The sequence below is a fragment of the Streptomyces sp. NPDC037290 genome (assembly GCF_055603245.1).
Window position 1 is genome coordinate 1,080,141 of the sequence record NZ_JBVJVZ010000001.1, and the last position, 56,577, is coordinate 1,136,717.

51 protein-coding genes are annotated in these 56,577 nt (G+C 70.4%); 33 read left to right on the top strand and 18 right to left on the bottom strand.

Going from position 1 to position 56,577, the window contains the following annotated elements:
* Positions 1-225: 225 nt before the first annotated feature.
* Complete coding sequence (locus ACZ7HQ_RS04945; RefSeq protein WP_470984724.1) at positions 226-1,137, bottom strand: carbohydrate kinase family protein; 912 nt, start codon at positions 1,135-1,137, stop codon at positions 226-228.
* A complete protein-coding gene (locus ACZ7HQ_RS04950) occupies positions 1,134-2,261 on the bottom strand; it encodes a LacI family DNA-binding transcriptional regulator (RefSeq protein WP_470984727.1) in 1,128 nt (375 codons plus the stop codon). Before ACZ7HQ_RS04950 ends, ACZ7HQ_RS04945 begins: the two co-directional genes overlap by 4 nt.
* Positions 2,262-2,578: 317 nt before the next feature.
* On the opposite strand from ACZ7HQ_RS04950, the gene ACZ7HQ_RS04955 reads away from it, so the two are divergent.
* A complete protein-coding gene (locus tag ACZ7HQ_RS04955) occupies positions 2,579-3,007 on the top strand; it encodes a Rieske (2Fe-2S) protein (protein ID WP_470984730.1) in 429 nt (142 codons plus the stop codon).
* 74 nt (positions 3,008-3,081) lie between these two features.
* Here the strand turns inward: ACZ7HQ_RS04955 and ACZ7HQ_RS04960 are convergent, their stop codons facing one another.
* Entirely contained in the window at positions 3,082-4,029 is a 948-nt protein-coding gene (locus ACZ7HQ_RS04960) for a hypothetical protein (RefSeq protein ID WP_470984733.1), read from the bottom strand.
* Positions 4,030-4,571: 542 nt separating this feature from the next.
* Here ACZ7HQ_RS04960 and uvrC point away from each other — a divergent pair.
* The 13 genes from uvrC (at position 4,572) to ACZ7HQ_RS05025 (ending at position 21,238) form a co-directional block, all read left to right on the top strand.
* Positions 4,572-6,659: an excinuclease ABC subunit UvrC gene (uvrC, locus tag ACZ7HQ_RS04965; RefSeq protein WP_470984735.1), complete on the top strand. Its 2,088-nt coding sequence runs from the start codon at positions 4,572-4,574 to the stop codon at positions 6,657-6,659.
* Positions 6,656-7,693 (top strand): RNase adapter RapZ, encoded by a 1,038-nt coding sequence (rapZ, locus tag ACZ7HQ_RS04970; protein WP_470984738.1) that lies wholly within the window; start codon positions 6,656-6,658, stop codon positions 7,691-7,693. The genes uvrC and rapZ overlap by 4 nt, the downstream gene beginning before the upstream one ends.
* Entirely contained in the window at positions 7,690-8,784 is a 1,095-nt protein-coding gene (locus ACZ7HQ_RS04975) for a gluconeogenesis factor YvcK family protein (protein ID WP_470984739.1), read from the top strand. Before rapZ ends, ACZ7HQ_RS04975 begins: the two co-directional genes overlap by 4 nt.
* Positions 8,775-9,764, top strand: a complete 990-nt coding sequence (gene whiA, locus ACZ7HQ_RS04980) for a DNA-binding protein WhiA (protein WP_031166139.1) — start codon at positions 8,775-8,777, stop codon at positions 9,762-9,764. Before ACZ7HQ_RS04975 ends, whiA begins: the two co-directional genes overlap by 10 nt.
* A 150-nt stretch (positions 9,765-9,914) precedes the next feature.
* Positions 9,915-12,896 carry a M14 family metallopeptidase gene (locus ACZ7HQ_RS04985; RefSeq protein ID WP_470984742.1) on the top strand — a complete coding sequence of 994 codons (2,982 nt, stop codon included), beginning with the start codon at positions 9,915-9,917 and terminating at the stop codon, positions 12,894-12,896.
* A 343-nt stretch (positions 12,897-13,239) separates the two neighbouring features.
* Complete coding sequence (gene gap, locus ACZ7HQ_RS04990; RefSeq protein ID WP_069781521.1) at positions 13,240-14,247, top strand: type I glyceraldehyde-3-phosphate dehydrogenase; 1,008 nt, start codon at positions 13,240-13,242, stop codon at positions 14,245-14,247.
* Positions 14,248-14,381: 134 nt separating this feature from the next.
* Positions 14,382-15,593 carry a phosphoglycerate kinase gene (locus ACZ7HQ_RS04995; protein WP_470984745.1) on the top strand — a complete coding sequence of 404 codons (1,212 nt, stop codon included), beginning with the start codon at positions 14,382-14,384 and terminating at the stop codon, positions 15,591-15,593.
* Positions 15,594-15,596: 3 nt separating this feature from the next.
* Positions 15,597-16,373 carry a triose-phosphate isomerase gene (gene tpiA, locus ACZ7HQ_RS05000; RefSeq protein ID WP_470984747.1) on the top strand — a complete coding sequence of 259 codons (777 nt, stop codon included), beginning with the start codon at positions 15,597-15,599 and terminating at the stop codon, positions 16,371-16,373.
* 114 nt (positions 16,374-16,487) lie between these two features.
* Positions 16,488-16,718: a preprotein translocase subunit SecG gene (gene secG / locus ACZ7HQ_RS05005; protein ID WP_319150986.1), complete on the top strand. Its 231-nt coding sequence runs from the start codon at positions 16,488-16,490 to the stop codon at positions 16,716-16,718.
* Positions 16,719-16,933: 215 nt separating this feature from the next.
* Complete coding sequence (locus ACZ7HQ_RS05010; RefSeq protein WP_003976875.1) at positions 16,934-17,269, top strand: RNA polymerase-binding protein RbpA; 336 nt, start codon at positions 16,934-16,936, stop codon at positions 17,267-17,269.
* Positions 17,270-17,392: 123 nt separating this feature from the next.
* The gene (locus ACZ7HQ_RS05015; RefSeq protein ID WP_470985211.1) at positions 17,393-18,661 is read left to right on the top strand and encodes an MFS transporter; all 1,269 of its coding nucleotides are present in this window, start codon (positions 17,393-17,395) and stop codon (positions 18,659-18,661) included.
* A gap of 55 nt (positions 18,662-18,716) precedes the next feature.
* Positions 18,717-20,372 carry a glucose-6-phosphate isomerase gene (pgi, locus tag ACZ7HQ_RS05020; protein WP_470984750.1) on the top strand — a complete coding sequence of 552 codons (1,656 nt, stop codon included), beginning with the start codon at positions 18,717-18,719 and terminating at the stop codon, positions 20,370-20,372.
* An 89-nt stretch (positions 20,373-20,461) separates the two neighbouring features.
* Positions 20,462-21,238 carry a DsbA family protein gene (locus ACZ7HQ_RS05025; protein WP_470984753.1) on the top strand — a complete coding sequence of 259 codons (777 nt, stop codon included), beginning with the start codon at positions 20,462-20,464 and terminating at the stop codon, positions 21,236-21,238.
* Positions 21,239-21,252: 14 nt separating this feature from the next.
* On the opposite strand, the gene ACZ7HQ_RS05030 is transcribed toward ACZ7HQ_RS05025, so the two are convergent.
* From ACZ7HQ_RS05030 to ACZ7HQ_RS05040, 3 genes are all read right to left on the bottom strand, one after another.
* Positions 21,253-23,535 carry an ABC transporter permease gene (locus tag ACZ7HQ_RS05030; RefSeq protein WP_470984755.1) on the bottom strand — a complete coding sequence of 761 codons (2,283 nt, stop codon included), beginning with the start codon at positions 23,533-23,535 and terminating at the stop codon, positions 21,253-21,255.
* A gap of 91 nt (positions 23,536-23,626) precedes the next feature.
* Positions 23,627-24,379: an ABC transporter ATP-binding protein gene (locus ACZ7HQ_RS05035; RefSeq protein ID WP_470984757.1), complete on the bottom strand. Its 753-nt coding sequence runs from the start codon at positions 24,377-24,379 to the stop codon at positions 23,627-23,629.
* On the bottom strand, positions 24,376-24,882 hold the full coding sequence (locus ACZ7HQ_RS05040; protein WP_470984760.1) for a PadR family transcriptional regulator: 507 nt from the start codon (positions 24,880-24,882) through the stop codon (positions 24,376-24,378). The genes ACZ7HQ_RS05035 and ACZ7HQ_RS05040 overlap by 4 nt, the downstream gene beginning before the upstream one ends.
* Positions 24,883-25,014: 132 nt before the next feature.
* Between ACZ7HQ_RS05040 and ACZ7HQ_RS05045 the strand changes: the two genes are divergently transcribed.
* The 5 genes from ACZ7HQ_RS05045 to ACZ7HQ_RS05065 all read left to right on the top strand — a co-directional run bounded on the left by ACZ7HQ_RS05045 (position 25,015) and on the right by ACZ7HQ_RS05065 (position 31,630).
* A complete protein-coding gene (locus tag ACZ7HQ_RS05045) occupies positions 25,015-26,286 on the top strand; it encodes an ABC transporter substrate-binding protein (RefSeq protein WP_470984763.1) in 1,272 nt (423 codons plus the stop codon).
* 135 nt (positions 26,287-26,421) lie between these two features.
* Positions 26,422-28,032: a glycoside hydrolase family 13 protein gene (locus ACZ7HQ_RS05050; RefSeq protein WP_470984764.1), complete on the top strand. Its 1,611-nt coding sequence runs from the start codon at positions 26,422-26,424 to the stop codon at positions 28,030-28,032.
* A 58-nt stretch (positions 28,033-28,090) separates the two neighbouring features.
* Positions 28,091-29,416 carry an ABC transporter substrate-binding protein gene (locus tag ACZ7HQ_RS05055; protein WP_470984766.1) on the top strand — a complete coding sequence of 442 codons (1,326 nt, stop codon included), beginning with the start codon at positions 28,091-28,093 and terminating at the stop codon, positions 29,414-29,416.
* Positions 29,417-29,427: 11 nt separating this feature from the next.
* Complete coding sequence (locus ACZ7HQ_RS05060) at positions 29,428-30,780, top strand: carbohydrate ABC transporter permease (RefSeq protein ID WP_470984769.1); 1,353 nt, start codon at positions 29,428-29,430, stop codon at positions 30,778-30,780.
* A gap of 10 nt (positions 30,781-30,790) precedes the next feature.
* A complete protein-coding gene (locus tag ACZ7HQ_RS05065; RefSeq protein ID WP_470984772.1) occupies positions 30,791-31,630 on the top strand; it encodes a carbohydrate ABC transporter permease in 840 nt (279 codons plus the stop codon).
* Positions 31,631-31,645: 15 nt separating this feature from the next.
* On the opposite strand, the gene ACZ7HQ_RS05070 is transcribed toward ACZ7HQ_RS05065, so the two are convergent.
* The 7 genes from ACZ7HQ_RS05070 to tkt all read right to left on the bottom strand — a co-directional run bounded on the left by ACZ7HQ_RS05070 (position 31,646) and on the right by tkt (position 39,315).
* The gene (locus tag ACZ7HQ_RS05070; protein WP_470984775.1) at positions 31,646-32,095 is read right to left on the bottom strand and encodes a hypothetical protein; all 450 of its coding nucleotides are present in this window, start codon (positions 32,093-32,095) and stop codon (positions 31,646-31,648) included.
* A complete protein-coding gene (locus ACZ7HQ_RS05075) occupies positions 32,095-32,589 on the bottom strand; it encodes a lamin tail domain-containing protein (RefSeq protein WP_470984778.1) in 495 nt (164 codons plus the stop codon). The genes ACZ7HQ_RS05070 and ACZ7HQ_RS05075 overlap by 1 nt, the downstream gene beginning before the upstream one ends.
* Before the next feature lie 115 nt (positions 32,590-32,704).
* Entirely contained in the window at positions 32,705-33,487 is a 783-nt protein-coding gene (gene pgl, locus ACZ7HQ_RS05080) for a 6-phosphogluconolactonase (RefSeq protein ID WP_470984781.1), read from the bottom strand.
* Positions 33,484-34,539 (bottom strand): glucose-6-phosphate dehydrogenase assembly protein OpcA, encoded by a 1,056-nt coding sequence (gene opcA / locus ACZ7HQ_RS05085; RefSeq protein ID WP_470984783.1) that lies wholly within the window; start codon positions 34,537-34,539, stop codon positions 33,484-33,486. Before opcA ends, pgl begins: the two co-directional genes overlap by 4 nt.
* Positions 34,536-36,074 carry a glucose-6-phosphate dehydrogenase gene (zwf, locus tag ACZ7HQ_RS05090; protein ID WP_470984785.1) on the bottom strand — a complete coding sequence of 513 codons (1,539 nt, stop codon included), beginning with the start codon at positions 36,072-36,074 and terminating at the stop codon, positions 34,536-34,538. The genes opcA and zwf overlap by 4 nt, the downstream gene beginning before the upstream one ends.
* A 1-nt stretch (position 36,075) precedes the next feature.
* Complete coding sequence (gene tal, locus ACZ7HQ_RS05095; protein ID WP_470984787.1) at positions 36,076-37,194, bottom strand: transaldolase; 1,119 nt, start codon at positions 37,192-37,194, stop codon at positions 36,076-36,078.
* A 33-nt stretch (positions 37,195-37,227) separates the two neighbouring features.
* On the bottom strand, positions 37,228-39,315 hold the full coding sequence (tkt, locus tag ACZ7HQ_RS05100) for a transketolase (RefSeq protein WP_470984790.1): 2,088 nt from the start codon (positions 39,313-39,315) through the stop codon (positions 37,228-37,230).
* Between the two features lie 402 nt (positions 39,316-39,717).
* Between tkt and ACZ7HQ_RS05105 the strand changes: the two genes are divergently transcribed.
* The 3 genes from ACZ7HQ_RS05105 to ACZ7HQ_RS05115 all read left to right on the top strand — a co-directional run bounded on the left by ACZ7HQ_RS05105 (position 39,718) and on the right by ACZ7HQ_RS05115 (position 42,347).
* Positions 39,718-40,707, top strand: a complete 990-nt coding sequence (locus ACZ7HQ_RS05105; protein ID WP_470985213.1) for a heme o synthase — start codon at positions 39,718-39,720, stop codon at positions 40,705-40,707.
* 58 nt (positions 40,708-40,765) lie between these two features.
* Positions 40,766-41,086, top strand: a complete 321-nt coding sequence (locus tag ACZ7HQ_RS05110; protein ID WP_470984793.1) for a hypothetical protein — start codon at positions 40,766-40,768, stop codon at positions 41,084-41,086.
* A 151-nt stretch (positions 41,087-41,237) separates the two neighbouring features.
* A complete protein-coding gene (locus ACZ7HQ_RS05115) occupies positions 41,238-42,347 on the top strand; it encodes an amidohydrolase family protein (protein ID WP_470984795.1) in 1,110 nt (369 codons plus the stop codon).
* Between the two features lie 6 nt (positions 42,348-42,353).
* On the opposite strand, the gene ACZ7HQ_RS05120 is transcribed toward ACZ7HQ_RS05115, so the two are convergent.
* From ACZ7HQ_RS05120 to ACZ7HQ_RS05135, 4 genes are read right to left on the bottom strand one after another with little or no spacing between them, the layout of a single operon-like run.
* A complete protein-coding gene (locus ACZ7HQ_RS05120) occupies positions 42,354-43,364 on the bottom strand; it encodes a COX15/CtaA family protein (protein ID WP_470984797.1) in 1,011 nt (336 codons plus the stop codon).
* A gap of 48 nt (positions 43,365-43,412) precedes the next feature.
* Complete coding sequence (locus tag ACZ7HQ_RS05125) at positions 43,413-44,129, bottom strand: ABC transporter permease (RefSeq protein WP_470985216.1); 717 nt, start codon at positions 44,127-44,129, stop codon at positions 43,413-43,415.
* Between the two features lie 47 nt (positions 44,130-44,176).
* Positions 44,177-45,154: an ABC transporter ATP-binding protein gene (locus tag ACZ7HQ_RS05130; RefSeq protein ID WP_470984799.1), complete on the bottom strand. Its 978-nt coding sequence runs from the start codon at positions 45,152-45,154 to the stop codon at positions 44,177-44,179.
* A 31-nt stretch (positions 45,155-45,185) separates the two neighbouring features.
* On the bottom strand, positions 45,186-46,001 hold the full coding sequence (locus ACZ7HQ_RS05135) for an AAC(3) family N-acetyltransferase (protein ID WP_470984802.1): 816 nt from the start codon (positions 45,999-46,001) through the stop codon (positions 45,186-45,188).
* Positions 46,002-46,173: 172 nt separating this feature from the next.
* Here ACZ7HQ_RS05135 and ACZ7HQ_RS05140 point away from each other — a divergent pair, with 172 nt between their 5' ends.
* The 11 genes from ACZ7HQ_RS05140 (at position 46,174) to dapD (ending at position 54,739) form a co-directional block, all read left to right on the top strand.
* On the top strand, positions 46,174-46,908 hold the full coding sequence (locus tag ACZ7HQ_RS05140; protein ID WP_470984805.1) for a helix-turn-helix transcriptional regulator: 735 nt from the start codon (positions 46,174-46,176) through the stop codon (positions 46,906-46,908).
* Positions 46,905-48,326, top strand: a complete 1,422-nt coding sequence (gene sufB / locus ACZ7HQ_RS05145; RefSeq protein WP_031166078.1) for a Fe-S cluster assembly protein SufB — start codon at positions 46,905-46,907, stop codon at positions 48,324-48,326. Before ACZ7HQ_RS05140 ends, sufB begins: the two co-directional genes overlap by 4 nt.
* A gap of 56 nt (positions 48,327-48,382) precedes the next feature.
* On the top strand, positions 48,383-49,567 hold the full coding sequence (gene sufD, locus ACZ7HQ_RS05150) for a Fe-S cluster assembly protein SufD (RefSeq protein ID WP_470984807.1): 1,185 nt from the start codon (positions 48,383-48,385) through the stop codon (positions 49,565-49,567).
* Positions 49,564-49,881 (top strand): non-heme iron oxygenase ferredoxin subunit, encoded by a 318-nt coding sequence (locus ACZ7HQ_RS05155; protein ID WP_470984809.1) that lies wholly within the window; start codon positions 49,564-49,566, stop codon positions 49,879-49,881. Before sufD ends, ACZ7HQ_RS05155 begins: the two co-directional genes overlap by 4 nt.
* 7 nt (positions 49,882-49,888) lie before the next feature.
* Positions 49,889-50,653 carry a Fe-S cluster assembly ATPase SufC gene (sufC, locus tag ACZ7HQ_RS05160; protein ID WP_073892537.1) on the top strand — a complete coding sequence of 255 codons (765 nt, stop codon included), beginning with the start codon at positions 49,889-49,891 and terminating at the stop codon, positions 50,651-50,653.
* Positions 50,650-51,906, top strand: a complete 1,257-nt coding sequence (locus ACZ7HQ_RS05165; RefSeq protein ID WP_470984812.1) for a cysteine desulfurase — start codon at positions 50,650-50,652, stop codon at positions 51,904-51,906. Before sufC ends, ACZ7HQ_RS05165 begins: the two co-directional genes overlap by 4 nt.
* 16 nt (positions 51,907-51,922) lie before the next feature.
* Entirely contained in the window at positions 51,923-52,390 is a 468-nt protein-coding gene (gene sufU / locus ACZ7HQ_RS05170; RefSeq protein ID WP_470984815.1) for a Fe-S cluster assembly sulfur transfer protein SufU, read from the top strand.
* Positions 52,387-52,719, top strand: a complete 333-nt coding sequence (locus ACZ7HQ_RS05175) for a metal-sulfur cluster assembly factor (protein ID WP_030792219.1) — start codon at positions 52,387-52,389, stop codon at positions 52,717-52,719. The genes sufU and ACZ7HQ_RS05175 overlap by 4 nt, the downstream gene beginning before the upstream one ends.
* A 109-nt stretch (positions 52,720-52,828) precedes the next feature.
* On the top strand, positions 52,829-53,152 hold the full coding sequence (locus ACZ7HQ_RS05180) for a DMT family transporter (protein ID WP_470984818.1): 324 nt from the start codon (positions 52,829-52,831) through the stop codon (positions 53,150-53,152).
* A complete protein-coding gene (locus ACZ7HQ_RS05185; RefSeq protein WP_470984820.1) occupies positions 53,152-53,688 on the top strand; it encodes a TetR/AcrR family transcriptional regulator in 537 nt (178 codons plus the stop codon). The genes ACZ7HQ_RS05180 and ACZ7HQ_RS05185 overlap by 1 nt, the downstream gene beginning before the upstream one ends.
* Before the next feature lie 64 nt (positions 53,689-53,752).
* A complete protein-coding gene (gene dapD, locus ACZ7HQ_RS05190; protein ID WP_470984823.1) occupies positions 53,753-54,739 on the top strand; it encodes a 2,3,4,5-tetrahydropyridine-2,6-dicarboxylate N-succinyltransferase in 987 nt (328 codons plus the stop codon).
* Between the two features lie 533 nt (positions 54,740-55,272).
* Here dapD and ACZ7HQ_RS05195 read toward each other — a convergent pair.
* Entirely contained in the window at positions 55,273-56,241 is a 969-nt protein-coding gene (locus ACZ7HQ_RS05195) for an SGNH/GDSL hydrolase family protein (RefSeq protein WP_470984826.1), read from the bottom strand.
* Between the last annotated feature and the right edge of the window lie 336 nt (positions 56,242-56,577).

Here is a 56,577-nt window from a genome sequence, read left to right on the forward strand (position 1 = left end):
CCCCCCCACCCCCCCCCCCCCCCCCCCCCCCCCCCCCCCCCCCCCCCCCCCCCCCACCAACCCCCCCCCCCCCCCCCCCCCCCCCCCCCCCCCCCCGCTCGTTCCACCATCAGCAGCCCTGGTGCCGCGGTCCGCAGGCCACCGCACCTCGGGCCTGGCCGTTCCTTGACAACAGCAGAGAGGAAGACCGCGGAGAGGGAAACAGCGGCGAGAAAAAGGGGCCGCTCACAGATCACCCAGTTCGGCCGCGTACGGCGGCTCGGCCCCCGCCCGCGAGCAGGTGATCGCCGCCGCGCGCGCCGCGAAACGCAGCAGCCGCGTCCAGCCCTCCGTCCCGAGGGCGGCGAGCGCTTCCGCGGACAGTGCGTCCCGGGCGGACAGCCCGTGCAACAGCGCCGCGTTCACCGTGTCACCGGCGCCGATGGTGTCCACCACAGCGACCTTCTCACCCGGTACGGAGTACTCCGCGCCGTCTCGGGTGAACACGGTCAGTCCGTCCCCGCCCCGGGTCATCACGACGGCCGCCGGTCCCGCCGCCAGCCATTCGCGGGGGGTGCCGCCCAGCCACTCCGCGTCCTCCGCCGAGAGCTTCAGCAGCGTCACCGAGGGCAGCCAGCTCTTGAAACGCGCCCTGTAGGCGTCCGCGTCCGGGATCAGTCCCGCCCGGATGTTGGGGTCCAGCGCGGTGAACAGACCCTGTCCGGCCGCCGTGTGCATCAGCTCCTCGTAGGCGCTCGCTCCCGGTTCCAGGACGAGCGAGCAGGTGCCGAACGACACCGCGCGCGTACCGGCGGGCAGCGCGGTGGGCGCCGCGAAGAGACGGTCGGCGGTGCCGTCGACATAAAAGGAATAGGCGGCCGAGCCACCGGCGTCGATCGTGGCCACCGCCAGGGTCGTCGGCTCTGCACCGCGCTGGACGCCCGACACGTCCACGCCCGCCTGCCGCAGCCCGCCGAGCAGGGCCTCGCCGAAGGCGTCGTACGACGTCCGGGAGCAGAAGGTGGTGGGGGAGCCGAGCCGGCCGAGAGCCACGGCGGTGTTGTACGGGCCGCCGCCCAGTGCGGGCTTCAGGTCCGCGAGGGCACCGGACCCCTGCGGCACCAGGTCGATCAGTGCCTCACCGGCGACGACGATCACGAGACGGTTCCCTTCTCCGACGGTGCGGATGACGAGGTGTGCTCGGGCGTCCCGGACGGAATCGGCTCCTCCGGGCACCCGCAGGAGGTGCGGTGGACGAACGCGCAGGGCAGCCGCACCGTCCGGGCGGGCCGGTGTGGCTCGTCGAGACGGTCCAGGAGCACCTGGACGGCCCGTGCGCCCAGTTCTCTGCTGGGCTGGGCGATGGCGGTGAGCCGGGGCGAGAACAGATCGGCCCAGGTGAAGTCGTCGAAGCAGCACAGGGCGATGTCGTCAGGGACGGACAGGCCGTGGCGGCGCAGCGCACGCAGGGCGCCGATGGTCATCGCGTTGTTGGCGGTGACGAGTGCCGTGGGCGGATCGGGCAGGGCGAGCAGGGCGGCCGTGGCCTGCTCCGCACCCGCCGACTCGGAGTTGCCGGACACAAGGAGCCGTTCGTCGTGGGCCAGACCGGCGGCGACGAGACCGTCCCGGTATCCGGAAACACGCTCAACGGTGGTGCTGAGCCCGGGCAGGCCCGCGACCAGGCCGATCCGTCGGTGCCCCAGCGTGGCCAGATGGGTGACGAGTCGGGCGGTCGGTCCGGCGCTCTCGGCGCGGACCTGGTCGTACCAGGGAGCACCCTCGGCGGGTGCGGCTGCGTCACCGCCGGCTGCGACGTGGTCCGGCACGCCCACATCGATCGCCCGGTCCAGGAACACGGTCGGTACGGCGTGGCGGCGGAGGTAGCCGACCAGATCGTGCGGGTGCGCGGATGGGGCGACGATCATGCCGTCCACCCGTCGTTCATGGAGGAGCTGCACGACCTTGCGTTCGTGTCCGGGGTCGTCGTGCGGATCCGCGAGGAGCAGGCTGTACCCGGCTTCCAGGGCGGCGGCCTCGACGCCTTGGAGGATCTCCGTGAAGTAGGGGTTGCTGATCGCCGACACCGCGAGCCCGATGGAGCGGGTGCGGGAGGTCACCAGGGAGCGGGCCAGGGTGTTGGGGGTGTAGCCGAGGGCGTCGATGGCGTCCAGCACGGCCTGGCGGGTGTGGGGAAGCACCGGGCGGGTGCCGTTCAGCACGTGGGAAACGGTCGCCACGGAGACCCCGGCGCTCCGCGCGACGTCCGCCATGGTGGGCATCGCGTTTCCTCCCTGAGTCGAGCGTGGACCCTTCCGGCCGGGACGGTATCCCACGGCCCGGCCCCTCGTAAACGCTTGCGCAAACGTTTACGTCCCCCGCCCCACCTTCTCGGTATTTCCTGGCCCCTCGTCGCCGCTCCTTGATGCCTCTGCTCGCTACCTCTGCCCGCAGCCCGCCCGCCCACCCCGCACACCCCCGGCCGCCTCGCCCCGCCCGCAGGCACGCACACCCGCCCCACAGCCATCCCCCGCCCCGAGACCGGCCCTTCTGCCCGGGTATCGTCGCCCTGCACATCCCTTGAGCAGTGGAGTCCCAGATGCCCGCCCTACCTGCCGCGAGCCGCCGTACCGTCCTTCGAGGAGCCGCCGTGGCCCCGGTCGCCGGGCTCGGTCTGGCGGCGTGCTCGGCGCCGGGCCAGGGCGGTGCGGCCGCGGCCACGCCGACCGCGCCGGTCGACCTGGGTGCCGAGAGCGAGGTCTCGAAGGGGGGCGCCACGCTCTTCCAGGATCACAACGTGGTCGTCAGCCGTGACGGCAGCGGCGGGCTGAAGGCGTACAGCACCATCTGCACGCACGCGGGATGCCCCATCAACAAGCTGCAGGGGACGACTCTGATCTGCCCCTGTCACGGCAGTCAGTTCGACGCCGTGACGGGCAAGGTGGTCCAGTCACCGGCCACCGAGCCCCTGGCCGAGCTGCCGGTCAGGACGACGAACGGCAGGATCATCGCCGGCCCGGGCGCCTGACCGCCCGTTCGGCCATTCCTGCCGACGACGCGGCCGCACTCGGAAGCCCCAACGGCCCTACGCGCGAGCCACCTTCACTCCCACTCCCACGCAATGCCGACGATCCCCGGCCGTATCCGTGGCTCGACCACGTGGACGCAGTGGTGAGGGCCGGTGACCGGCAGTTCGTGTCTGCCGCCGCGTGGGGCCGCCGTCGAGTGCTGGGTGAAGCGGTGGCAGCGTCTGGGCAGCGCGGCCGCGTCGAAGCGGACCTGGAGGGCGTACTGGCCGCCGGGGAAGCCGAACCGGTGGAGGTACTCGCGGGAGGCCCCGGCCGTTCCGTCCTCGATGCCGTACCGGAACAGGAAGGTGTCCCCGGAGCGCAGCCGGGTGCCGAAGAGCAGCTCCGCGACCAGTACGCCGGTGTCCTGGTCCCAGCGGACGCGTCCGGTGCGGCAGTTCTCCAGCGCCCGCACCCTGATGTCGTGCGGTCGGCAGCCGGGGTCGCCGTGGTGCACGGCGAGGAAGCGGTCGACGCCGTCGCGGTGGGCCCGCACGATGTGGTGCGCCTCGCGGACCGCCAGCTCGCGGCGGGCGCCGATGCGGACGCATTCGTGGTGGCCCAGGGTGTGCAGGCCGCCGTCGAGGGAGCAGCCGAGCTCGGCCCGGAGCCGGTCCTGCACGTCCGAGGCCTCGATCAGGGAGCGGTAGGAGCGTACGGCCGGGCGGCCGGTCAGCGTGCGCTCATCGGCCTCGGCGAGCAGCCGGATCAGCGACTCGTCCGGCAGCTGGAGGATCTCCTCCAGGGCCCGTACGGCCCGCAGCGACTCCGGGCGCTGCGGGCGGCGGGCGCCCTGTTGCCAGTAACTCAGGCTGGTGACGCCGACCTTGACCCCGTGGCGGGACAGATGGTGCTGGACGCGCTGGAGCGGCAGCCCGCGTGCGGCGATCGCGGCGCGCAGCGCCACATGGAAGGGGCCGCCCCGAAGGGCCGTGTCCAGTTCCGCGGTGGGGTGGTGCGCGTGCTCCGTGGCATGCCGCATGCCGGGGCGCCTTTCTGTGAGGTGTCACAACGGCTGGTCAGACCGCTGAGCGGGTGTGCGGGGCCACCCCCGTGGGCGCCGCTGGACGCCCGTGACTGCGCACGCCGCGCCCGTACGCGTGCGTGCGCTGCCCCGAGTTCCCCCGCATTGAAGCGTGTTGACCAGACCCCGACAACACCTCGAACCCGCCACGGCCGCGCCCGCCCCCCCCCGAGACCGGAGCAGAGCCGCCGACCCCGGGCGTCGCGCCTGCCCGGGGCGTCCGGGGGGAAGATCAGCGCCTGACGCAGACCTGGTCGTTCGCCGGTGAGCACACGGCCGTGAGGGCCGGCGAAGAGCTCGCGATGCTGCGGCGGAGGATCGCCGAGGACCGCCTCGAAGCCCTTCCTTCCGGATCGTCCGGCACCTGACCGGTACGGCGCGTCCTCCGGTGGACACCCGCCGGGATGCGGACGGCCGAGCGGTCCGGGCGTGGGCGTTGTCCACAGGGCGTTGTCCACAGGCACGACGCGGTGTCGGTGCTCGCCAGTAGGGTGTGAGACATGGCCGATCCCTCCAGCTACCGCCCCAGGCCGGGTGAGATCCCGGACTCTCCGGGGGTGTACAGGTTCCGTGACGAGCACCGCCGGGTGATCTACGTCGGAAAGGCGAAAAGCCTGCGCCAGCGCCTGGCGAACTACTTCCAGGACCTGGCGAACCTGCACCCGCGCACCCGGACCATGGTGACCACGGCCGCGTCCGTGGAGTGGACCGTGGTGTCCACGGAGGTCGAGGCCCTGCAGCTGGAGTACTCCTGGATCAAGGAGTACGACCCCCGGTTCAACGTCAAGTACCGCGACGACAAGAGCTACCCGTACCTCGCGGTGACGATGAACGAGGAGTTCCCGCGCGTGCAGGTGATGCGCGGTCACAAGAAGAAGGGTGTCCGGTACTTCGGGCCGTACGGGCACGCGTGGGCCATCCGGGACACGGTCGACCTGCTGCTGCGCGTCTTCCCGGTGCGCACCTGCTCGGCCGGCGTGTTCAAGAACGCTGCCCGCACCGGCCGCCCCTGCCTGCTCGGCTACATCGGCAAGTGCTCCGCCCCCTGCGTCGGCCGGATCAGCTCCGACGACCACCAGGAGCTGGCCGAGGAGTTCTGTGACTTCATGGCCGGCCGCACCGGCACCTACCTCCGCCGTCTGGAGAAGCAGATGACGGAGGCGGCCGAGGAGATGGAGTACGAGCGGGCCGCCCGGCTGCGCGACGACATCGAGGCCCTGAAGAAGGCCATGGAGAAGAACGCGGTCGTGCTCGCCGACGCGACGGACGCCGACCTCATCGCCGTCGCCGAGGACGAGCTGGAGGCGGCCGTGCAGATCTTCCATGTGCGCGGCGGCCGGGTGCGCGGCCAGCGTGGCTGGGTGACCGACAAGGTGGAGGAGGTCACCACCGGCGCTCTGGTCGAGCACGCCCTGCAGCAGCTCTACGGCGAGGAGACCGGGGACGCGGTCCCCAAGGAGGTCCTGGTCCCGGCGCTGCCCGAGCCGGACGTGCCGGTCCAGGAGTGGCTGACCACCCGCCGCGGGGCCAGCGTCTCCCTGCGCATCCCGCAGCGCGGCGACAAGAAGGCGCTGATGGAGACCGTGCAGCGCAACGCCCAGCAGGCTCTCGCGCTGCACAAGACCAAGCGTGCCTCCGACCTGACCACGCGCTCGCGCGCTCTGGAGGAGATCGCCGACGCCCTCGACCTGGACAGCGCCCCGCTGCGCATCGAGTGCTACGACATCTCGCATCTCCAGGGGGACGACGTGGTCGCCTCCATGGTCGTCTTCGAGGACGGACTGCAGCGCAAGAGCGAGTACCGCCGCTTCCAGATCAGGGGCTTCGCGGGCCAGGACGACGTCCGCTCCATGCACGAGGTGATCAGCCGCCGCTTCCGGCGCTATCTCGCCGAGAAGGAGAAGACGGGGGAGTGGGCCGACGGAGAGGTGACCGCCACGAACGGCGAGAGCGCCCTCCCCGACGGAGAGCCGCTCGCCACGTCGCTGAAGGACGACGACGGCCGCCCCAAGAAGTTCGCGTACCCGCCGCAGCTCGTCGTCGTCGACGGCGGTCAGCCGCAGGTCGCCGCGGCCCGGCGCGCCCTGGACGAGCTGGGCATCGACGACATCGCCGTCTGTGGCCTCGCCAAGCGGCTGGAGGAGGTCTGGGTGCCCGGAGAGGACGACCCGGTGGTCCTGCCGCGCACCAGCGAGGGCCTGTATCTGCTCCAGCGCGTGCGGGACGAGGCCCACCGGTTCGCGATCACCTATCAGCGCACCAAGCGCGCCAAGCGCTTCCGGGCCGGCCCCCTGGACGACGTCCCCGGCCTCGGCGAGACACGCAAACAGGCGCTCATCAAGCATTTCGGCTCGGTGAAGAAGCTGCGGTCCGCCACAATCGGACAGATCCAGGAGGTGCCCGGGATAGGCCGGAAGACGGCCGAGACGATCGCCGTGGCCCTCGCCCAGGCGGCCCCGGCCGCACCCGCCGTGAACACGGCGACCGGAGAGATCATTGAAGATGAGGAACCCGATACGACGGCGGGTTCCTCGGGGGAGCCCGTGACCGCGGGTCTCCCGGACGAACGACGGGGGCAGGAGACATGACCGAGCACGACGCACAGCCCACAGCGGAGCGAGATCAGGCCCACAGGGAAGCCGGGCAGGATCAACCACAGGCTGCGGCCGACGAGCAGCCCCCGGCGGGCGAGCTGCCCGCGACCCAGGAAAACGGAGCAGAGGTGAGCACGGACGGTACGTCCGCTTCGGGTACCGAAGCGGCCATCCCCGAGCTGGTGATCATTTCCGGCATGTCCGGAGCGGGACGGTCGACGGCGGCGAAGTGTCTGGAGGACCTCGGCTGGTTCGTCGTGGACAACCTCCCGCCCGCCCTCATCCCCACCATGGTGGAGCTGGGTGCCCGCTCGCAGGGCAACGTGGCGCGGATCGCGGTCGTCGTGGACGTGCGGGGCCGGCGCTTCTTCGACAATCTGCGCGAATCCCTCGCCGACCTGGACACCCGGGGTGTCACCCGCCGGATCGTCTTCCTCGAGTCGTCCGACGACGCCCTGGTACGCCGCTTCGAGTCGGTGCGCCGTCCGCACCCCCTCCAGGGCGACGGCCGCATCGTCGACGGCATCGCCGCCGAGCGAGAGCTGCTGCGCGAGCTGCGCGGCGACGCCGACCTGGTGATCGACACCTCCAGCCTGAACGTGCACGAGCTGCGCGCCAAGATGGACGCCCAGTTCGCCGGCGAGGAGGAGCCCGAGCTGCGGGCCACCGTGATGTCCTTCGGCTTCAAGTACGGCCTCCCGGTCGACGCCGACCTGGTCGCGGACATGCGGTTCCTGCCCAACCCGCACTGGGTCCCGGAGCTGCGCCCGTACACCGGCCTCAACGAGGAGGTCGCGGCCTATGTGTTCAACCAGCCCGGTGCGAAGGAGTTCCTCGACCGGTACGCCGAACTGCTGCGGCTCATCGCGGCCGGCTACCGGCGCGAGGGCAAGCGGTATGTGACCATCGCCATCGGCTGTACCGGCGGCAAGCACCGCTCGGTCGCGATGTCGGAGAAGCTCGCCGCGCGCCTCGCGGCCGAGGGCGTGGAGACGGTGGTCGTACACCGGGACATGGGACGGGAATGACGGAACGTACACGGCGGCTCAGCCGGCTGCGCAGGATGGTGCCGGAGGGACGGGCGAGCCGTGCGGCCGCCGAGTCCCGGCCGGCCCGCTCCGCCGAGGCCCGCGGCGGCCGGCCCCGCCGCCGGGGCGCACAGCCCAAGGTGGTCGCGCTCGGCGGCGGCATGGGCCTGTCCGCCTCGCTCGCCGCGCTGCGCCGGATCACCGGCGACCTCACCGCCGTCGTCACCGTGGCCGACGACGGCGGGTCCAGCGGCCGGCTGCGCGACGAGCTGGGCGTGCTGCCGCCGGGCGACCTGCGCAAGGCGCTGGCCGCGCTGTGCGGTGACGACGACTGGGGCCAGACCTGGGCCCGGGTCATCCAGCACCGCTTCACCTCCCACGGCGACCTGCACGACCACGCGGTCGGCAATCTGCTGATCGTCGCCCTGTGGGAGCAGCTCGGCGACCATGTGCAGGCCCTGGACCTGGTCGGCAAGCTGCTCGGCGCGCACGGCCGTGTGCTGCCCATGTCCGCGGTGCCGCTGGAGCTGCAGGCCCTGGTCAAGGGGCACGATCCTGACCGCCCGGACGACGTGGACACCGTGCGCGGGCAGGCGACGGTCGCGCTGACCCCCGGCGAGGTCCAGTCGGTGCACCTGGTGCCGCACGACCCGCCCGCCGTGCCCGAGGCCGTGGCAGCGGTCCTGGACGCGGACTGGGTGGTGCTCGGCCCCGGCTCCTGGTTCTCCTCGGTGATCCCGCACCTGCTCGTCCCCGATCTGCTGGACGCCCTCACGGAGACCAAGGCACGCAAGGTGCTGTCCCTGAACCTCGCCCCGCAGCCGGGAGAAACCGAGGGGTTCTCCCCGCAGCGTCATTTGGAGGTTTTGGGGCGACACGCCCCTAAACTCGCCCTGGACGTGGTGCTGGCCGACGAGGCCGCCGTGCCCGACCGCGACTCGCTCACCGAGGCCGCCAAACGGCTGGGAGCCGCGATCGAGCTGGCGCCGGTGGCCCGGACCGATGGATCACCCCGGCACGATCCGGAGCTGTTGGCCGCCGCGTACGACCGTATTTTTCGGATGCATGGAAGGATCGGCCCATGGCGATGACGGCAGCGGTGAAGGACGAGATCTCCCGGCTCCCCGTCACCCGGACCTGCTGCAGGAAGGCGGAGGTTTCCGCCATTCTGCGGTTCGCCGGCGGCCTTCACCTGGTGAGCGGGCGGATCGTGATCGAGGCGGAGCTGGACACCGCGATGGCGGCCCGGCGCCTCAAGCGGGACATTCTCGAGATCTTCGGCCACAGCTCCGAGCTGATCGTGATGGCGCCCGGCGGGCTGCGCCGCGGCTCGCGGTACGTCGTCCGGGTCGTCGCGGGTGGTGACCAGCTGGCCCGTCAGACGGGCCTGGTGGACGGCCGGGGCCGTCCGATCCGCGGCCTGCCCCCGCAGGTCGTCTCCGGCGCCACCTGTGACGCGGAGGCGGCGTGGCGCGGGGCGTTCCTGGCGCACGGTTCGCTGACCGAGCCCGGCCGCTCCTCCTCCCTCGAGGTGACCTGCCCGGGCCCGGAGGCCGCGCTCGCGCTGGTCGGTGCCGCCCGCCGGCTGTCCATCGCCGCCAAGGCGCGCGAGGTGCGGACGGTGGACCGGGTGGTCGTCCGGGACGGTGACGCGATCGGGGCGCTGCTGACCCGGCTCGGTGCGCACGAGTCGGTGCTGGCCTGGGAGGAGCGCCGGATGCGCCGCGAGGTGCGGGCCACGGCCAACCGGCTCGCCAACTTCGACGACGCCAACCTGCGCCGTTCGGCCCGGGCCGCCGTGGCCGCCGGAGCCCGGGTGCAGCGGGCGCTGGAGATCCTCGGCGACGAGGTGCCCGAGCACCTTGCCGCCGCCGGGCGGCTGCGCATGGAGCACAAGCAGGCCTCCCTGGAGGAGCTGGGCGCGCTCGCCGACCCGCCGCTGACCAAGGACGCGGTCGCGGGCCGTATCCGCCGCCTGTTGGCGATGGCCGACAAGCGCGCCGCCGACCTGGGCATTCCGGGTACGGAGGCGAACCTCAGCGAGGAGCTGGCCGACAACCTGGCCGGCTGACCGACGCACATCAAGTCGCCGGTGCCGTACGCCCGTTCGGGTGATCGGCACCGGCGTCGCGTGTCCATGAGGCGCTCTTGACTCGATCATGAGGTGACATGAGCCTGGCAACCTGTTCGCCACTGTGGCGGACCACCGCTAGGGGGGTTCATGAGACACAGAGCGAAATCGATCCTCGCCGTCGCCGCGCTTCTCATCGGTGGAGCGAGCCTCGCGCCCCACGCCCAGGCCCAGAGCGGCAACCCCGCGACGTCCGGTTCGGACGAGGTCAGGGTCTACCGTGCCGACGTCACCCCGCAGCAGATTCCCCTGCTCGTCCAGGCCGGACAGGACGGGCAGGAGCTCGGTGAGCAGGTCACCGGAGGCGGGAAGTCGAAGGTCGAGGTCTACCTCACCGGCCGGCAGGCCGCGAAGCTTCGGAAGCAGGGCGTCGACCTCACCGAGCACACCCTGTCGGCGAAGGCGCTGGCACGAGTGGAGACAGCCTCCCAGGGGGTGTTCCGGCCCTACAGCGGCAGCGGCGGCCTGAAGGAGGAGATCCTGCGGACCGCCCAGGCCAGTCCAGGCCTGACCAAGGTCGAGTCCATCGGAAAGACGGTCAACGGCCAGGACATCCTCGCGCTCAAACTGACCAGGAACGCCAAGAAGACGAAGGACGGCTCCAGGCCGTCCGTGTTGTACCTGTCCAACCAGCACGCGCGCGAGTGGATCACCCCCGAGATGACCCGGCGTCTGATGCACTACTACCTGGACAACTACCGGACGGACAAACGCATTCGGAAGATCGTCGACTCGACCGAGCTGTGGTTCGTCATTTCGGCCAACCCCGACGGCTACGACTACACGTTCAAGAGCCCCCAGACCCGCCTGTGGCGCAAGAACCTGCGGGACGTCAACGGCGACGGCGTCATCGGCACGGGCGACGGCGTCGACCTCAACCGAAACTTCCCCTACAAGTGGGGCTACGACGACGAGGGTTCGTCCCCCAACGCCACCAGCGAGACCTACCGCGGGGCGAGCCCCGAGTCCGAGCCCGAGACCAGGGCGCTGGACGGCTTCGAGAAACGCATCGGGTTCAGATACGCCATCAACTACCACTCGGCCGCGCAACTCCTCCTGTACGGGGTCGGCTGGCAGGTCGCCACGCCGAGCCCCGACGACGTCCTCTACAAGGCGCTTGCCGGCACCCCGGACAACCCGGCCGTCCCCGGCTACCATTCGCAGCTCTCCTCGGAGCTGTACACCACCAACGGCGAGGCGGACGGACACGCGGCGAACGTCAACGGGGTCGCGATGTTCACTCCCGAGATGTCGACCTGCCAGACCGCGTCGAACGTCGACCCGAACGACGCCTGGAAGCCCGAGGACTGCCCGTCGGAGTTCAGCTTCCCCGACGACGAGAAGCTGATCCAGCAGGAGTTCGCCAAGAACATCCCGTTCGCCCTCTCCGTAGCCGAGACCGCCGTACACCCGGACCGGCCGGCCTCCTCGGTCGGGCTGAGCGCGGCCGACTTCACCCCGGGCGCGTTCTCCACGTCGTACTCCCTGGGCGCGCACCAGGAGGTCTCCGTGGTCGTCCGCAAGGCGATCCGCGACAAGGAGCTGAGGTACCGCGTCAACGGCGGCCGCGTCCACGGGCGGACACTGCGGCACTGGAAGGGCGGCACGACCTACGGCGGCGGGGACGACCTGTACTTCGACGAGTACCGGGCCGCGGTGCACGGCGGCAAACCGGGCGACAAGGTCGAGGTGTGGTTCACCGGCGAGACGAACGGCGGGACGAAGAGCGGGACAAAGAGCGGGAAGAAGAAGGTCACCAGCTCCCACTTCACGTACACGGTCGCCGAGCGGCCCAAGGCCGACACGCTCGTCGTCGCCGAGGAGGGCGCGACGGCCACGCAGGCGCAGAAGTACGTCGACGCGCTCAAGGCGGCCGGGCACCGGGCGATCGTGTGGGACGTGGCCGGACAGGGTGTTCCGGACGCGCTCGGCGTGCTGAAGCACTTCAGGACGGTCGTGCACTACTCCGGTGCGAACGGCCCCGGCAACGCGACCCAGCTCCAGCTGCGCGCCTACCTCAACGAGGGCGGCCGGCTGATCGAGGCCGGTGAGCTGGCCGGCGGCAGCGTCAGACTCGGCGACGGCAGCCTCTCGGACGACTTCAGCCAGTACTACCTGGGCGCCTACAGCCGTACGTCGGCCAAGGGAGCCACCGGCTTCACCGGCTCCGGCGCCCTGGACGGCGTGACCGGCGCCCTCGGTGACGCGGCCGGCAACCCGCTGGACAGGGCCGGCGTCTACGGCGTCACCTCCGACGAGCTGCCCGTGGCCACGTACCCGCAGTTCAAGAGCGCGGGGGCGGGCCGGTTCGCCGGTACCGTCAATCCGTACGGGCCGTACTCCGGTTCGTACATGGCCGCCGCCGTGCACACCGACGACGCCTACAAGCGCCTCACCCGCACCATCGACCTCACCGGTGTCGGCGCAGCCGCCAAGCCGGCCCTGACCACCCGGCTGCTGTGGGACACCGAGCCGGGCTACGACCACGCGGTGATCGAGGCGCACACCGTGGGCGGCGACGACTGGACGACCCTGCCGGAGGCCGGCGGCGCCACGAAGACGGCCGTACCGGCGGACTGCGGACAGGGCTTCCTGATCGCCGAGCACCCGTGGCTGAAGCACTATCTGACGCTCGCGGACAACTCCTGCACGGCGAAGGGCACCACCGGCTCCTGGAACAGCCTCACCGGCAGTTCCGGTGGCTGGCAGCAGGTCACCTTCGACCTGAGCGCGTACGCCGGGAAGTCCGTCGAGGTCTCGATCAGCTACGTCACCGACCCGGGCACCGGCGGACACGGCGTCCTCGCCGACGACGCCTCGCTCGTCGTCGGCGGCACCGCCAAGGAGACCGAGGGATTCGAGTCGTCCCTGGGCGCCTGGCACGCGGCCGGTCCGCCCGCGGGCAGTCCGGCCGTCCTGAAGGACTGGGCGCGCACCGGGACGCTCTTCCAGACGTACGGAGCGGTCACCACGGACGACACCGTGCTGCTCGGTTTCGGCCTGGAACAGGTGTCGTCGGAGGCCGACCGGGCAGCCCTGCTGAGGAAGGCGTTCGCCGCGCTCGACGAGTGAGGCCCACCACGTTGACAGATCCCGCTCGCCTTGTTCCAACAGGTGAGCGGGAGTCCTCTCAACGGTGCGCGGAAGGCGTCCCGATCAAGTGAGCCGACCCGCTCACGAACGAGTGAAGACGGCGCCAAACTCGCCCGACATTTCGTAACAAATACCAGGGAAACCACTGCCGATCCGGGGTGGTCCGTACCCCTACTGACGGGTACGGACTGCCTGCCCGTGTATGCGCCGTCTCGATGTCACTCCGGGGCCCTCCGGGAGGTAGGGTCGGTGGTGGTCGGGGACATCCCAAACAGAGCTCGCCGGCACCGCATGGCCGGCGTACCAACGAGGAGATCGGTTCGTGACGATCCGCGTAGGCATCAACGGCTTCGGCCGCATCGGCCGTAACTACTTCCGCGCGCTGCTGGAGCAGGGTGCGGACATCGAGGTTGTGGCTGTCAACGACCTGGGTGACACCGCTACCACTGCTCACCTGCTCAAGTACGACACGATCCTGGGCCGCCTCAAGCAGGAGGTCTCCCACACCGCCGACACCATCACCGTGGACGGCCACACCATCAAGGTGCTGTCCGAGCGCAACCCGGCCGACATCCCGTGGGGTGAGCTGGGTGTCGACATCGTCATCGAGTCGACCGGCATCTTCACGAAGAAGGAAGACGCCGCCAAGCACATCGCCGGTGGCGCCAAGAAGGTCCTCATCTCGGCTCCGGCCAAGGACGAGGACATCACCATCGTGATGGGCGTCAACCAGGACAAGTACGACCCGGCGAACCACCACGTCATCTCCAACGCCTCCTGCACCACCAACTGCGTGGCGCCGATGGCGAAGGTCCTCGACGAGAACTTCGGCATCGTCAAGGGCCTGATGACGACGGTGCACGCGTACACGAACGACCAGCGCATCCTGGACTTCCCGCACAAGGACCTGCGCCGCGCCCGTGCCGCCGCCGAGAACATCATCCCGACCACCACCGGTGCCGCCAAGGCCACCGCCCTGGTCCTGCCGCAGCTCAAGGGCAAGCTGGACGGCATCGCCATGCGTGTCCCGGTCCCGACCGGCTCGGTCACCGACCTCGTCGTGGAGCTCGGCCGCGAGGTCACCAAGGAAGAGGTCAACGCCGCCTTCCAGAAGGCCGCCGAGGGCGAGCTGAAGGGCCTCCTCGACTACACCGAGGACCCGATCGTCTCCTCCGACATCGTCAACGCCCCGGCGTCCTGCACCTTCGACTCCTCCCTGACCATGGTCCAGGAGGGCAAGAACGTGAAGGTCATCGGTTGGTACGACAACGAGTGGGGCTACTCCAACCGCCTCGTCGACCTCACGGTCTTCGTCGGCAACCAGCTCTGATCGCGAAGCAGGACCCCGAAGTGAGAACAGGGCTCGGGCAGCGCACCGCCGCGCTGTCCGGGCCCTGTCCCACGTACTGACCACGTCCTTTTACGATCAGGTGCACCACGAGCCCTCCTGTAGGAGTCCACTCAATGAAGACGATCGACGAACTTCTCGCCGACGGCGTGAGCGGCAAGCGGGTCTTCGTCCGCGCCGACCTCAATGTGCCGCTGGCCGACGGGACGATCACCGACGACGGCCGCATCCGCGCCGTCCTGCCCACCGTCAAGGCCCTCACCGACGCGGGCGCCAAGGTGGTCGTCGCCTCGCACCTGGGCCGCCCCAAGGGAGCCCCGGACCCCGCCTTCTCGCTGCTGCCCGCCGCCGAGCGCCTCGGTGAACTCCTCGACGCCCCGGTCGCCTTCGCCCAGGACACCGTCGGCCCGGCCGCCCACGAGGCCGTGGACGGTCTCCAGCCCGGCCAGGTCGCGGTCATCGAGAACCTGCGCTTCAACCCCGGCGAGACCGCCAAGGACGACACCGAGCGGGGTGAGTTCGCCGACCAGCTCGCGGCCCTCGCCGACGTCTACGTCGGCGACGGCTTCGGCGCCGTGCACCGCAAGCACGCCTCGGTCTACGACCTGGCGAAGAAGCTGCCGCACTACGCCGGCTACCTCATCGCCACCGAGGTCGGCGTCCTGAAGAAGCTCACCGAGGACGTCAAGCGCCCCTACGTGGTCGCGCTCGGCGGCGCCAAGGTCTCCGACAAGCTCGCCGTCATCGACCAGCTGCTCGCCAAGGCCGACCGTCTGCTCATCGGCGGCGGCATGGCCTACACCTTCCTCAAGGCCAAGGGCTACGAGGTCGGCATCTCCCTCCTGCAGGAGGACCAGATCCCGGCCGTCACGGAGTACATGGAGCGCGCCGAGAAGCAGGGCGTCGAGCTGGTGCTCCCCGTCGACGTCCTGGTCTCCCGGGAGTTCCCGGACCTGAAGACCAAGGCGCCGGCCGACTACACCGTGGTCGACGCGGACAAGATCCCCGCCGACCAGGAGGGCCTGGACATCGGCCCGAAGACCCGAGAGCTCTACGCCTCGAAGCTCGCCGACGCCGCGACCGTCTTCTGGAACGGTCCCATGGGCGTCTTCGAGCACCCCGATTACGCCCAGGGCACCGCCGCGGTCGCCCAGGCTCTCGTCGACTCGAACGGCTTCACCGTCGTCGGTGGCGGCGACTCCGCCGCGGCCGTGCGTACGCTCGGCTTCGACGAGAACGCGTTCGGCCACATCTCGACCGGTGGCGGCGCCTCCCTCGAATACCTCGAGGGCAAGACGCTCCCCGGCCTCGCCGCACTGGAGGACTGACCCTTGAGCACGCGCACGCCGCTGATGGCGGGCAACTGGAAGATGAACCTCAACCACCTGGAGGCCATCGCCCACGTCCAGAAGCTCGCCTTCGCCCTGGCCGACAAGGACTACGAGGCCGTCGAGGTCGCCGTCCTGCCGCCCTTCACCGACCTGCGCTCCGTGCAGACCCTGGTCGACGGCGACAAGCTCAAGATCAAGTACGGCGCCCAGGACATCTCGCAGCACGACTCCGGCGCCTACACCGGTGAGATCTCCGGCCCGATGCTGGCCAAGCTGAAGTGCACCTACGTGGTCATCGGCCACTCCGAGCGCCGCCAGTACCACAACGAGTCCGACGAGCTGGTCAACGCCAAGGTCAAGGCCGCCTACAAGCACGGCCTGACCCCGATCCTGTGCGTGGGTGAGGAACTGGACGTCCGCGAGGCGGGCAACCACGTCAGCCACACCCTCGCCCAGGTCGAGGGCGGTCTGAAGGACCTCCCGGCCGAGCAGGCCGAGACGATCGTGATCGCCTACGAGCCCGTGTGGGCCATCGGCACCGGCAAGGTGTGCGGCGCCGAGGACGCGCAGGAGGTCTGCGCCGCCGTCCGCGCCAAGATCGCCGAGTTGTACTCCCAGGAGCTGGCCGACAAGGTCCGCATCCAGTACGGCGGCTCCGTGAAGTCGGGCAACGTCGCCGAGATCATGGCCCAGGCCGACATCGACGGCGCCCTGGTCGGCGGCGCCTCGCTGGACGCCGACGAGTTCGTCAAGATCGTGCGCTTCCGCGATCAGTGACGCGAGCTGTGAGTAGGCGGTAGCGGCGATACGTCGTACCCTTGCGGGGGCACAGCCCAGGTGCCGTGCCCCCGTCGTCCATCCGAATCCGAGGAAGTTGGTCCAGCCGTGGTTTTGGGGTTCTCGATCGCCCTGATCGTCTTCAGCCTGCTGCTGATGCTGCTGGTGCTGATGCACAAGGGGAAGGGCGGCGGCCTCTCCGACATGTTCGGTGGCGGCATGCAGTCCTCCGTCGGCGGCTCCTCGGTCGCCGAACGCAACCTCGACCGCATCACCATCGTGATCGGCCTGCTGTGGTTCGCGTGCATCATCGTCCTCGGCATCCTGATGAAGACGAACAGCTGACACCCGCGCAGCACACATCACGCATATTCGGTACGTAAGGCCCCATGTTCGGTACGCGCTCCTGAGCGCGGCCTATCATGGGGCTTGCGTCTATGAGCGGGGACCTTGTAACTCCAATCACTGGACGCGCGTTGGGCCTTACGTAGACTGAGGCGCTCGCAGCGAAGCGAAACGCCGACTCGCTTCGCGGCACCATCACGCAGGGAGTTACGACCGTGGCAAGTGGCAACGCGATCCGAGGAAGTCGGGTCGGGGCGGGGCCGATGGGCGAGGCCGAGCGCGGCGAGTCCGCGCCGCGTCTGCGCATCTCCTTCTGGTGCTCCAACGGGCACGAGACGCAGCCGAGCTTCGCCAGCGACGCGCAGGTGCCCGAGACCTGGGACTGCCCGCGCTGCGGCTTCCCGGCCGGCCAGGACCGGGACAACCCGCCGGACCCGCCGCGCACCGAGCCGTACAAGACGCACCTCGCGTACGTACGGGAGCGGCGCAGCGACGCGGACGGCGAGGCGATCCTCGCCGAGGCGCTCGCCAAACTGCGGGGCGAGATCTAGCACTTGACACCGGTCCGGCGCCTCGAGGTGCCTGGCCGGAGCCGTATCGCTCCGCTCGGCCGGACCGATTGTCAGTGGTGCCCTCTACGGTTTTCGTGAAGGCGAGAACCGTGAGGGGGCGTTCTGACCGTGGTCGAGACGGGGGAGAGGCGTGCGCCGGAGTGGCGCGGGGGCTTCGGGCGATTGTGGTCGGCCGCCGTGGTCTCCCAGTTCGGGGACGCTCTGCGAGGCGCCGCGCTGCCGCTGCTCGCCGCGTCACTGACCGACCGGCCCCTGCTCATCGCCTCGGTCACCGCGTGTGGTTATCTGCCCTGGATCGTCTTCGGGCTGCTCGGCGGCGCGGTGGCCGATCGCGTCGACCAGCGGCGCGCGATGTGGGCGGTGGACGCCGTACGCGGTCTGCTCATGGGTTCCTTCGCGGTGGCCGTCGCCCTCGGCCATGCCTCGATCGCGCTGCTCATCGCGCTGGCCCTCACCCTGACCACGCTCCAGACACTGTTCGACAACGCCTCCACGGCCCTGTTGCCGGCCCTCGTGGACCGGGACCGCCTCGGCAGTGCCAACGCCCGGCTGATGACGGGGCAGAAGATCGCCGGCGGCCTGCTGGGCGCGCCGGTCGTGCCGGTGCTGATCGCCGCCGGAGCGGCCGTTCCCTTCGCGGCCGACGCCGGCACGTTCCTCGTGGCCGCCGCGCTCGTCGCCTCCCTGCGGACGGGCGCGCCAGAGCGCGCGGCGAGACCGGCGGGCAGCAGTCTGCGCCGGGAGATCGCCGCCGGGCTGCGCACCCTGGGGCGCGACCGGGCCCTGCGCGGGCTGTGCGCCGCCACGGCCCTGTGCAACATCGGCATGGGGGCCCTGATCGCCACCCTGGTGGTCCTCGTGACCGGCTGGCTGGACGCGGGCACGGCGGGATACGCGGCGGCGGCCACGGCGTACACCGCGGGGGGTCTCGCGGGCGGTGTGCTCAACCGGTGGACCACGGCCGCGCTGGGCCACCTGCGGACCGTCCTGCTCGCCGGTGCCGTGCAGATCGGCGCGCTCGTCGTCATGGGCACCGTACGCAGCCTCATCGCGTTGGTGGCCGCCATGGCCGTCTTCGGATGCATGGGCATGCTGTGGAACGTCAACACGACGACGTTGATGCAGCAGCGCGCGCCCGCCGACATGCTCGGCCGGGTCAGCTCCGCCTTCCGCACGCTCGCCGTCGCCGGGGCCCCGCTGGGTGCCCTGCTGGGCGGCGCCGTGGCCACGGCCTGGGGCCGCAACACCCCCGCCCTGCTCGCGGCCGCCTTCTTCGTCCTGTCCGTCACCGCGCTGATACCGGCCCGCAAGCCGGACGTACCTGTTGTTGCGCCGGACGACGGCGTCACGACGGCTCGTGCCGCGCGGTGATCAATTAGGTTGGAACAGCTGGGACAGGCAGCACGAAAGAAGGCGGAAGTCGGAAATGAACGCAGACGGCCGTACCAGGCTCAACCAGACGCCCGAATGGACCGCTCTCGCCAAGCACCGGGAGGAGCTGGCCGACACCCATCTCAGGGAGCTGTTCGCCGCCGACCCCGGACGCGGCGAGGGGTACACGCTCCGGGTCGGCGATCTGTACCTCGACTACTCGAAGCACCTGGTCACTGACGAGACGCTGCGGCTGCTGCGCGAGCTGGCCGCCGCCACGGACGTGTTCGGGCTCCGGGACGCCATGTTCCGCGGCGAGAGGATCAACGTCACCGAGCACCGGGCCGTGCTGCACACCGCGCTGCGCGCCGCGCGGGACGCGGTGATCGAGGTCGACGGGCAGAACGTGGTGCCGCAGGTGCACGCGGTGCTGGACAAGATGGCCGGTTTCGCCGACCGGGTCCGCTCCGGCGAGTGGACCGGCCACACCGGCAGGCGCATCAGGAACGTCGTCAACATCGGCATCGGGGGCTCGGACCTGGGCCCCGCGATGGCTTACGAGGTGCTGCGCCCGTACACCGCACGCCAGTTGACGTTCCGGTTCGTGTCGAACGTGGACGGCGCCGACCTGCACGAGGCCACCCGGGACCTGGACCCGGCCGAGACGCTGTTCATCGTCGCGTCCAAGACGTTCACCACGATCGAGACGATCACCAACGCCACCTCCGCGCGGAAGTGGCTGCTGGACGGGCTGGGCGGTGACGAGAAGGCGGTCGCCAGGCATTTCGTGGCCCTGTCCACGAACGCCGAGAAGGTCACCGCCTTCGGTATCGACCCGGACAACATGTTCGAGTTCTGGGACTGGGTCGGCGGCCGGTACTCGTACGACTCCGCGATCGGCCTGTCCCTGATGCTCGCGATCGGCCCGGACCGGTTCCGGGAGATGCTCGACGGCTTCCGGCTGATGGACGACCACTTCCGCACCGCGCCCGCCGAGGCCAACGCCCCGCTGCTGCTCGGCCTGCTGGGCATCTGGTACGGCAACTTCCACGACGCCCAGTCGCACGCCGTCCTGCCCTACAGCCACTACCTGTCGAAGTTCACCGCCTACCTGCAGCAGCTGGACATGGAGTCCAACGGCAAGTCGGTGCAGCGCGACGGCGAGCCGGTGCAGTGGCAGACCGGGCCGGTGGTGTGGGGCACGCCCGGCACCAACGGCCAGCACGCCTACTACCAGTTGATCCATCAGGGCACCAAGCTGATCCCGGCGGACTTCATCGGCTTCGCCCGTCCCGTCGACGAGCTGAGCGGTGAACTCAAGGCCCAGCACGATCTGTTGATGGCCAACTTCTTCGCCCAGACCCAGGCGCTGGCCTTCGGCAAGAGCGCCGAGGAGGTCCGCGCCGAGGGTGTACCCGAGGAGCAGGTCGCCCACCGCACCTTCCACGGCAACCACCCCACCACCACGGTCCTGGCGACCGAGCTGACCCCGTCGGTCCTCGGCCAGCTGATCGCCCTCTACGAACACAAGGTGTTCGTGCAGGGAGCCGTCTGGAACATCGACTCCTTCGACCAGTGGGGCGTGGAACTCGGCAAGGTCCTCGCCAAGCGCGTCGAGCCCGCGCTGACCGAGGGCGCGCAGGTCCCGGGCCTCGACGCCTCGACCAAGACGCTGGTCGCGAGGTACCGGGAGCTGCGCGGCCGGAGCTGATCCGCGGCCTCGCCGTCGCGGCGACCGTTTCTGTGCGTTCTCTTTGCAGATCCCTTAAGGTGCTGGTGATCTTCAGGGGAGGAAGGCGCATGGTGCACAGAGGGTTCGCCGCGGCGGTCGCGGCGGCCGTCGTCGGGGCGTCGGCGGCCGGTTGCGGCGGCGGACACCGGTCGGCCCAGTCCACGGACGACGCCCCCAGGGCCGGTGCCACGGCCACCAGCACGGCCAGGCCGGGCTACTCCGGTCTGGCCGAGGTGCCGGAGCGGCTGGGGAAGGACGGGACGACCATCACGGTCGGGGACCCGGCCGCACCGGTGAGCGTGCACCTGTACGAGGACCCGCGCTGCCCCGTGTGCAAGGAGTTCGAGACCACCGGTGGCGCCCCGCAGCTGCGCGCGGCCACCCTCCGGCGGGAGACGAGGACCCAGTACACCCTCGCCTCGTTCCTGGACGACCGGCTGGCCGGCTCCGGGTCCGAAAAGGCGGTCAACGCGCTGCGGGCCGCGCTGGACAAGGGCCGGTTCGCCGAATACCACGACGTGCTCTACGCCCACCAGCCCGCCGAGAGCGTCGACGGCTTCACCGACGCGTATCTGCTCGAGCTGGCCGGGCGGGTTCCGGGGCTGCGCGGGCCGGACTTCGACTCGGCAGTGAAGACGATGAAGTACCGCTCGTTCGTGGCCCGGTCGGAGAAGGCGTACGAGAAGGCGGGCGGAGCGCAGGCCCCCAAGGGCCCCGGCACCCCCACCGCCGAGATCAACGACGTACGCGTCCCCGCCGAGTACAACGGCGTGCTCTTCGACGGTGACGTCTTCGCCGGTCTGCTGACGAAGATCCGCGCCCACCCCGAGCAGTGGCGGGACTGACTCCCCGACCCGCGTCAGGCCACCGCGCTCAGCGTGTCCGCGAGGCGTCTGCGTGCCGCGCGGGCAGCGGGCAGCACGGCGAGCGCCGCCGCCCCGAGCACGGCCGCCGCGACCAGGGCGAGCAGCAGCGCGGGCGAGGGTGACTGGGCGATACCGGCGCCGATACCGCTGGTGCTGCCCTCGGCGTCGATCAGCCGGTGGGCCAGCGGCAGCCCCAGCACCGTACCGGCGATCGCCGCGGCCAGGGCCGTACAGCTCGTCGCCGTGACGGTGATCGCGGTGATCTGGCGCGGGGACATGCCGATCGCCTTCAGTGCCAGTACGTCCCGCTCGCCCTCCCGGACGCTGCCGCCGATCGCGGTGAGCAGCTCGACCAGTCCGATCAGGGCCAGCACGGCGATCAGCCCGGTGACGACGGCGCGCAGCGGTGACAGCCCGTCGGCGGGATTCTCCACGGGGTGCACGTCCAGATGGCCCCGGCCGGCCGTGGACAGCGCGGCGGCCACGCGCCGCGGATCGGCGCCGGGGCGCAGCCGCAGCTCGTAGAAGGCGGGGGAGAGCCCTGGGTCGTTCTCACGGAGGGTGTCCAGTGACGTGCTGACGACCCGGCCGGCGTTCTGCGGTTCGATGCTGCGGCCCACGATGTGCAGGATCTGCGGCCGGTCGCCCACCGTCATCCGCACCCAGTCGCCGACTCGCGCGTGCAGCAGGTCCAGCAGGCCCTGGCCGGCCACCGCCTCGTCCGGTCCGTGTGCGGCCCGGCCCTCGGCGAGGGCACAGGGGTAGGGCTCGGCACGGGTGCCGACGCCGCGCAGCGCGATCGTCCCGGTCTGGCCGGGGACCAGTGCGGCGACCTCCACCCCGGGATAGGCGGCGGCGACCCGGTGATCTCCGGTCAGCAGGGCCCGTACGTCTGATGCGTCCAGGGCGCCGTCGGAGCGGACCGTCAGGGCCGTCGGCATGCCCAGGCGTTCCGGGCTGCTGTGGAAGCGGTCGATCGTGGTCCAGGCGCTGAGCGCCACCACGATCAGCAGCAGCGGCAGCGTCAGCCGGGACAGGGTGGCCAGCGACCGGCCGCGCCCGGCGAACGCCTTGTGACAGCCGAGGACCAGCGCGGCCGGCAGCCGCAGGCCGAGCGCCCGCCGGGCCGGGCCGGTCAGCCCGCCGCCGGCCGGCGCGGCCGGGCGCGGCACCGGAACCGGCGGCACCCTCCCGGCCCGCCAGGCCGCGAGCCCCGTGGTCAGACCGATGAACAGCACCGCGCCCACGGGCACCACGAACAGGGCCACGGTGTGCCCCGGCAGCCCCTGCCACACCCCCACGGCGTCGCCGAGCCGGCCGGGGATCCGGCTGCCCAGCGTCTCGGTGAGCGCCGCGGCGGCCACCGCACCGAGCAGCGCGTACGCCAGATGCTGGAGCAGGAAGACCCGGACGACCTGGCCGGGCGTGAAACCGATGGCCTTCAGCACCGACAGGTCCCGCAGGTGCCCCCGGATACGGGTGGCGATCGCCCCGTGCACGGCGAGCCCCGCGGCGATCAGGGCGCCGAGACCGAACAGGCCGAGCACCTGACCGAGCAGCCGGTTGTCGCCCTGGGCCGCGGCGCGCGCCTGCTGCCAGGTGGAGACCTCGCCGACCGCGCCCGCGCCGAGCACCGTGACGGCACGCTGCACCGCGTAGTCCGTGTCGCCCGGGTCGTCCAGGCGCAGCCCGATCACCTGGCCACCGGGGGCGCGCACGGCGGACGGCAGCGCCCAGACCAGACCCGGCTGCTCACCGGGCCTGTAGTGCGGCTCGGCGCTGTCCGCGATGCCCTCGACGGTCAGGGTGCGGGCGGTGCCGGGCAGCGCGAGGGTGTCGCCCGGCTCGGCCAGCAGGACCCGGGCCAGGCTGCTCTCCAGCACCACACCGTCCGGTTCGGCGGCGTCCAGCCAGTGCCCGGCGGTGAGCAGCGGCCGGCTGACGGAGGGCCGCTCGGAGACACCGCGCAGCTCCACGGAGGCGCGGCTGCCGCGTACGGCGACGGTGGCGGACTCGGTGCGGTAGGGGCCGGCCACGGCCTCGACGCCGTCCAGCCGGGCGAGTTTGCGGGTGTCCGCGGAAGGCACGGTGTGGATCCACACATGCGCCCCGCGGGCCTGGGTGAAGATCCGCTGCCAGGGGTTGGTCGCGTAGCCGAACAGCGCGGTGGCGAGCAGCAACGACGCGACGATGCCGGCGGTGGCCAGCACGAGGAACAGCGCCTCGCCTCGATGGGTCCGCAGATCCGAGTGCGCCCAGCGCAGGGTCGCCCGCACCCGCCTCAGCCCCTCGCCCCGCGACGCACCGTGTCCGTACCCGTACTCGGGGCCGTGCCCGTACTTGTGGCCTCTGCCCTGCGACGCGCCATCAGTCCCTCAGCTCCAGCACACCCGAGATCCCCGACTTCCGGGACGGCGGTGCGCCGTCCAGCAGCGCGTCGTCGGCTATGCGGCCGTCGAAGAAGCTGATCACGCGGTCGGCGGCGCTCGCCAGCCGGGCGTCATGGGTGACCAGGACGATGCTCTGCCCGCGCCCGTGGAAGCGGGACAAAAGCCGCATCACCTCGCGTGTGCCCTTGCTGTCCAGGCTTCCGGCGGGCTCGTCGGCCAGCAGCAGCGGCGGATGGTTGACGAGGGCCCGGGCGAGCGCGACCCGCTGCTGTTCGCCGCCGGACAGCTCGCCCGGCATGCTGCGCTCCTTGCCCTCGAGCCCCAGCTCGGCGAGCAGTTCCTCGCGCTCGGCGCGTGCCTTCTTCGCGGGGACGCCGGCGAGCAGCGCGGGCAGCTCGACGTTGTCGGCGACGGACAGGTTCGACACCAGGTTGAAGAACTGGAACACGATCCCGATCGCCTTGCGGCGCTCGACCGCCCAGCGCGCCTCGCTGAAGGAGTCCGTGCACCGGCCGTCGAGCCAGATGCTGCCCTTGTCCGGCCGCTGCAGGCCGCCGAGCAGATGCAGGAGCGTGGACTTGCCGGCGCCCGACGGGCCGGTGACCGCCACGAACTCGCCCCGCGCCACGCGCAGGTCGACCCCGCGCACGGCATGCGCGGGCGCGCCCTCGCCGTGGTGGGTCTTCACCAGGCCCTCGGCGCGCAGCAGCGGAGTACCGTGCTCGCTCATTCCAGTTCCTCCTGGCACCGCTCCAGCCAGTCGAGGTCGGCCTGCAGATGCAGCATCGCGCCCTCGATGAGCAGCTGGGCGATTCGGTTGTCCCGGTTCTCGGCCGCGGCCAGTTTCGACAGGTTGCGCATGGTGGTGAGGTACTGGCGCCGCTGCTTGTTGATGAGGGCGATCTGGTCGGCGAGACCGCTCTGGGGGGCGAGGGCGAGTTTCATGAAGAACTCGTCCCGCACCCGCGGCTCGTCCTCGGTCTCCTCGAACCAGGCGTGCAGCGCCTCGCGCCCGGCGTCGGTGAGGTGGTAGACCTTCTTGTTGGGCCGGCTGGACTGCTCGACGTCCTCGCCCTCGATCAGTCCCGACTTCTCGAGGCGGCCGAGGGTGACGTAGATCTGGCCGACGTTCGGCTGAGGGTACGCGGAGCCCAGCAGTTGCTCAAGGTCCTGCTTCAGCTCGTAGCCGTGGGCCGGGCCACGGGCGAGGAGTGCCAGGAGGGGCAGGCGCACTCGGGCTGTCCTCCTGTCTGCTCACAATGTGCTCCAGGCCCTAGTATCGCCCATACCTAACAGGTATACATGGCCTCTGACTCCCGGGCGAGGGTGCCCGGAGCCAATGTGTACGTGTTCAGGGAGGAACCTATGCGGTGGATACGCGCCGCCGGTAGGGGCCTCCTCGTTCTCGCCGTGATCATGACCGGGTACGTCGCCTCCGGTGCCCACGCCGACGAGAGCGCGGGCGAGGGCCGTGGCCCCCTCACCCTGGCCACCGCCGGCGACCTCACCAGCTATCTCGGCCCGCTGCTCCAGGGCTGGAACCGCACCCACCCCGGCGAGAAGGTCACGCTCGTCGAGCTGCCGGACTCCGCGGACGAGACCCATGCCCAGATGACCACCGACCTGCGCGGCGGCGACCGGGGGCGCTTCGACGTCCTCAACATCGACGTCAACTGGACCTCGGAGTTCGCGGCGGCCGGCTGGATCCGCCCGCTCCCGCGGGCCCGCTTCCCGCTGAAGAGCTTCCTGCCGCCGGTGGTGGACACCGCCACCTACGACGGACGGCTGTACGCGGTCCCGTACGTCACGAATGCCGGACTCCTCCTGTATCGCAAGGACATCCTCGCCCGGGAGGGCGTGCCCCCGCCGCGCACCTGGGCCGAGCTGGAGCGCGACGCGAAGACGATCGCGCCGAAGTACGGGCTCGGCGGCTACGCGGGCCAGTTCCTGCCCTACGAGGGGCTCACCGTGAACGCGGCCGAGGCCGTGTACTCGGCCGGCGGCACGATCCTCGGCGACGAGGGCACCCGGGTCACCGTCGACTCGGCCGCCGCCCGCGAGGGCATCGGCTTCCTCGCCCGTGGCATCCGCGAGGGCTGGATACCGCGGGCGGCGCTGACGTACAAGGAAGAGGAGTCCAAACAGGCCTTCCAGGACGGCAGGCTGCTCTTCCTGCGCAACTGGCCCTATGTCTACGCCGTCGCCTCGGCCAAGGGCTCCAGGGTCGCCGGGAGGATCGGCGCCGTACCGATCCCCGGACCCGACGGGCCGGGGACGAGCGTGCTCGGCGGTTCCAACCTCGCCGTGAACTCCCATACGCGGCACCCCGATTCGGCCGCCCGTCTGATCGCCTACCTCACCAGCGCGCCCGTCCAGCGCCAGGTGCTCACCCGCGGTGCGCTGCCGCCCGTACGCGCCGCGCTCTACGAAGACCCCGCGCTGATACGGCGGTTCCCCTATCTGCCGACCCTGCGCACCGCCGTGCTCACCGCCGCCCCGCGCCCCAAGAGCGCCCACTACGACCAGGTCAGCCTGGTGGTGCAGGCGGTGATGCAGGACGCGCTGTCCGGGCGGCAGACGCCCGAGCAGGCGGTGCGCCGGCTCGCGCGCGAGCTCGACGCGATCGCCCGCCGATAGTTACTTGTTAAGTAACGCGGACGTCTCATCTCGACTCCGAATGCCCAATTAAGTCCGTATTTGCACACCCAACTCACCAGTAGTCTGCGTTCTTTTCGTTGACACCTTCGCGATACGCCTACCTAACATGCATGCATGTTGAGTAAGCACCACTGGTGGCGCGACGCGGTCATCTACCAGGTGTACGTCCGCAGCTTCCTGGACAGCACCGGCGATGGCATCGGCGATCTCGCCGGCGTCCGGGCCGGACTGCCGTATCTGAAGAAGCTCGGCGCCGACGGCATCTGGCTGAGCCCGTTCTACCCCTCGCCGCAGCACGACCACGGCTACGACGTGGCCGACTACTGTGACGTCGACCCCCTCTTCGGCGACCTCGCCGAATTCGATCTGCTGATGACGGCCGCCCATCGCCTCGGCATCAAGGTGCTGCTCGACATCGTCCCCAACCACTGCTCCAGTGAGCACCCGTGGTTCCGCGAGGCACTGGCCGGCGCGCCCGGCAGCAAGGCCCGCGCCCGCTTCCACTTCGCCGACGGCCGCGGCCCGGACGGCAGCGAGCCGCCCAACAACTGGCACGCCATGTTCGGCGGCCCCGCCTGGACCAGGGTCGACGACGGCCAGTGGTACCTGCACATGTTCACGCCCGAGCAGCCCGACTGGAACTGGCGCGAGCCCGAGGTCGCCGCCGAGTTCGACCGCGTCCTGCGCTTCTGGCTGGACCGGGGCGTGGACGGCTTCCGCATCGATGTGGCCGCCGGACTGTACAAGCACCCCGAACTGCCCGACTCCGACGACCCGGAGGCCGACGCCCGCACCCGCGACTCGGTCAACCCGCTCGCCTGGAACCAGCCCGAGGTGCACGAGGTGTGGCGCCGCTGGCGCTCCCTGTGCGAGGAGTACACCGCAAGCGACGGCCGCGAGCGCCTCCTCGTCGGTGAGGTCTCCGTCCCCACCGCCCGCGAACACGCCCTGTACGTCCGTCCCGACGAACTCCACCAGGCCTTCTTCTTCGACCTGCTCGGCGCCCCCTGGGACGCCGACGCCTTCCGCAAGGTCATCTCCGAGGCCATGCAGGACATCGCCGGCACCGGCTCCACCGTCACCTGGGTGCTCAACAACCACGACCAGGTCCGCACCGTCACCCGCTACGGCGAACCCGCCCCCGAGGGCAGCGGTCTCGGCGCCGCCCGCGCCCGCGCCGCGGCCCTGCTGATGCTGGCGCTGCCCGGAGCCGCGTACATCTACCAGGGCGAGGAACTCGGCCTGCCCGAGGTCGTCGACCTGCCCGACGACGTCCTCACCGACCCGATCTTCCGCCGCACGGGCAGCCGCGCCCGCATACGCGACGGCTGCCGGGTCCCGCTGCCCTGGTCCGGGCAGGCCTCCCCGTTCGGCTTCACCTCCGGTGCCGAGTCCGCCAGGCCCTGGCTGCCGCAGCCCGAGTACTTCGCCGAGTACGCCACCGACCGCGCCCTCGCCGACACCCGCTCCTTCTGGCACCTGTACCGCGACGGCCTCCAGCTCCGGTCGTCACTGCCCCAGCTGGGCGAGGGATCGCTCCGCTGGCTGGACAGCCCGCCCGGTGTCCTCGCCTTCAGCCGCGGCGACCACCTGGTCTGCGCCGTCAACTTCGGTACGGCCCCCACGCCCGCCCCGGTCTCCGGCACCCCTCTGCTCTCCAGCGGCCCCTGCCCGGCCGGGGTACTGCCCGGCGCCACGGCGGCCTGGTGGCTGAGCGACCTCTGACCTCCCCGTCAGTCCCCTGAATGTCCGTCAACTCCCCTATCGCGAAGGGCCATCAACGATGATGCGACGACGTACCACCCTGCTCACCAGCTGCACCGCGCTCACCCTGGCGCTCGGTGCCACCGCCTGCGGCGGCGGACCGGTCTCCGCGGGCGGCGGCGACAAGGCGCTCAGCGGCCAGACGGTCACCGTGGCCGGCGTCTGGACCGGCAGCGAACAGAAGAACTTCCAGAAGGTGCTGGACGCCTTCACCGCGAAGACCGGCGCCAAGACGCAGTTCATCTCCACCGGCGACAACGTCTCCACCGTCGTCGGCAGCAAGATCGAGGGCGGCAACGCACCCGACGTCGTGATGGTCCCGCAGGTCGGCGTGCTCGACCAGTTCGCCAAGCAGGGCTGGCTCAAGCCGCTGTCGTCGACCGCCCAGCAGACGGTCGGAGCCGACTACGCGCCGGTGTGGAAGAAGTACGGCAGCGTCGGCGGCACCCTGTACGGCCTGTACTTCAAGGCCGCCCACAAGTCGACCGTCTGGTACAGCCCCGACGCCCTCACCCAGGCCGGGGTCAAACCGCCGAAGACGTACGACGAGATGCTCAAGGCCGGACACACCGTCTCCGACTCCGGGCTCGCCGCCTTCGCGGTCGCCGGTGAGGACGGCTGGACCCTCACCGACTGGTTCGAGAACATCTACCTCTCCCAGGCCGGGCCGCAGAAGTACGACGCCCTCGCCGCGCACAAGCTGAAGTGGACCGACCCGTCCGTCGTCAGGGCGCTCACCACCCTCGGCAAGCTCTTCAAGGACAAGCAACTGCTCGCGGGCGGTCAGAAGGAGGCCCTGAACACGGACTTCCCCAGCTCGGTGGAGAAGGTCTTCGGACCCAAGCCCGAGGCCGGCATGGTCTACGAGGGCGACTTCGTCGCCGGCGTCGCGCACGACCAGTTCGGCAAGGCGATCGGCAAGGACGCGAACTTCTTCCCCTTCCCGGCGGTCGGCGGCGGCACGGCACCCGTGGTCAGCGGCGGTGACGCGGCGGTCGTCCTCAAGGACGGCAAGAACGCCAAGGCCGGCATGAAGCTGCTGGAGTACCTGGCCACCCCCGAGGCCGCGGCCGTGTGGGCGAAGGCCGGCGGCTTCCTGTCCCCGAACAAGAAGCTCGATCTCGCCTCCTACGGTGACGACGTCACCCGCGCCACCGCCAAGTCCCTGATCAACGCGGGCGACTCGGTCCGCTTCGACATGTCCGACCAGGCCCCGGCGGCCTTCGGCGGCACCAAGGGAGCCGGCGAGTGGAAGCTGCTCCAGGACTTCCTGCGCGACCCCTCGGACCCGAAGGGCACCGCGGCGAAGCTGGAAGCCGCGGCGGCCAAGGCCTACCAGGGCTGAGCGGCAGCACCATGACCGCCACCGCTCTCGTGAAACAGCAGGCGGGCCCGCGGGCCGCCGGCCCGGCGCCCGTGCGCCGCGGCCGGCGGCGCGCCCGGCTGATCGCCCTGCTCTTCGTCTTCCCCGCCCTGCTCCTGCTCGGCGCGCTCGTCGTCTACCCGGTGCTGTTCTCCGTCGGCCGCAGCTTCTTCGACGCCTCCGGCACCCGGTTCGTGGGCGGCGACAACTACGCCGAGATGTTCCGCGACCCGGCGACCCTGAAAGCCATCCGCAACACCACCATCTGGGTGGTCGTGGCCCCGGCCCTGCTCACCGGCCTCGGCCTGATCCTGGCCGTCCTGGTGGAGAAGGTCCGCTGGGCGACGGCGTTCAAGCTCCTGCTCTTCATGCCGATGGCGGTGTCCTTCCTGGCCGCCGGCATCATCTTCCGGCTCGCCTACGACCAGGACCCGGACAAGGGCGTGCTGAACGCGGCCGTCGTCTCGGTCCACGACGCCTTCAAGGGCACGTCGTCGTACCCGACGGCCCGCGGCCGCCAGGGCCTGCTGACCGAGGACCGCGACGGCTCGTACCGCACGACCGCCTCCACCGGCCACTCGGTGACGCTCCCGATGGTCGGCGTACTGCCCAAGGACCTGCCGAAGAGCGCCTCGCCCGCGTACCCGGCGGCCGGCCGGAAAGCCGCAGCCGGTGAGCTGCGCGGTGTCGTCTACCTGGACTTCACCCCGGGAGGGGGCGGCAGGCAGGGCAAGGTCGACCCGAAGGAGAGCGGGCTGCCCGGCATGAGGGTCGAGGCGGTGCGCGACGGGAAGACGGCCGCGAGCACCACCACCGCGGCCGACGGCTCCTTCACCTTCTCCGGGCTGCACGCGGGCTCGTACACGGTGACCCTCCCGGAGTCCAACTTCGCCCCGCCCTACCAGGGCGTCTCCTGGCTCGGACCGGCCCTCGTCACCCCGGCGATCATCGGCGCGTACCTGTGGATCTGGACGGGTTTCGCGATGGTCCTGATCGGCGCGGGCCTGTCCACGCTGCCCCGGGACGCGCTGGAGGCGGCACGGATGGACGGCGCGAACGAGTGGCAGATCTTCCGCCGGATCACGGTCCCGCTGCTGGCACCCGTGCTCACCGTGGTCTTCGTGACCCTCGTGATCAACGTGATGAAGGTCTTCGACCTCGTCTACATCATCGCGCCCGGACCCGTGCAGGAGGACGCCACCGTCCTCGCGACCCAGATGTGGCTCGTGTCCTTCGGCGGCGGCAACAACCAGGGCCTCGGCAGCGCCCTCGGCGTGCTCCTGCTGCTTCTGGTGATCCCCGCGATGGTCTTCAACGTCCGCCGTTTCCGACAGAGCCAACGATGAGGAGCCAACGATGAACGCGATCAGGCGGGGCCTGGGCAACGGCCTGGTGCAGGCCTTCCTGGTGGTGATCGGCCTGGTCTGGCTGACCCCACTCGCGGGCCTGTTCCTCTCCTCCCTCCGCTCGGCCCAGGACACGGCGAAGGGCGGCTGGTGGACGGCCCTGGCGAGCCCCGGGCAGCTGTCCTTCGACAACTACTCGGCGCTGCTGAAGAACTCCGGCATGACGCAGGCCTTCTGGAACACGGTGCTGATCTCGGTGCCGGCCACGGCCCTCGTCGTGGTGATCGCCGCCCTGGCCGGATACGCCTTCGCCTGGCTGGACTTCCCGCTGCGCGAACCGCTCTTCCTGCTGGTGGTGGCCCTGCTGGTGGTGCCGGTGCAGATCGGCCTGCTGCCGGTGGCCAAACTCTTCGGCGCGCTGGGCCTGTTCGGCACGATCCCGGGTGTCGTCCTCTTCCACGTGGCGTACGGCCTGCCCTTCGCCGTGTTCCTGCTGCGGAACTACTTCGCCGAGATGCCGAAGGAGATGCTGGAGGCGGCGCGGATGGACGGTGGCAGCGAGTGGCGCATCTTCACACGCCTGGTCCTGCCGGTGGGCCGGCCGGCGATCGCCTCGCTCGCGATCTTCCAGTTCCTGTGGGTCTGGAACGACATGCTGGTCGCCCTACTCTTCGCCGACAGCTCCTCCCAGCCGCTGACCGTGGAACTCCAGTCCCAGATCCGGCAGTTCGGCAGCAACATCGACGTGCTGGCGCCGGGCGCGTTCCTGTCCCTGATCGTGCCGGTGGTGGTGTTCTTCGCCTTCCAGCGGCACTTCGTCCAGGGCGTGATGGCGGGCTCGGTCAAGTGACCGAGCCCGCCCGGCTCACGCGTACGTCCAGCGCCAGGCGCTGCCGCTGTAGGAACACGTGATCGGCGTACCGCTCGCGGTGGTGGTCGTCGCCCCGTGGTCGCTGTTGCGGCAGAACTGACCCGCCTGGTAGCAGTTGCCCGCGTTGGAGACGATCGAGCAGGTGCCGCTGACGCTCCCACCGCCGCTGCCGGTGTCGTCACTGCGTACGGTGCCGGAGGCGGCCCTGGTGACGGTGACGGTCGGTCCGGGCGTTCTGACGGTCTTCGTTCTGGTGACCGTCGGCCCGGGCTCCGGCCGGGCGGTCACGGTGGCCGTCGCCGTGACGGTCACGGTGGGCCGGGGCGCCGGTGCCGACGCCTTGGCCGTCGCGCCGCCGTCCGCCGAGCCGCAGCCGGCCGCGCCGGCGGCCAGCAGGGCGAGGCAGGCGGCCCACCCCCGCACCTTCCTGATCCGGCGCGCCATCAGCCGTGGAAGGTGATGTAGCCGTTGCCGTCCCGGTCGTCACGGGACTTGGTGTAGGCGTGGGTGTCCGCATGGGCACCGGACGGCTTGTACAGGTAGATGGTGTCCTGGTCGTTGTTCCAGATGAAGTTGCAGCTCTGGCGGTAGACGACGTTGTTCGCGTCCGAGTCGGTACCGTGGCCGCCGCGCAGCTTCACGTAGTCGCCGGGCTCGAGGTAGTGGTTGGACGGGAACGTGAACCGGTTGCCGGTGGCGTCCTTGACGACGTAGCCCTTGAGGTTGACGGTCGAGGTGCGCGAGTAGTTCTTGATCGTCAGGTACTCGTCGCGGGTGTTGCCCGTCTGGCAGTTGTTGGAGTCCCGCCCCGGCGCGTCGTACTGGACGCCCTTGATCTTCAGGGCGGAGGAGTACTCGGTGGCCTGGGCCGGTGCCGCGACGACGACGGCGAGTGTGCCGGCCGTGATGGTGGCAGCCAGCGCGAAACGTATACGCATGAGGTCCCCCCTCAGTGGTGCGGTTACAGCGCCAGGAGCCTACACAAAAGTTGAGCGTTGCACGGATATTCCGTGCAGAAAATGTGAAGCTCCGTTGAGGGGGGACCTCAGGGGGTCACGGCGAAGCCGGCGGGTACAGCGACCTCGGCAGCTGCGAAGCCGCAGCCGCGTCCAGCAGCCACAGGGTGCGGGCGCGGCCGTACGCCCCCGCCGCCGGGGCCTGGATCTCGCCCGCGCCCGACAGGGCGATGGCCGCGGCCTCCGCCTTGTCCTCACCGGCCGCGAGGAGCCAGACCTCGCGGGCCGAGCGGATCGCCGGCAGGGTGAGGGAGACCCGGGTCGGCGGAGGCTTGGGGGCGCCGTGCACGCCGACCACCGTGCGCTCGGTCTCCCGTACGGCCGGCAACTCCGGGAAGAGCGAGGCCACATGGGTGTCCGGGCCGACGCCCAGCATCAGGACGTCGAAGGTGGGCACCGAGCCGTGGTTCTCCGGCCCGGCCGCCTTCGCCAGCTCCACCGCGTACGCCTCGGCGGCCGCGTCGACGTCCGTGCCGTACGGGCCGTCGGACGCGGGCATGGCGTGCACGCGCTCCGGGTCCAGCGGCACGGAGTCGAGCAGGGCCTCGCGGGCCTGCGTGACATTGCGCTCGGGATCACCCTCGGGGAGGTAGCGCTCGTCGCCCCACCACAGGTCCAGCCGCGCCCAGTCGATGGCGTCCCGGGCCGGTGCCGCCGCCAGCGCGGCCAGCAGACCGCTGCCGTTGCGGCCGCCCGTGAGGACCACGGACGCGGTGCCCCGGGAGGCCTGCGCGTCCACGATCTTCGTGATCAGACGGGCCGCGGCGGCCTGGGCCATCAGTTCCTTGTCGCGGTGGACGACCAGCTGCGGAGTGCTCACTTCGCCGCCGCCTTCCTCGCCTGTGCCTTCTTCGCGGTCCTGGCCGTGGCCTTCTTGGCCGGTGCCCCGGCCGCTTCCCCTTCGGGCCCGGACTCGGCCACCGGCTCCTGAACGGACTGTTCCGGAACCGTGTTCAGCCGCTCCACGCCATAGCGCAGTGCCGACGCGTAGGTGTCGTCCGGGTCGAGCCGGCGCAGTTCCTCCGCGATCAGCTCGGCGGTGTCCCGCCGCTTCAGCGCCACCGCGCGGGCCGGCTGGCCCTCGATGGACAGCGTGGCCAGCGAACCGTCCGCCCGGTCCAGCACGATCGGGCCGCAGTCGGTGTCCATGCGGACGGCCGTCAGGCCCGGGCCCGACGACAGCGAGCGCTTCACCGGCACGTCCAGCCGGTCCGCGAGCCACATCGCCAGCAGCTCGCAGCTCGGGTTGAACTCCTCGCCCTCCACCTCGACGGCCTTCACCGCACAGACGACCTGGTCCAGGGCCGCCGCGAGCATCGAACGCCACGGCGTGATCCGGGTCCAGGACAGGTCGGTGTCGCCGGGTGTGTACGCCGCGGCGCGGGCCGACAGCTCCCGCACCGGCTGCTCGGCGGTGTAGGTGTCGGTGACCCGGCGCTGGGCCAGCGCGCCCAGCGGGTCCCTCGCCGGGTCCAGCGGGGCGTTCACCGGCCACCACACGACCACCGGCGCGTCCGGCAGCAGCAACGGCAGCACGACCGAGTCGGCGTGGCCGGTGACCTCGCCGTACAGCCGCAGGACCACCGTCTCGCCGGTGCCCGCGTCCGCGCCCACCCGCACCTCGGCGTCCAGCCGCGAGGACGTGCGGTCACGCGGGGTGCGGGAGACCCGCTTGATGACCACCAGCGTGCGCGAAGGGTGCTCGCGCGACGCGTCGTTGGCGGCCTTCAGGGCGTCGTAGGCGTTCTCCTCGTCGGTGACGATGACGAGGGTCAGGACCATGCCGACGGCGGGTGTGCCGATGGCCCGGCGGCCCTGCACGAGCGCCTTGTTGATCTCTCCGGCGGTGGTGTCGGTCAGGTCTATCTTCATGGCCGGCGCCAGCTCCGTCCGTCTCGTGCGAGCATCTCGTCCGCCTCGGCGGGGCCCCAGGTGCCCGACGGGTACTGGGCGGGCCTGCCGTGCTTGTCCCAGTACTCCTCGATCGGGTCGAGGATCTTCCAGGACAGCTCGACCTCCTCCGTGCGCGGGAAGAGGTTGGCGTCGCCGAGCAGCACGTCGAGGATCAGGCGCTCGTACGCCTCCGGGCTGGACTCCGTGAACGACTCGCCGTAGGCGAAGTCCATGGAGACGTCCCGGATCTCCATCGAGGTGCCCGGCACCTTGGAGCCGAAGCGGACCGTGATGCCCTCGTCCGGCTGGACGCGGATGACGATCGCGTTCTGGCCCAGCTCCTCCGTCGCCGTGTGGTCGAAGGGGGAGTGCGGAGCCCGCTGGAAGACCACGGCGATCTCCGTCACGCGGCGGCCGAGGCGCTTGCCGGTGCGCAGATAGAAGGGGACGCCCGCCCAGCGGCGGTTGTCGATCTCCAGCTTGATCGCGGCGAAGGTGTCGGTCTTCGACTTGGCGTCGATGCCCTCCTCTTCGAGGTAGCCGATGACCTTCTCGCCGCCCTGCCAGCCGCCCGCGTACTGCCCGCGCACGGTGCTGCGGCCCAGGTCCCTGGGCAGCCGGACCGCGCCGAGCACCTTCTCCTTCTCCGCGGCCAGCGCGTCCGCGCCGAAGGAGGCCGGCTCCTCCATGGCCGTCAGGGCCATCAGCTGGAGCAGGTGGTTCTGGATGACGTCACGGGCGGCACCGATGCCGTCGTAGTAACCGGCACGGCCGCCGATGCCGATGTCCTCGGCCATGGTGATCTGCACGTGGTCCACGAAGGACCGGTTCCAGATCGGCTCGAACATCGTGTTGGCGAAGCGCAGCGCCAGGATGTTCTGGACGGTCTCCTTGCCGAGGTAGTGGTCGATCCGGAACACCTGCTCCGGCTCGAACACCTCGTGCACGACCTTGTTCAGCTCCTCGGCCGACTTCAGGTCGTGCCCGAACGGCTTCTCGATGACCGCGCGCCGCCAGGAACCGCCCGACTGCTCGGCCAGCCCGTGCTTCTTCAGCTGCTGGATGACCACCGGGAAGGAGCGCGGCGGCACCGACAGGTAGAAGGCGAAGTTGCCGCCCGTGCCCTGTGCCTTGTCCAGCTCCTCGATGGTGGCGCGCAGCCGCTCGAAGGCGTCGTCGTCGTCGAAGGTGCCCTGCACGAAGCGCATCCCCTGGATGAGCTGCTGCCAGACCTCCTCACGGAACGGCGTGCGCGAGTGTTCCTTCACCGCGTCGTGCACGACCTCGGCGAAGTCCTCGTGTTCCCAGTCGCGGCGGGCGAAGCCCACCAGCGAGAAGCCCGGCGGCAGCAGACCCCGGTTGGCGAGGTCGTACACCGCGGGCATCAGCTTCTTGCGCGACAGGTCGCCCGTGACACCGAAGATGACCAGACCGGACGGCCCCGCGATACGCGGGAGCCGTCGGTCGGCCGGGTCACGAAGCGGGTTCGCTCCGGAACCGGAAACGGGTGACAAGTCAGCCCTCCGAAGGGGCGAGGCGCTCGAGCTCCGCCTGGGTGGACTTGAGCAGGTCGTTCCAGGACGCCTCGAACTTGTCGACGCCCTCGTCCTCCAGCACCTGCACGACGTCGTCGTACGAGATGCCGAGCTTCTCCAGCGCGTCGAGGTCGGCACGCGCCTGCTCGTAGGTGCCGGCGACGGTGTCGCCGCTGATCTCGCCGTGGTCCTCGGTGGCCTCCAGCGTGGCCTCCGGCATGGTGTTGACCGTGTTCGGGGCGACCAGCTCGGTGACGTACAGGGTGTCCGGGTACGCCGGGTCCTTCACACCGGTCGACGCCCACAGCGGACGCTGCTTGTTGGCGCCCGCGTTCTCCAGCGACTGCCAGCGGTCGGAGGAGAAGACCTCCTCGTACGCCTGGTAGGCGAGGCGCGCGTTGGCGACGGCGGCCTTGCCGCGCAGCGCCTTGGCCTCGTCGGTGCCGATACCGTTCAGCCGCTTGTCGATCTCGGTGTCCACGCGGGACACGAAGAAGGACGCCACGGAGTGGATCAGCGACAGGTCCAGGCCGCGCTCCCTGGCCTTCTCCAGGCCGGAGAGGTAGGCGTCCATGACGGCCCGGTACCGCTCCAGGGAGAAGATCAGGGTGACGTTGACGCTGATGCCGAGGCCGATCGTCTCGGTGATCGCCGGCAGCCCTGCCTTGGTGGCCGGGATCTTGATCAGGGTGTTGGGGCGGTCCACCAGCCAGGCCAGCTGCTTGGCCTCGGCGACGGTGGCCTTGGTGTTGTGCGCCAGGCGCGGGTCGACCTCGATGGAGACCCGGCCGTCCTTGCCACCGGTGGCGTCGAAGACCGGGCGCAGGATGTCGGCGGCGTCACGGACGTCCGCCGTGGTGATCATGCGGATGGCCTCTTCGACGGTGACCTTGCGGGCGGCGAGGTCCGAGACCTGCTGCTCGTAACCGTCACCGCTGCTGATCGCCTTCTGGAAGATCGTCGGGTTGGTGGTGACGCCCACGACGTGCTGCTGGTCGATCAGCTCGGCGAGGTTGCCGGACGTGATCCGCTTGCGCGACAGGTCGTCCAGCCAGATCGCGACGCCTTCCTCGGAGAGGCGCTTGAGTGCGTCTGTCATGGAATTACATCTCCTACGTGTCGTATATGAGCGTCAGCGCCGGGCGGCGGCGAGGGATTCCCGCGCCTTCGCGGCCACGTTCTCGGCAGTGAAGCCGAACTCGCGGAAGAGGACCTTGCCGTCGGCGGAAGCACCGAAGTGCTCCAGGGAAACGATGCGACCGGCGTCCCCGACGTACTTGTGCCAGGTGAGACCGATGCCCGCCTCGACGGCGACACGGGCCTTCACGGACGGCGGCAGCACCGAGTCCCGGTACCCCTGCTCCTGCTCCTCGAACCACTCGACGGACGGCATGGACACCACACGGGTGGGGACGCCGTCGGCCTGCAGCTGCTCCCGCGCCTCCGCGGCCACGTGCACCTCGGAACCGGTGGCGATCAGGATGACCTGCGCCTCGCCGCCCTCGGCCTCGAACAGGACGTAACCACCCTTCGCGGCGTCCTCGTTCGGCTCGTACGTCGGCACGCCCTGCCGGGTGAGGACGAGGCCGTGCGGCTGGCCCTTGCCGAACTCCTTGGTGTAGCGCCCCAGGATTTCGCGCCAGGCGATCGCGGTCTCGTTGGCGTCCGCCGGACGCACCACGTTCAGACCGGGGATGGCCCGCAGCGAGGCCAGGTGCTCGACCGGCTGGTGGGTCGGGCCGTCCTCACCCAGGCCGATGGAGTCGTGCGTCCACACGTACGTCACCGGCAGGTGCATGAGGGCCGACAGACGCACCGCGTTGCGCATGTAGTCGGAGAACACCAGGAAGGTGCCGCCGTAGACACGGGTGTGGCCGTGCAGCGTGATGCCGTTCATCTCCGCGGCCATCGAGTGCTCGCGGATGCCGAAGTGGATGGTGCGGCCGTACGGGTTGGCCTCGGGCAGCGGGTTGCCCTCCGGCAGGAAGGAGCTGTCCTTGTCGATGGTGGTGTTGTTCGACCCGGCGAGGTCGGCGGAGCCGCCCCACAGCTCGGGGACGACCGCGCCGAGCGCCTGCAGCACCTTGCCGGAGGCGGCCCGGGTGGCGACGCCCTTGCCGGGCTCGAAGACGGGGATCTTCTCCTCCCAGCCGGTGGGCAGCTCGCCCTTGCTGATGCGGTCGAACTCGGCCGCCCGCTCCGGGTTGTCGTCCCGCCACAGCTGCAGGGACTTCTCCCACTCCGCCTTGGCCTGCGCGCCGCGCTCCAGGGCCTTGCGGGTGTGCGTGATCACCTCGTCCTCGACGGCGAAGTGCTGCTCGGGGTCGAAGCCGAGGACGCGCTTGGTGGCCGCGACCTCCTCCTCGCCCAGCGCCGAGCCGTGCGCGGCCTCGGTGTTCTGCGCGCTCGGGGCCGGCCAGGCGATGATGGAGCGCATCGCGATGAAGGACGGCCGGTCCGTGACCGCCTTGGCCTTCTGGATGGCGTCGTAGATGGCGGCCGGGTCCAGGTCGCCGTTGTCCTGGGCCTCCACGCGCTGCACGTGCCAGCCGTAGGCCTCGTACCGCTTGACGGTGTCCTCGGAGACCGCGGTCTCGGTGTCGCCCTCGATCGAGATGTGGTTGTCGTCCCACAGCAGGATCAGGTTGCCCAGCTTCTGGTGCCCGGCCAGCGACGACGCCTCGGCGGAGATGCCCTCCTGCAGACAGCCGTCACCGGCGATGCAGAAGACGAAGTGGTCGAAGGGGGACTCGCCCTGCGGGGCCTCGGGGTCGAACAGGCCGCGCTCGTAGCGGGCGGCCATCGCCATGCCCACCGCGTTGGCGACGCCCTGGCCGAGCGGCCCGGTGGTGGTCTCGACGCCCTTGGTGTGCCCGTACTCCGGGTGGCCCGGGGTCTTCGAACCCCAGGTGCGGAAGGACTCCAGGTCCGCCAGCTCCAGGCCGAAGCCGGCCAGGTAGAGCTGCGTGTAGAGGGTCAGGGACGAGTGGCCGGCGGACAGCACGAACCGGTCGCGCCCCACCCACTCGGGGTCGGCGGGGTCGTGCCGCATCACCTTCTGGAAGAGGGTGTAGGCGGCCGGAGCCAGGCTCATCGCCGTACCGGGATGGCCGTTGCCGACCTTCTGTACGGCGTCGGCGGCCAGGACACGGGCGGTGTCCACGGCCCGCTGGTCCAGGTCGGTCCACTCAAGGTCTGTGGTGGTCGGCTTGGTGCTCACCCTGGGTCAGGGCTCCTCTCCACATGTCGGTCGCCGGTCTTCGGGGCATGCCCCCACCCGGCCGCCGGCGGGCTTGGCGCCCACCGGCCGCTGCCGAGCCTACCCCCGTGAGGACGTGCATTTTTTCGAGTGTTTCCAGACTGCCGGGAGTCCGCACGATCCGCCTCCCGACTGGCCGAGACGGCATTCGGCACATGAATACGGAGGCGGTCATCTGAGCGCTCAATCGAGGGGTGGGTCCCCTCTTATGGGTCCCCTCTCACGGAGGTCCTCCTCCGGGGCTGCCAACACGACCCACCCCCGCGAAGGCCGGGGTATGGGCAACGTCTAAAGTGGCGTGGTACGCGCGAGCCTTTACCGGGACTTCACACGGGGAGGCTTGCTGGGATGTCTCTGTCAGGGGTGTGCGTGACGGCCGTCGAATCACGTCCTGGGGGTCCCTCCCAGGCCCTTCAGGCCCTGGGGGAGGGCGTGCTGGGTGGTGCGAGCCAGGGCCCGGTTCACCGGCCGTTCGGGGCCCGTGTCAAGGCGTTCGTGGCTCTGACCAAGCCGCGGATCATCGAGCTGCTGCTCATCACCACCGTTCCGGTGATGTTCCTGGCCCAGCGGGGCGTGCCCGACCTGAAGCTGGTCCTGCTGACCTGCGTCGGCGGCTACCTCTCCGCGGGCGGCGCCAACGCGCTCAACATGTACATCGACCGCGACATCGACGCCCTGATGGACCGCACCTCGCAGCGGCCGCTGGTGACCGGGATGGTCAGCCCGCCCGAGTGCCTGGCCTTCGGCATCACCCTCGCCGTCGTCTCGACGCTGCTGTTCGGGTTCACCGTCAACTGGCTGAGCGCCTGGCTCTCACTCGGAGCGCTCCTCTTCTACGTCGTCGTCTACACGATGATCCTCAAGCGGCGCACGTCGCAGAACATCGTGTGGGGCGGCATCGCCGGCTGCCTCCCGGTGCTCATCGGCTGGTCCTCGGTCACGAACTCGATGTCCTGGGCGCCGGTCATCCTCTTCCTCGTCATGTTCTTCTGGACGCCGCCGCACTACTGGCCGCTGTCCATGAAGGTCAAGGAGGACTACGCGCGCGTGGGCGTGCCGATGCTCCCGGTCATCGCCTCCAACAAGGTCGTCGCGCGGCAGATCGTCATCTACAGCTGGGTGATGGTCCTGGTCTCCCTGCTCCTCACCCCGCTCGGCTACACCGGCTGGTTCTACACGGTGGTCGCCCTCGCGGCCGGCGGCTTCTGGCTGTGGGAGGCGCACGGCCTGCAGAACCGGGCGAAGGCCGAGGTGACCGGTGCGAAGCTGAAGGAGATGCGGCTGTTCCACTGGTCCATCACCTACGTGTCGATCCTGTTCGTCGCGGTCGCGGTGGACCCCTTCCTGCGCTGACACACGTCACACCGGCCTGCTCTCGCCAGTCGATCTACTGGTGAGTAGCATCCTGGTCATGGCAGACACGCAGCAGGTTGACCCGAAGGCCGAGCGCAAGGCGGCGAAGCTCGCCCACCAGATCAGCACCTTCGCCAAGGCACACGGCGGCGCCGAGGGCCAGGTGGCCCACATCGGCGAGCGCGGAGCCCGCATCGTGCTCGTGGGCGAGGACGGCGGCTGGGGCGACCTGGTGGCCCCCAGCACCGAGATCGCCGAGCAGGCCGTCGAGAAGTCCGGCATCACGCTCCACGAGTCCTTCGACGGCGAGTTCGCGGCGAAGGTGACGACGGGCGCGTACGAGTGGAAGCGGATGGCCGGCATTCAGATCGGCGGTTGAGGCAGGCGCCCCGAAGGGGCGCGGGGACCTGCGCGAGCACCCTCCACGGACCGAAAGCCGCCGAACACACCGGTGGTCACGAGCTCATCCGCGACCTCGAACCCCGTTCACCCGTTAGGACGTGTAAACCACGTCCTACGGGGAGCACCGGATGATCGAAACGCCGTCCCTCGTGGACCAGTACTGCCACGGAGTGCTCCGCACGGAACTGGGCCTCGGCACCTTCGAGACCCAACTGGCCCGCACCGAGGGCCCACCCGCCCCCGGCACCACCCTCTTCGACACCCAGACGGGTTTCGCGGTACGGCGCTGGTGCCCGCCCCTGCTCGGACTGGAACCGCACTGCCCGCCCGCCCGCTATCTGGCCCGGCGCCGCGAACTGGGCGCACTGGAGTCGGGCCGCAGGCTCCTGCGCGGCAGCGGTATCACCACCTACCTGGTCGACACCGGCCTGCCCGGGGACCTCACCGGGCCCGCCGAGATGGCCTCCGACGGCGATGCCCAGGCCCGCGAGATCGTCCGGCTGGAGTTGCTCGCCGAGCAGGTCGCCGACACCTCCGGCACCGTCGAGTCCTTCCTCGCCAATCTCGCCGAGTCCGTGCACGGCGCCGCCGCGAACGCCGTCGCCTTCACCTCCGTCGCCGGCCTCAGACACGGCCTGGCCCTCGCGCCCGAGCCGCCGGGGCCGGGGGAGGTGCGGGGTGCGGCGGGCCGCTGGCTGGCCGGCCGGCGCGTCGGCGGGGCGCTCACCGATCCGGTGCTGCTGCGGCACCTGCTGTGGATCGCGGTCGCCTCGGGCCTGCCCCTGCAACTGCACGCCGGGCTCGGGGAGCCGGGCTCCCGCATCGACCGCACCGACCCCGTGCTGCTCACCGACTTCGTACGGGCCACGGCCGGCCTCGGCACCGACCTGATCCTGCTGCACGGCTATCCGTACCACCGCCACGCCGCCCATCTGGCCGGGGTGTTCCCGCACGTCTACACCGACTCCGGCGCCGCGCTGGTCCGCACCGGCGCCCGTGCGGCCACGGTCCTCGCCGAGATCCTGGAGCTGGCGCCGTTCGGCAAGATCCTCTTCTCCACCGGCGCCCATGGCCTGCCCGAACTGCACGTCGTCGGCGCCGGCCTCTTCCGTGAGGCCCTGGCCCGGATCCTGGGCACCTGGGTCGCCGACGGCGCCTGGTCCCTGGAGGACGCGCAGCGGGTGGCCCGGATGATCGCGGCGGGCAACGCGCGCCGCGTGTACGGACTGAGCGGCTGAGGGCCGCTACGCGCGCGTGCCGACCGTCACCTCGGCCGAGGGGCCGGGCAGGTCCAGGGTGTCCGCCGGGCGTTCGCGGAGCGACAGCAGCACCCGCAGGACGCCGATCCACACCAGGCAGGAGCCGAACATGTGCAGGCCCACCAGCAGCTCGGGCAGATGGGTGAAGTACTGCACGTAACCGATCACGCCCTGCCCGAGCAGGATCAGGAAGAGGTCGCGGGTGCGGGCGAGCGGTCCCTTCGGTGCGTCCACCGCCTTCAGCACGAACCACAGCGCGAACGTCAGCGTCACCACGATCCAGGCGAGCACCGCGTGCAGCTTGGCCACCGTCTCCCAGTCGATGGGGATCCGCTTGACCTCGCTGGAGTCACCCGCGTGCGGGCCCGCGCCGGTGACGACGGTGCCGGCCGCGATCAGCAGGACGGAGGCGACGACGAGGAACCACACCAGCTGCTGCACGGCCTTGCCGACCAGCGGCCGGGGCGGGGCGTCGCCCTCCCGGGTGCGCTGCCACATCACCGCGGCGACCGTGATCAGCGCCGTCGCCAGCAGGAAGTGCGCCGCGACCGTGTACGGGTTGAGGCCCACCAGCACCACGATCCCGCCGAGGATCGCATTGCCCATCACCAGCCAGAACTGCGCCCAGCCGAGCCGCGTCAGACCGCGTCGGTACGGCTTCTCGGAGCGCGCGGCGATGATCGCCCAGCCGACCGCCGCGCACAGCACGTACGTCAGCATGCGATTGCCGAACTCGATCGCGCTGTGATAGGTCAGCGCGCTCGTCGGGGTCAGCGAGCCGTCGGTGCACTCCGGCCAGGTCGGGCAGCCGAGGCCCGAGCCGGTCAGGCGCACGGCGCCGCCGGTGACGACGATGACCACCGACATCACGAGCGCGGCGAGGGCCGCCCGCTGGACGGTCCGGGGGGACGGGGTCCAGCGGCCGGCGATGAAGGCGAGCGGGTTGCGCAGAGCCGCTGCGGCGTCGGCGGGGTTCAGCTTGGGCACGCGCACCATCGTAGGCCGCCGCTTGTGCATGCTTTCACGAGGGTCCACCGTGACGGCTCACTCCCAGCGGAAGAACTTCCCGGCCGCGGCCAGCCCCACGACCGCCCACGCGGCGAGGATCCCCAGGTCGCCCCAGGGAGTCCCGGCGCCGTGCCGCAGCACGTCCCGCAGGCCGTCCGACAGCGCGGAGATCGGCAGCAGCCCCAGCACGTGCTGCGCGCCCGAGCCGAACTTCTCCAGCGGGACGATGACGCCGCCGCCGACGAGCAGCAGCAGGAAGACGAGGTTGGCGGCGGCCAGCGTCGCCTCCGCCTTGAGCGTTCCGGCCATCAGCAGTCCGAGCCCGGAGAAGGCGGCCGTACCGAGCACGAGGAGCAGCAGGACGGTGGCGGGGTTGCCGTGCGGGGACCAGCCCAGCGCGAGGGCGATCACCGTCAGCAGGATCACCTGCAGGACCTCCGTGACCAGCACGGACGCCGTCTTGGCGGTCATCAGGCCCCAGCGGGGCAGCGGCGAGGAGGCAAGCCGTTTGAGCACGCCGTAGCGGCGCTCGAAGCCCGTCGCGATGGCCTGCCCGGTGAACGCCGTCGACATCACGGCCAGGGCGAGGATGCCGGGGGCCAGGAAGTCCACCGCCTTGCCCTTGCCGGTGTCCACGATGTCCACGGAGCTGAAGAGCGCCAGCAGCAGCGTCGGGATGACGACCGTCAGCAGCAGCTGCTCGCCGTTGCGCAGCAGCATCTTCGTCTCCAGCAGCGCCTGCGCCGCGATCATGCGGGGGAGGGGCGCCGCGCCCGGCTTCGGGGCGTACGTACCAACAGTCACGAGCGCAGCTCCTTGCCGGTCATTTCCAGAAAGACGTCCTCCAGCGTGTGCCGCTCCACCGAGATGCGGTCCGGCATCACCCCGTGCTGGGCGCACCACGACGTCACGGTGGCCAGCAGCTGCGGGTCGACCTTGCCGACGACCCGGTAGCCGCCCGGGGTCAGCTCGGCGGCCGTGCAGTCGGCCGGGAGCGCCTTCAGCAGGGAGCCCACGTCGAGGCCGGGGCGGCCGGTGAAGCGCAGGGTGTTCTCGGCGCCGCCCCTGCACAGCTCCTCCGGGGAGCCCTGGGCGATGACCCGGCCGCCGTCGATGATCGCCACGTCGTCGGCGAGCTGCTCGGCCTCTTCCATGTGGTGCGTGGTGAGGATCACCGAGACCCCGTCGGCGCGCAGGTCCCTCACCAGGTCCCAGGTGGCCCGGCGGGCCTGGGGGTCCAGGCCGGCCGTCGGCTCGTCCAGGAAGACCAGCTCCGGGCGTCCCACGACGGCCATGGCGAGCGCGAGCCGCTGCTGCTGGCCGCCGGACAGCCGCCGGTAGGAGGTCCGGCCGCAGGAGCCGAGGCCGAGGCGCTCGATGAGCGCGTCCACGTTCAGCGGGTGGGCGTGCAGCTTCGCCATGTGCCGCAGCATCTCGTCGGCCCGGGCGCCGGAGTACACGCCGCCGGACTGGAGCATCACACCGATACGGGGACGCAGCTCGGCGGACTGGCGCACCGGGTCGAGGCCCAGCACGCGCACCGTGCCGGAATCCGGCTTCCGGTACCCCTCGCAGGTCTCGACCGTGGTCGTCTTCCCCGCCCCGTTGGGGCCGAGGACGGCGGTCACACCCGTCTGGGCCACCAGGTCGAGGCCGTCCACCGCGGTCTTCGTGCCGTACCGCTTCACCAGGGCCTGGACCTCGACCAGCGGGTGCGACGCGAAGCGTCTCCCTGAGGGGTGGTGGCCGGGAGACGGGTGGGCGGGCTCACTTCGCATGAACCCAGAGTCTAGGGAGACCGCCTGCCGGTCAGGCGTGGGGGTACGGGAACTCCTCCTCACGGGGGCGGTGCAGGGGCAGCCACCGCTCGGCGTAGGCCACGGCGTCCGCCAGCGGGAACAGCCGTACCTCGGCCGCGCCCGCCCTCCCGCGCAGGACGGGCCGGTCCCGTTCGAAGTCCTGGCCCAGCTCGTCGAACCGGTCGGAGGTGATCGACACCTCTGTCACCGTCTCCCAGCCCCCGCCGGGCGCGGGCCGCCCGACCCGCACCCGCGGCCCCGGTATGCGGTACTCGGCCAGATGGAAGGCGGTGCAGGAGCCGTAGCCCGCGCCCAGCAGCAGGACCCTGGCGCCCAGCTTCTCGAGCCGGGCCAGCGGGCTGCGCTCGCCGAGCCGGCAGTCCGGGGCGTGGCCCTCGGTGATCTCCGCGGCCCGCGGTCCGAGCGCCGCGAAGGAGGTCTGCGGATGCGCGCTGCGCAGGGCGCCCGGCCAGGTCCGCACGGTCTCCGGGATCACACCGACACCGCGGGAGGGGGTGATCAGGGGGTCGTAGGCCGGCATCGTGGAGCGGATCCGGTCCCACCACTCCTCGGGCACCGGGGGGTTCCCCCAAACGGCCGGGTCGGACTGATCGCCGGACTGGGTCGGGACGACCAGCGTGCCCGTCGGGCCGAGGGCGTCGAAAAGTCCCTGGACGACGGCGACGGCGCCTCCGTTCACCCAGCCGAGGGAGCTGAGGGAGGAGTGCACCAGGAGGATCTCGCCGGTCTCCACACCCAGCAGGCGAAGCTGTGTGGCGACGGTGTCGCGGGTGACAAGTGGGCCGGTCGGAGGGGGTGTGGGCATGGTTCGGGAGTCTCGTCGACGGGTCCGCGCGACGCCAGCGAATTGCCCGGCGGATGATCGATCAAAGATCGTTTCCGCAGGTCAGATTAGGTATGCCTAAGTGACGCAGGGCACCGCTCGATGATCCGGACGGCGCTTGTCAGGCTCTGCGGAATTACGCAACAATGGCGTTGTGAAAAACGTCGGCGAGGCTCGGGAGACCCCCCTGGGGGCCCCGCAGGAGGAACTCGCGACCGGTGAGCGCTCCACGCGCAACCGCGTCGCGCGCTCCATCCTGGACCACGGCCCGTCGACCGTCGCCGAACTCGCCGGCCGGCTGGGCCTGACCCAGGCGGCCGTCCGGCGTCACCTGGACGCACTGGTCGCCGACGACGTCGTGGAGGCCCGCGAACAGCGCGTGTACGGCACGCGCACGCGCGGCCGCCCCGCCAAGGTCTTCGCGCTGACCGACTGCGGCCGGGACGCCTTCGACCAGTCGTACGACAAGCTCGCCGCGGACGCGCTCCGCTGGATCGCCGAGCAGGGGGGCGGCCCCGAGGCGGTCGCCGCCTTCGCCCGGGCCCGGATCGCCGCCCAGGCGAGGGCGTACCGCAAGGCGATCGAGAGCGTGACGCCCGAGGAGCGCACCGAGGCACTGGCCAGGGCCCTGAGCGTGGACGGGTACGCTGCCACGGCGCGCAGCGCACCGGTCGGCGAGCAGCTGTGCCAGCACCACTGCCCGGTCGCCCATGTCGCGGAGCAGTTCCCGCAGCTGTGCGAGGCGGAGACGGAGATCTTCGCAGAGCTGCTGGGTACCCACGTCCAACGACTGGCGACCATCGCGCACGGCGACGGCGTCTGCACGACGTTCATCCCCAAGACATCCACTGACGCACCTGCAAGCACGGCCGGGAGGAACCCCGCATGACTCTCCCCACGGAGACTGCTCACCCCGAACTCGAGGGCCTGGGCAAGTACGAATACGGCTGGGCCGACTCCGACGTGGCCGGTGCCTCCGCCAGGCGTGGCCTGAACGAGGAGGTCGTCCGCGACATCTCCGGCAAGAAGTCGGAGCCGGAGTGGATGACCAAGCTGCGCCTGAAGGGCCTGAAGCTCTTCGAGAAGAAGCCGATGCCGAACTGGGGCTCCGACCTCTCGGGCATCGACTTCGACAACATCAAGTACTTCGTGCGCTCCACGGAGAAGCAGGCGGAGTCCTGGGAGGACCTGCCCGAGGACATCAAGAACACCTACGACAAGCTGGGCATCCCCGAGGCCGAGAAGCAGCGCCTCGTCGCCGGCGTCGCCGCCCAGTACGAGTCGGAGGTCGTCTACCACCAGATCCGCGAGGACCTGGAGGAGCAGGGCGTCATCTTCCTCGACACCGACACCGCCCTGAAGGAGCACCCGGAGCTCTTCAAGGAGTACTTCGGCACGGTCATCCCCGCCGGTGACAACAAGTTCGCCGCGCTGAACACCGCCGTGTGGTCCGGCGGCTCGTTCATCTACGTGCCGAAGGGCGTGCACGTCGAGATCCCGCTGCAGGCCTACTTCCGCATCAACACGGAGAACATGGGCCAGTTCGAGCGGACCCTGATCATCGTCGACGAGGGTGCCTACGTGCACTACGTCGAGGGCTGCACCGCCCCGATCTACAAGTCGGACTCGCTGCACTCCGCGGTCGTCGAGATCATCGTCAAGAAGAACGCCCGCTGCCGCTACACGACCATCCAGAACTGGTCGAACAACGTCTACAACCTGGTCACCAAGCGCGCCGTGGCCTACGAGGGCGCGACCATGGAGTGGATCGACGGCAACATCGGCTCCAAGGTGACGATGAAGTACCCGGCCGTCTACCTGATGGGCGAGCACGCCAAGGGCGAGACCCTCTCCATCGCCTTCGCGGGCGAGGGCCAGCACCAGGACGCCGGCTCCAAGATGGTCCACATGGCCCCGAACACCTCGTCCAACATCGTCTCCAAGTCGGTGGCGCGCGGTGGCGGCCGCACCTCGTACCGCGGCCTGGTCGAGATCGGCGAGGGCGCCCACGGCTCCAAGTCCAACGTGCTGTGCGACGCGCTGCTGGTCGACACCATCTCCCGCTCCGACACGTACCCCTACGTCGACGTCCGCGAGGACGACGTCTCCATGGGCCACGAGGCGACCGTCTCCAAGGTCTCCGAGGACCAGCTCTTCTACCTGATGAGCCGCGGTCTGACCGAGTTCGAGGCGATGGCGATGATCGTGCGCGGCTTCGTCGAGCCGATCGCCAAGGAGCTGCCCATGGAGTACGCCCTGGAGCTCAACCGGCTGATCGAGCTGCAGATGGAAGGCGCGGTCGGCTAAGGCCCGCCCCATCGGTCAGCACACGTCTTACTCAGAAAGCGAGCACTACGACAGCCATGGCTGAGGCTCAGAACATCCCCGTGGGCTCCACCACCGCGGGCCAGATCGCGGTCGCCGCCGAGTCGACCGTCGTCTCGCGCATGAGCGCGCCCCCGTCCTTCGACGTGGCGGACTTCCCGGTCCCGCACGGCCGCGAGGAAGAGTGGCGGTTCACCCCGCTGGAGCGGCTGCGCGGGCTGCACGACGGCACCGCGGTCGCGACCGGCGACGGCGTGAAGGTGGACGTCCAGGCCCCCGAGGGCGTGACCGTCGAGACCGTCGGCCGTGACGACGCCCGCATCGGCCGGGCCGGCACCCCGGTGGACCGGGTCGCCGCCCAGGCGTACTCCGCCTTCGAGCAGGCCGGCGTGGTCACCGTCCCCAAGGAGACGGTGCTCACCGAGCCGATCCGGATCGCCGTGCACGGCGAGGGCGGGACCGCCTACGGCCACCAGGTGATCGAGCTGGGCGCCTTCGCCGAGGCCGTCGTCGTCATCGACCACACCGGTGACGCGGTGCTCGCCGCCAACGTGGACTACGTCCTGGGCGACGGCGCCAAGCTGACCGTCGTCTCCGTCCAGGACTGGGACGACAAGGCCGTCCACGTGGGCCAGCACAACGCGCTGATCGGCCGGGACGCCACCTTCAAGTCGTTCGTGGTCACCTTCGGCGGCGACCTCGTACGCCTGCACCCGCGCGTCGCCTACGCCGGCCCCGGCGGCGAGGCCGAGCTGTTCGGCCTGTACTTCACGGACGCCGGGCAGCACCAGGAGCACCGCCTGCTGGTCACCCACAACACCCCGCACTGCAAGTCGAACGTCGTCTACAAGGGCGCGCTCCAGGGCGACGACGCGCACGCGGTCTGGATCGGTGACGTGCTCATCGAGGCCAAGGCCGAGGGCACCGACACCTACGAGATGAACCGCAACCTGGTCCTCACGGACGGCGCGCGCGTCGACTCGGTGCCGAACCTGGAGATCGAGACCGGCGAGATCGTCGGCGCCGGCCACGCCTCCGCCACCGGCCGCTTCGACGACGAGCAGCTCTTCTACCTGATGGCCCGCGGCATCCCGGAGCACGAGGCCCGCCGTCTGGTGGTCCGCGGCTTCTTCGCCGGGCTGGTCCAGCAGATCGGTGTCGCCGACATCGAGGAGCGCCTGCTCGCCAAGATCGAGCAGGAGCTGGAGGCTTCGGTCGCATGACCTTCGTACGCGCCTGTGGGCTGAGCGAGCTGGAGGAGGACACCCCGAAGCGGGTGGAACTCGACGGCACGCCGGTCTCGGTCGTCCGCACCGAGGGGGAGGTGTTCGCCATCTACGACATCTGCTCCCACGCGAACGTCTCCCTCTCCGAGGGCGAGGTGGAGGACTGCCAGATCGAGTGCTGGCTGCACGGCTCCTCCTTCGACCTGCGCACCGGCAAGCCGTCCGGCCTCCCGGCCACGCGCCCCGTCCCCGTATACCCCGTAAAGATCGAAGGGGACGACGTTCTCGTCTCCCTCACCCAGGAGTCCTGAGGCACCCATGGCAACGCTTGAAATCCGAGACCTGCACGTCACCGTCGAGGCCGACAACGCCACGAAGGAGATCCTCAAGGGCGTCGACCTCACCGTGAAGCAGGGCGAGACGCACGCCATCATGGGCCCCAACGGCTCGGGCAAGTCGACCCTCGCCTACTCCCTCGCGGGTCACCCGAAGTACACGATCACCAGCGGCACCGTGCTGCTCGACGGCGAGGACGTCCTGGAGATGTCCGTCGACGAGCGCGCCCGCGCGGGCCTGTTCCTGGCGATGCAGTACCCGGTCGAGGTCCCCGGCGTCTCGGTCTCCAACTTCCTGCGCACCTCCGCCACCGCCATCCGCGGCGAGGCCCCCAAGCTGCGCACCTGGGTGAAGGAGGTCAAGGAGGCCATGGAGCGCCTCAACATGGACCCGTCCTTCGCCGAGCGCAACGTGAACGAGGGCTTCTCCGGCGGTGAGAAGAAGCGCCACGAGATCCTCCAGCTGGAGCTGCTGAAGCCGAAGGTCGCGATCCTGGACGAGACGGACTCCGGCCTCGACGTCGACGCCCTTCGCATCGTCTCCGAGGGCGTCAACCGCGTCCGCGAGACCGGCGAGGTCGGCACCCTGCTGATCACGCACTACACGCGCATCCTGCGCTACATCAAGCCCGACCACGTTCACGTGTTCGCCGGCGGCCGCATCGTCGAGTCCGGTGGCCCCGAGCTCGCGGACAAGCTGGAGAACGAGGGCTACGAGGCATACGTGAAGGGTGGCGCATCCGCGTGACACAGCTGCCGGGCCTCCTCGACACCGAGGCGATCCGCAAGGACTTCCCCGTTCTGGACCGAGTCGTCCACGACGGCAAGAAGCTCGTGTACCTGGACAACGCGGCGACCTCGCAGAAGCCGCGCCAGGTGCTGGACGCCCTGAGCGAGTACTACGAGCGCTACAACGCCAACGTCCACCGCGGTGTGCATGTGCTCGCCGAGGAGGCCACGGCGCTGTACGAGGGCGCGCGCGACAAGGTCGCCGCGTTCGTCAACGCGCCCAGCCGCGACGAGGTGATCTTCACCAAGAACGCCTCCGAGTCGCTGAACCTCGTGGCGAACATGCTGGGCTGGGCCGACGAGCCCTACCGGGTGGACCACGAGACCGAGATCGTCATCACGGAGATGGAGCACCACTCCAACATCGTGCCGTGGCAGCTGCTCGCGCAGCGCACGGGCGCGAAGCTGAAGTGGTTCGGTCTCACCGACGACGGCCGGCTCGACCTGTCCAACATCGACGAGGTCATCACCGAGAAGACGAAGATCGTCTCCTTCGTGCTGGTGTCGAACATCCTGGGCACCGTCAACCCGGTCGAGGCGATAGTGCGCCGGGCGCAGGAAGTCGGTGCGCTGGTGTGCATCGACGCCTCCCAGGCCGCCCCGCACATGCCGCTGGACGTGCAGGCACTCCAGGCCGACTTCGTGGCCTTCACCGGCCACAAGATGTGCGGCCCGACCGGCATCGGCGTCCTGTGGGGCCGCCAGGAGCTGCTGGAGGACCTGCCCCCGTTCCTGGGCGGCGGCGAGATGATCGAGACCGTCTCGATGCACTCCTCGACCTACGCCCCGGCGCCGCACAAGTTCGAGGCGGGCACGCCCCCGATCGCCCAGGCGGTCGGCCTGGGCGCCGCGATCGACTACCTCCAGTCGATCGGCATGGACAAGATCCTCGCCCACGAGCACGCGCTGACCGAGTACGCGGTCCAGCGACTGCAGAAGGTCCCGGACCTGCGGATCATCGGCCCGACCACGGCCGAGGACCGGGGCGCCGCGATCTCCTTCACCCTCGGCGACATCCACCCGCACGACGTGGGCCAGGTCCTCGACGAGCAGGGCATCGCGGTCCGCGTCGGCCACCACTGCGCGCGGCCCGTCTGCCTTCGCTACGGAATTCCTGCGACCACCCGAGCGTCGTTCTATCTGTACTCCACGCCGGCCGAGATCGACGCACTGGTCGAGGGGCTGGAGCACGTACGGAACTTCTTCGGCTGAGAGGCGTGTCGACACCGTGAAGCTGGACTCGATGTACCAGGAAGTCATCCTGGACCACTACAAGAACCCGCACGGGCGTGGTCTGAGGGATGGCGACGCCGAGGTGCACCACGTGAACCCGACGTGCGGCGACGAGATCACCCTCCGCGTGAAGTACGACGGCACGAAGATCGCGGACGTCTCGTACGAGGGGCAGGGCTGCTCGATCAGCCAGGCCTCCGCCTCCGTACTGAACGAGCTGCTGGTCGGCAAGGACCTGACCGAGGCGCAGAAGATCCAGGAGACGTTCCTGGAGCTGATGCAGTCCAAGGGCCGGATCGAGCCGGACGACGCGATGGAGGACATCCTGGAGGACGCGGTCGCGTTCGCCGGTGTCTCCAAGTACCCCGCGCGGGTCAAGTGCGCCCTCCTGAGCTGGATGGCGTGGAAGGACGCGACGGCCCAGGCGCTGGGTGGCGCCGAAGCCGAAAGGAAGACGGCATGACCGACACCGCTGAGATGAAGCCGGCATCGGAGGAGGAACTCCGCGAGGCCCTGATGGACGTCGTCGACCCCGAGCTGGGCATCGACGTCGTCAACCTCGGCCTGATCTACGGCATCCACATCGACGACTCGAACATCGCGACCGTCGACATGACCCTGACCTCCGCGGCCTGCCCGCTGACGGACGTCATCGAGGACCAGGCCAAGTCCGCCACGGACGGCCTCGTCAACGAACTGCGCATCAACTGGGTCTGGATGCCCCCGTGGGGCCCCGACAAGATCACGGACGACGGGCGCGAGCAGCTGAGGGCGCTCGGGTTCAACGTCTGATACAGAGCCTGCGAAAGGGGCCGTGGCAGCACGCCATGGCCCCTTCTCGCTTCCCGCGCTCGGGGACCCGTGTGTACGGCCGTACACAACGTTGTGTACGCTCGTACACATGGGATACCTGACACTCGCCGGCGCCATAGCCGCCGAGGTCGCCGCGACAACGGCGATGAAGTACAGCGAGGGATTCAGCCGGCTCTGGCCCTCGCTCGTGGTGGCTCTGGGCTACCTCGTCTCCTTCGCGCTGCTCGCCCAGACGCTGAAGACCGTCCAGATCGGCACGGCGTACGCCATCTGGTCCGGGGTGGGCACCGCGGCCATCGCCGTCCTCGGCCTGCTGCTGTTCGGAGAGGGACTGAGCGCCGCCAAGGTGGGCGGGATCCTGCTGATCATCGGCGGCGTGGTCGTGCTGAACCTGGGCGGGGCGAGCCACTGATGCCCCGCCGCTACGACCCCGACCGGCGCCGGCGCCTCATCGACGCGGCGATCCGCGTGGTCGGCAGGGACGGCATCGCCGGTCTGAGCCACCGCTCGGTCGCCGCCGAGGCGGACGTCCCGCTCGGCTCCACGACCTACCACTTCGCCACCCTGGAAGAACTGATGGTGGCCGCGCTGCGGCAGGCGAACGAGAACTTCGCCAGGGTGCTGGCCGAGCGGCTGCCGCAGGACGGCGAGAGCGGCGATCTCGCCGCGGACCTCGCCGGGACCCTGGGCGAGTGGCTGGACGGCGAGCGGACCGGCGTGGAGCTGGAGTACGAGCTGTATCTCGCCGCGCTCCGCCGCCCCGCGCTGCGCCCCGTCGCCGCCGAGTGGACCGAGGACGCGGCGGCGCTGCTGGCCCGGCGCACGGACCCGGTCACGGCCCGCGCCCTGCTCGCGCTGATGGACGGGATCTGCCTCCAGGTGCTGCTGACCGGCGGTTCGTACGACGAGGAGTACGCCCGCGCCGCGCTGGCTCGGCTGATCCCCTGAACCCACGCCCGGCAGGTGAGACGCGGTTCGCCCTGACGACCCCGCTCACGTTAGGTTTTCTCCCATGACCGAGTCTGCTTCCCGTACCACCGGCGCCGTCGCCGCCGGCCTCGCCACCCTCGCCTCCGACGGCACCGTTCTCGACACCTGGTTCCCGGCCCCCGAGCTGGTCGCGGAGCCGGGCCCGGCCGGCACCGAGCGGCTCACCGCCGAGCAGGCGGCCGAGCTGCTGGGCGGTGGCGCGACCGCGGCGATCGGCCCCGACGCCCGCCGGGGCGTCGAGGTGGTCGCGGTCCGCACGGTCATCGCCTCCCTGGACGAGAAGCCGCTCGACGCCCACGACGTCTACCTGCGCCTGCACCTGCTCTCGCACCGCCTGGTCAAGCCGCACGGCCAGAGCCTGGACGGCATCTTCGGCCACCTCGCCAACGTCGCCTGGACCTCGCTCGGCCCGGTCGCCGTGGACGACATCGAGAAGGTGCGGCTGAACGCCCGCGCCGAGGGCCTGCACCTGCAGGTGACCTCGATCGACAAGTTCCCCCGCATGACGGACTACGTCGCCCCCAAGGGCGTGCGGATCGCCGACGCCGACCGGGTCCGCCTCGGCGCGCACCTCGCCGAGGGCACCACGGTGATGCACGAGGGCTTCGTCAACTTCAACGCCGGCACGCTCGGCACGTCGATGGTCGAGGGCCGGATCTCCGCGGGCGTCGTGGTCGGCAACGGCTCGGACATCGGCGGTGGCGCCTCCACCATGGGCACCCTGTCCGGCGGCGGCAATGTGATCATCTCCATCGGCGAGCGCTGCCTGATCGGCGCCGAGGCGGGCGTCGGCATTGCGCTCGGCGACGAGTGCGTGGTCGAGGCCGGCCTCTACATCACCGCGGGCACCCGCATCACCATGCCCGACGGCCAGATCGTCAAGGCCCGCGAGCTGAACGGCGCCTCCAACATCCTCTTCCGCCGCAACTCGGTCAGCGGCAAGGTCGAGGCCCGTCCGAACAACGCGGTCTGGGGCGGCCTGAACGACATCCTGCACAGCCACAACTGACCACCGGCGGCCGTGACCTGCGGCCGCCTATTCGATCAACGTCCTGACCTGCTGCTGAGCTGTCGGCAGTTGTCGACGTCGGTCACCATTGAGCGCCCTTCCACGGCCCCGGGACGGCCCGGGAGGGCGCTTGTGCGTGGCCCCGCTCCAAGAGGTTCGCCCGGCAAAGCGGTCATAAAATCTGCATGAACGGGCGCAAACGGACATGAAACGGAATAAAGTGAGCACTGTGCAGCCAAGGGGTGCATCACCGGGACAGTCCCCATGCCAGGAGAATCTCAATGACCTACGGGACGAAGGCCGCTCCCGAGTCCAACCCCCACGCCAACGCCGCTCTGGCAGCCGACTGTGAGGTGTGCAACGGCTGGGGAAGCGTGATCACTTCCCAGCGGCAGCACGAACTGTGCCAAGCCTGCCAGTCCCCCACGGAACGCGAGTGCCACGACAGTAGCTGATTGCAGGGCCGGCCTCCGGTTGGTGCTGGAGGCCAGTTTGCTGTGGGGTGGTCGGTGGGGTGCCGGGTGTGGGGCGGCTCAGCCGAGGGTGTTCAGCATTGCCGCCTCGACGTGGTTGGCGGCGTTGCGGTGGCCGAGGGCGTTGGGGTGGACGAAGGAGAGCTGGTCGGGGGGCGTGAGGAAGCCTTCCACCCACTTGCCGGCGTCGCAGACGCTGTGGTTCCGGGAGGAGTCGTAGAGGTCGACGAAGCTGGCGGCTTGCTGGGTGCCGGTGGACTTCTCGATGGTCTTGTTGAGGGGTTCCAGGACGTCCTCGCGCAGCCAGTCCAGATCGCCGCGGGTGATCGAGCCGAACTGCGTCGGGTCGTTGTAGCGGCACTTGGACGTGTCGTTGGGGACGATGGTGGGGTAGCCGACGGTCAGGATCTTGGCGTGCGGGGCGCGCTGGTGGAGCACGGTGAGCATCCGGTCGTACTCCCGGCTCACCTTGTTCAGCCGGGCCGGGATGGAGGCGGCCAGGGCGTCCTTGCACGGGGTACCCACGCCACCGCTTTCCTCGCCCAGCTTGGGACACTGCATGAGGATGTCGCCGAAGCCGAGGGTGTTGCCGCCGACGCCGACGGTGATCACGTCGGTGCCGGGGCCCACCGCCGCGGACTGGGGAGGCACCGCGGGGAACGGGTAGTCCGGGTCCTCGGGGAAGGGGGGTGGCAGGTGACGGCCGATCGGCTCCTGGGCTTCGTCGGTGACGTTCTCGATGGTGGCGGCCCCGCAGCTGACGTTGGTCAGGTCGAAGAGTGAGCCGAGGTCACGGTCGATGACCTGCGGGTAGGACTGGTCGGTGCGCTCGCAGCCATCGCGCGGAACCTCGAAGACATCGCCCGCGGCCGGGATGACCCCGGCGGTGTAGGAGTCACCCAGGGCGACCCACTGGTAGTCCGCCGCGGCGGCGGGTTGCGCCCCGGCGAACTGCGCGGGGACGAGAGCGCCTGCGGCGAGAGCTGCGGCCGAGCCGAGCAGGGCCAGACGAGTGCGGAAGCGTGCCACGAATCCTCCAGGGATACGGGTTTTGGCGTCGCTTTGACCATATGGAGACCATCACTAAACACACTAGATCCAATACGGACAGTCATAATGGGGCTGAGGGGTGCGTCTCTGTGGGTGACTGGGACTCGGTGTCCCGACTACTCGCGCCCTACTGGCGACCGCTCTGGTGCGGTACTTGCGCAGCGCAGGGAAGGTTCTTGATCGACTGCAGGATCCCGGCCGACCACACGTCCCCTCGGTGGCTGTCTTGTTCTCGATCACCGGCAAGCTCAACCTCCTGCCGTTCAGGACCTGGTCTGAGGGCCGAGGGATGACTGCGCGGATCCCGCGTCGGCG

What these genes read in the sequence shown, in the direction of transcription:
- ACZ7HQ_RS05045 (WP_470984763.1), top strand. Translation starts at nt 25,015, where the DNA reads ATGCGGTGGATACGCGCCGCCGGTAGGGGCCTCCTCGTTCTCGCCGTG.
- uvrC (WP_470984735.1), top strand. Translation starts at nt 4,572, where the DNA reads ATGGCCGATCCCTCCAGCTACCGCCCCAGGCCGGGTGAGATCCCGGAC.
- ACZ7HQ_RS04950 (WP_470984727.1), bottom strand. Translation starts at nt 2,261, where the DNA reads ATGCCCACCATGGCGGACGTCGCGCGGAGCGCCGGGGTCTCCGTGGCG.
- pgi (WP_470984750.1), top strand. Translation starts at nt 18,717, where the DNA reads ATGAACGCAGACGGCCGTACCAGGCTCAACCAGACGCCCGAATGGACC.
- ACZ7HQ_RS04955 (WP_470984730.1), top strand. Translation starts at nt 2,579, where the DNA reads ATGCCCGCCCTACCTGCCGCGAGCCGCCGTACCGTCCTTCGAGGAGCC.
- ACZ7HQ_RS05035 (WP_470984757.1), bottom strand. Translation starts at nt 24,379, where the DNA reads ATGAGCGAGCACGGTACTCCGCTGCTGCGCGCCGAGGGCCTGGTGAAG.
- dapD (WP_470984823.1), top strand. Translation starts at nt 53,753, where the DNA reads ATGACCGAGTCTGCTTCCCGTACCACCGGCGCCGTCGCCGCCGGCCTC.
- ACZ7HQ_RS05130 (WP_470984799.1), bottom strand. Translation starts at nt 45,154, where the DNA reads ATGCGAAGTGAGCCCGCCCACCCGTCTCCCGGCCACCACCCCTCAGGG.
- ACZ7HQ_RS04975 (WP_470984739.1), top strand. Translation starts at nt 7,690, where the DNA reads ATGACGGAACGTACACGGCGGCTCAGCCGGCTGCGCAGGATGGTGCCG.
- ACZ7HQ_RS05155 (WP_470984809.1), top strand. Translation starts at nt 49,564, where the DNA reads ATGACCTTCGTACGCGCCTGTGGGCTGAGCGAGCTGGAGGAGGACACC.
- ACZ7HQ_RS05070 (WP_470984775.1), bottom strand. Translation starts at nt 32,095, where the DNA reads ATGGCGCGCCGGATCAGGAAGGTGCGGGGGTGGGCCGCCTGCCTCGCC.
- sufC (WP_073892537.1), top strand. Translation starts at nt 49,889, where the DNA reads ATGGCAACGCTTGAAATCCGAGACCTGCACGTCACCGTCGAGGCCGAC.
- ACZ7HQ_RS05175 (WP_030792219.1), top strand. Translation starts at nt 52,387, where the DNA reads ATGACCGACACCGCTGAGATGAAGCCGGCATCGGAGGAGGAACTCCGC.
- ACZ7HQ_RS05050 (WP_470984764.1), top strand. Translation starts at nt 26,422, where the DNA reads ATGTTGAGTAAGCACCACTGGTGGCGCGACGCGGTCATCTACCAGGTG.
- sufB (WP_031166078.1), top strand. Translation starts at nt 46,905, where the DNA reads ATGACTCTCCCCACGGAGACTGCTCACCCCGAACTCGAGGGCCTGGGC.
- ACZ7HQ_RS05055 (WP_470984766.1), top strand. Translation starts at nt 28,091, where the DNA reads ATGATGCGACGACGTACCACCCTGCTCACCAGCTGCACCGCGCTCACC.
- ACZ7HQ_RS04960 (WP_470984733.1), bottom strand. Translation starts at nt 4,029, where the DNA reads ATGCGGCATGCCACGGAGCACGCGCACCACCCCACCGCGGAACTGGAC.
- ACZ7HQ_RS05185 (WP_470984820.1), top strand. Translation starts at nt 53,152, where the DNA reads ATGCCCCGCCGCTACGACCCCGACCGGCGCCGGCGCCTCATCGACGCG.
- ACZ7HQ_RS05075 (WP_470984778.1), bottom strand. Translation starts at nt 32,589, where the DNA reads ATGCGTATACGTTTCGCGCTGGCTGCCACCATCACGGCCGGCACACTC.
- ACZ7HQ_RS05110 (WP_470984793.1), top strand. Translation starts at nt 40,766, where the DNA reads ATGGCAGACACGCAGCAGGTTGACCCGAAGGCCGAGCGCAAGGCGGCG.
- ACZ7HQ_RS05135 (WP_470984802.1), bottom strand. Translation starts at nt 46,001, where the DNA reads ATGCCCACACCCCCTCCGACCGGCCCACTTGTCACCCGCGACACCGTC.
- ACZ7HQ_RS05120 (WP_470984797.1), bottom strand. Translation starts at nt 43,364, where the DNA reads ATGGTGCGCGTGCCCAAGCTGAACCCCGCCGACGCCGCAGCGGCTCTG.
- sufD (WP_470984807.1), top strand. Translation starts at nt 48,383, where the DNA reads ATGGCTGAGGCTCAGAACATCCCCGTGGGCTCCACCACCGCGGGCCAG.
- ACZ7HQ_RS05115 (WP_470984795.1), top strand. Translation starts at nt 41,238, where the DNA reads ATGATCGAAACGCCGTCCCTCGTGGACCAGTACTGCCACGGAGTGCTC.
- ACZ7HQ_RS05065 (WP_470984772.1), top strand. Translation starts at nt 30,791, where the DNA reads ATGAACGCGATCAGGCGGGGCCTGGGCAACGGCCTGGTGCAGGCCTTC.
- ACZ7HQ_RS04985 (WP_470984742.1), top strand. Translation starts at nt 9,915, where the DNA reads ATGAGACACAGAGCGAAATCGATCCTCGCCGTCGCCGCGCTTCTCATC.
- opcA (WP_470984783.1), bottom strand. Translation starts at nt 34,539, where the DNA reads ATGAAGATAGACCTGACCGACACCACCGCCGGAGAGATCAACAAGGCG.
- ACZ7HQ_RS05025 (WP_470984753.1), top strand. Translation starts at nt 20,462, where the DNA reads ATGGTGCACAGAGGGTTCGCCGCGGCGGTCGCGGCGGCCGTCGTCGGG.
- ACZ7HQ_RS05125 (WP_470985216.1), bottom strand. Translation starts at nt 44,129, where the DNA reads ATGATCGCGGCGCAGGCGCTGCTGGAGACGAAGATGCTGCTGCGCAAC.
- ACZ7HQ_RS05180 (WP_470984818.1), top strand. Translation starts at nt 52,829, where the DNA reads ATGGGATACCTGACACTCGCCGGCGCCATAGCCGCCGAGGTCGCCGCG.
- rapZ (WP_470984738.1), top strand. Translation starts at nt 6,656, where the DNA reads ATGACCGAGCACGACGCACAGCCCACAGCGGAGCGAGATCAGGCCCAC.
- tal (WP_470984787.1), bottom strand. Translation starts at nt 37,194, where the DNA reads ATGACAGACGCACTCAAGCGCCTCTCCGAGGAAGGCGTCGCGATCTGG.
- ACZ7HQ_RS05060 (WP_470984769.1), top strand. Translation starts at nt 29,428, where the DNA reads ATGACCGCCACCGCTCTCGTGAAACAGCAGGCGGGCCCGCGGGCCGCC.
- whiA (WP_031166139.1), top strand. Translation starts at nt 8,775, where the DNA reads ATGGCGATGACGGCAGCGGTGAAGGACGAGATCTCCCGGCTCCCCGTC.
- ACZ7HQ_RS04995 (WP_470984745.1), top strand. Translation starts at nt 14,382, where the DNA reads ATGAAGACGATCGACGAACTTCTCGCCGACGGCGTGAGCGGCAAGCGG.